Genomic DNA, 56,852 nt, shown 5'->3' with positions numbered 1-56,852 from the left:
GTCACGCCCCAGAAGGCACGCCGCGTGGTGAACGAAGTTCGCAACAAGCGTGTCCTGGAGGCAGCCGACATTCTGCGGTTCGCTCCGCAGGCCGTCGCAACCGATGTCCAGAAGGTGCTTCACAGCGCTGTCGCCAACTCCAAATTCAAGGCTGAGCTGGCAGGGGAGGCTTTTGACGAAGCCGACCTGCTGGTCCTCGAAGCCTTTGTGGACGAAGGCCCGACTATGAAGCGTTTCCGCCCCCGCGCACAAGGACGCGCCGGACGGATCCTCAAGCGCACCAGCCACATCACCATTGTGGTGGGCACCAAGGACGACAAGCAGAAGGGAGACCAGTAATGGGGCAGAAGGTTAACCCAACCGGGTTCCGTCTGGGAATCACCACCGATCACCGGTCCCGCTGGTTCTCCGACTCAACCACCAAAGGCCAGAGCTACGCAGATTACGTAGCCGAAGACGTCGCCATTCGTCGCGCTTTGTCTGAAAGCCTTGAGCGCGCCGGCATTTCGAAAGTTGACATCGAGCGCACCCGCGACCGCGTGCGCGTCGACCTGCATACCGCGCGTCCCGGCATTGTGATCGGACGTCGTGGCGTCGAGGCAGATCGCCTGCGTCAATCTCTCGAGAAGCTGACTGGCAAGCAGGTCCAGCTCAACATCCTCGAGGTTCGCAACCCCGATCTGGACGCACAGCTGGTTGCTCAGGGCATCGCCGAGCAACTCGCAGCACGTGTCTCGTTCCGTCGCGCCATGCGTAAGGGCATCCAGTCCGCACAGCGTGCAGGCGCCAAGGGTATTCGTGTCCAGGTGTCCGGCCGTCTGGGTGGAGCCGAAATGTCTCGCTCCGAGTTCTACCGTGAAGGCCGTGTGCCGTTGCACACCCTGCGCGCGAACATCGACTACGGCTTCTTTGAAGCTCGTACCACCTTCGGTCGCATTGGCGTCAAGGTGTGGATCTACAAGGGCGACATGACCGAGCGCGAATTTGCTCGCCAGCAGGCTGAGCAGCAGAACCGCGGCGGACGCCGCGGTGATCGTCGCGGACCCCGTCGCGGCGGCCGTGGAGGCCAGGGACGCGGTGGACGTCAGCGCAACCAGGAACGCGCAAGCGAAAACACGCAGCCAGAAAAGGCTCAGACTGAGCCCCAGGCCGAACAGCCGGCTGCCGATCAAGGAACGGAGGCCTGAGTCTTATGCTCATTCCCCGTCGGACCAAGTTCCGCAAGCAGCATCGTCCACACCGCACTGGTGTGGCTAAAGGCGGCACCGAGCTGGCCTTCGGCGACTACGGCATCCAGGCTCTTGAAGGCGCCTATGTCACGAACCGTCAAATCGAGGCAGCTCGTATCGCGGTGACCCGTCACGTGAAGCGTGGCGGCAAGGTGTGGATCAACATCTTCCCTGACCGCCCGCTGACCAAGAAGCCCGCAGAAACCCGTATGGGTTCCGGTAAAGGCGCTCCTGAATGGTGGGTCGCCCCCGTCAAGCCGGGCCGCATTATGTTCGAACTGGGCGGCGTTTCCGAGGAGCTCGCTCGCGAAGCTCTGAGCCGTGCCCAGCACAAACTTCCAATGAAGACCCGATTTGTGGTCCGAGAGGGTGGTGAACTCTGATGGCCGACAAAGGTCTGACGACCGCCGACCTGGATGCAATGGACGCAGCACAGCTGTCCAAGGAGCTCGAGAAGGCTAAGGCTGAACTGTTCAACCTGCGCTTTTCCCAAGCCGTCGGTTCCCTCGAGGACCATGGACGCATGAAGGTAGTTCGTCGCAACATTGCCCGGATCTACACCATTAGCCGTGAGCGGGAGCTCGGCTTCCGCACAGCCCCCACTACGAAGGAGTGAGTCGCATGTCCGAGACCACTAATGAGGCTGTCGCACGTAATTTCCGTAAGGTTCGTCGTGGCTACGTGACCAGCGACAAGATGGATAAAACCGTCGTCGTTGAGCTCGAAGACCGCATGAAGCACGCACTTTACGGCAAAGTCATGCGTAAAAAGAAAAAGGTTAAGGCCCACGACGAGAACAACGAGTGCCACGTCGGTGACCTCGTTCGCATCATGGAGACCCGCCCGCTGTCAGCCACCAAGCGCTGGCGCGTCGCGGAGATCATCGAAAAGGCGAAGTAATTCGTCCTCATAGACCATCATCCGTTCGGTCAGGCTCTAGTGGCGCAACCGCGCTGCGATGAGAACCGGCACGACGACAGGAGTCACACACAATGATCCAGCAGGAGTCGCGACTGAAAGTCGCTGATAACACAGGTGCAAAGGAGATCCTGACCATCCGTGTTCTCGGCGGTTCGGGTCGACGCTACGCCGGAATTGGCGACACGATTGTCGCCACCGTCAAAGACGCTATCCCAGGCGGCAACGTCAAGAAGGGCGAAGTCGTTAAGGCGGTCGTCGTACGTACGCGTAAGGAAACGCGTCGTTCCGACGGTTCCTACATTCGATTCGATGAAAATGCCGCAGTGATTCTCAACAGCAATGGGGAGCCACGCGGGACGCGTATTTTCGGACCTGTCGGCAGGGAACTGCGCGACAGGAAGTTCATGCGCATCATTTCACTTGCCCCGGAGGTGCTCTGATGGCAGCGAAGATTCGTAAAGGGGACCTCGTCGAGGTTGTCCGTGGACGCACGTCAGACGAGGCCAAGCTCGCCAAGCGCAACGAGCGCCGCGAAGCTGAGGGCCTTGAACCCCTCAAGCCAGGTGACAAGGGCCGCCAGGGTCGCGTCATCAAGGTGTTCCCGAAGGAACAGAAGGTCCTGGTCGAGGGTGTCAACCTGAAGACACGTCATGTGCGCCAGGGACAGTCCCAGAACTCAAGTGGCGGCATTGAAACAGTGGAAGCACCGATTTCACTGTCCAAGGTCGCTCTGGTTGATCCCGACACAAAGCAGCGCGTTCGCGTGGGCTTCAGGGAAGACCAGGTTGAGCGTGACGGTCGTACCCGCACCGTGCGTGTTCGCGTGACCCGTGGTCGCGTGGCAGCAGGTATCGAGCAGGGCAAGGAGATCTGATCATGGCCCCGCGTCTGAAAGAAAAGTACAACTCAGAGATTCGTCAAGCGCTGCGTGACGAGTTCAAGCACAGCAACGTCATGGAGGTGGGCGGTCTCACCAAGATCGTCGTCAACATGGGCGTTGGTGAAGCTGCTCGTGACTCGAAGGCACTTGAAGGAGCACTGCGCGACTTGACGGCAATCACCGGCCAGAAGCCTGTGACGACCAAGGCCAAGAAGTCCATCGCACAGTTCAAACTGCGTGAAGGCCAGCCCATCGGCGCACACGTCACCTTGCGTGGCGATCGCATGTGGGAGTTCCTTGACCGTCTTCTGTCGACCGCTCTGCCCCGTATCCGCGACTTCCGCGGACTGTCATCGAAGCAATTTGACGGCAACGGCAATTACACCTTCGGTCTGTCGGAACAGTCCATGTTCCACGAGATCGATCAGGACAGCATCGACCGCGTGCGCGGCATGGACATCACAATCGTGACCTCAGCCCGCACCGATGAGGAGGGCCGTGCACTGCTACGTCACCTCGGCTTCCCCTTTAAGGAGGACTGACCATGGCTAAGACGTCTCTCAAGATCAAAGCCGCGCGCGCCCCGAAGTTCGGTGTCCGTGGCTACACCCGGTGCAGCCGGTGCGGACGCCCGCGCTCGGTCTACCGCAAGTTCGGACTGTGTCGAGTCTGCCTGCGTGAGCTCGCCCTTCGTGGCGAACTCCCAGGCGTGACAAAGAGCAGCTGGTAAGCACTACGTCGTAGGTCCCGGGGACCCCGGTGGAAACCGCGACGAGGAAGGGGAATTAGTCCCCATGACAATGACTGATCCCATCGCAGACATGCTGACGCGTCTGCGTAACGCAAACTCGGCTCAGCACGAGTCGGTCTCCATGCCGTACTCCAAGCTGAAGGCCGCCATTGCGAACATCCTGGTGGAAGAGGGCTACATTGCCTCGACCTCCGTCGAGGATGCTCGCGTTGGCAAAACACTGATCCTCAATCTCAAGTACGGCTCCAAGCGTGAGCGTGCAATTGAAGGTCTGCAACGCGTGTCCAAGCCAGGCCTGCGCGTTTATGCGAAGTCGACGAACTTGCCGAAGGTCCGCGGCGGACTGGGTGTGGCTATTCTGTCCACATCTTCTGGTCTGCTGACCGACCGTCAGGCATCCGACAAGGGTGTAGGTGGGGAAGTCCTCGCCTACGTCTGGTGAGAGGGGGAACCGACAATGTCACGAATCGGTAAGAGCCCAATCGCAATCCCGTCGGGAGTTGACGTCGACATCAAGAGCGCCACAGTCACGGTGAAAGGCCCCAAGGGCGAACTGAGCCATGAGCTTCCTCATCTGATCTCAGCACGCGTCGAGGACGGCCAGATCATCGTCGAGCGTGCGGATGACGGCCGCGAAGCCCGTTCACTGCACGGACTGAGCCGTTCACTGATCAACAACATGGTTGTGGGCGTGACCCAGGGCTTCAGCAAACAGCTCGAGATCACCGGCACCGGTTACCGCGTAGTCGCCAAGGGCAAGGACTTGGAATTCTCGCTGGGATTCTCCCACACCGTTCCGTTCAAGGCCCCTGAAGGCATTGACTTCACGGTTGACTCACAAACGAAGTTCACGGTCTCAGGCATCGATAAGCAACTCGTCGGTGAAACTGCAGCGCGGATTCGTAAGATCAAGAAGCCTGAACCGTACAAGGGCAAGGGTATTCACTACGTGGGTGAAACGATCCGCCGCAAGGTCGGAAAGGCTGGTAAGTGATGGGCTACTCCGTCAAAGGCAAAGGCAAAGTTGTTGCGCGTAAGCGTCGCCATCAGCGTCTTCGCAAGAAGATCAGCGGCACTGCCGAGTGCCCGCGCTTGGTCGTGACCCGTTCGAACCGTCACATGGTCGCACAGGTCATCGACGATACGGTTGGCAACACCCTCGTGTCTGCTTCCACGATGGAAGACGAATTTGCTTCGGCAGAAGGCTCGAAGGTGGACAAGGCTCACCGTGTAGGCGAACTGATCGCAGAGCGCGCCAAAGCTGCTGGCATCTCCGCAGTGGTCTTCGACCGCGCAGGATACAAGTATCACGGCCGCGTCGCGGCTGTCGCAGAGGCCGCCCGTGAGGGCGGATTGAACCTCTGAAAGCGACTGAGGGAAAGAGAGATCAACTGATGGCTGCAGCGCAGCGAAGCAGAAACGGTCAGGAATCCTCCGGGCGCAACGAACGTGACAGCGAGCGTCGCGATCGCCGCCAGGGGCGTAACACTGACCGTCGCGACAACCGTCGCAACGAAGACAAGAACCAATACATCGAGCGTGTCGTCACGATCAACCGCGTATCCAAGGTGGTCAAGGGTGGACGTCGCTTCAGCTTCACCGCTCTGGTAGTGGTGGGCGATGGCGAAGGCACTGTCGGCGTCGGCTACGGAAAGGCCAAGGAAGTTCCCCAGGCTATTTCCAAGGGCGTTGAAGAAGCTAAGAAGTCCTTCTTCCACGTGCCCATGATCCGCCGCACGATCACTCACCTGGTCCAGGGCGAAGATGCAGCCGGAATCGTGCTGCTGCGTCCCGCTACACCAGGTACCGGCGTTATTGCCGGCGGCCCTGTGCGCGCCGTCCTCGAGGCAGCTGGCGTACAGGACGTGCTGACCAAGTCGCTCGGATCCGACAATGCACTCAACATCGTCCGTGCAACGGTGGCAGCTCTGAAGCAGCTGGAAACACCTGAAGCAGTGGCTGCACGTCGCGGACTTCCGGTGGAGCGTGTTGCTCCGTCCGGCATGTTGCGCGCACAGGCAGAAGGCGAAGCGGAAAAGAAAGCTCAGGCCGAGCAGAAGGAAGCCGCCAAAGCCTCCGCAGGGGTGAGTGAATAATGGCAAAACTCAAGATCACGCAGGTTCGATCAACGATCGGCGCCAAGCAGAACATGAAAGAGACCATGCGTACCCTTGGGCTGCGCAAGATCCGCCAAAGCGTTGTGCGTGAGGATTCCGAGTCAGTTCGCGGAATGATCAACACAGTGCGACACCTGATTACAGTGGAGGAGGCTGACTGATCATGGCGAAATCAACGTCGAACAAGACGACTGAGGAAGCCCCCGCAGGCATCCTCAAGCTGCACGACCTGCGTCCCGCCAGGGGAGCCAATAAGGCCAAGATCCGTGTGGGTCGTGGTGAAGGCTCCAAGGGTAAAACCGCCGGCCGCGGCACGAAGGGCACCAAGGCCCGCCGTTCCGTCCCAGCTGGCTTCGAGGGCGGCGCCAAGCCGATTCATGTGCGTCTTCCTCAGCTGCGCGGATTCAAGAATCCGTTCCGCGTGGAATACCAGGTGGTTAACGTCGGCAAGCTGCAGGAACTGTTCCCCGAGGGCGGCTCCGTTTCATCGGAAGACCTGGCTCAAAAGGGAGCTGTTCGTGACGGACACCCGGTCAAGGTCCTCGGAGGCGGGGAAGTGACCAGCGCATTCACCCTGGATGTGGATGCATGCTCACAATCGGCTCAGGACAAGATCACGCAGGCTGGTGGCACCGTCACGGTGCGATAAGTCCGAAACACGGTGGGGGTGGTTTGTTAGCCAAACCACCCCCATAGTGTCGCAGGTCGATCACATGGGCGCAGATGGCGCGTCATCGGGTCGCCCTCGGCAATGAACTAACGAAAAACCGCGGTGTAGCCAATCCAATTGACGTGAGACGTGCTAACTCGGGTAGGCTAGGCACGGTGAGTAAAGTTGTGATTGCGTCAAGCTGTCACACCATCAACCTAGGAAGAGGAAGCCGTGTTAAGTGCCTTCACACAGGCGTTCCGCACTCCTGACCTGCGTCGGAAGTTGCTGTTCTCCTTGATGATCATGGCGGTATTCCGCCTCGGAGCATTTATCCCGACCCCAGGCGTCAACACTGTCAACGTGCAGAAGTGCCTGGCAACTCAGGAAGAAGGATCCCTGCTCGGGCTCGTCGACCTGTTCTCAGGCGGCGCGTTGCTCCAGCTGTCGATCTTCGCGCTCGGCATCATGCCGTACATTACGGCGTCGATCATCGTCCAGCTTCTGCGAGTTGTCATTCCTCGATTCGATGACCTGCACAAGGAAGGTCAGACGGGTCAGGCCAAGCTCACGCAATACACGCGGTACGGCACAATCTTCCTCGGCGTACTGCAGTCGACCACCATGGTGTACATGGCGCGCTCGGGCAACATGTTCCCCGGCTGCCAGCACGACATCATAGCTGACCGGTCCATCCCCATGTACCTCGTGATGATCGTTACTATGACCGCGGGTACCGCCGTCATCATGTGGCTGGGTGAATTGATCACTGAGCGTGGCATCGGCAATGGCATGTCACTGCTGATCTTCACGTCGATCACCGCTCGTATGCCTGCTCAGTTGTTCTCGATCGGACAAGGTGGCGGCTGGGGCAAAGTTGCCGCAATTGTCGGCATGATTCTCGTAGTCGCACTTGCCATTGTCTACATCGAGCAATCACAGCGCCGAATCCCCGTTCAGTACGCCAAGCGCATGATCGGCCGCCGCATGTACGGCGGTTCCTCGACATACATCCCGCTGAAGATCAATATGTCGGGCGTTATCCCCGTCATCTTCGCGTCATCGATCCTGGCTATGCCGGTGATGATGGCGAACTTTGGCTCACCAGAATCGACGTGGGTGCAGTGGGTGCGTTCAAACTTCAACCACCAGTCATGGCTCTACCTCGTGCTGTACGCCCTGATGATCCTCGGCTTCGCATTCTTCTACACTTCCATCACCTTCAACCCGGACGAGGTTGCCGACAACATGAAACGCTACGGCGGTTTCATCGTGGGGTACCGTGCTGGACGCCCGACCGCTGAATTCCTGCGTTACGTCATGAACCGCATTACCACGGCGGGTGCGTTCTACCTGATGATTGTCGCCCTTGTACCGTCGCTGATGATGATCCCACTCGGTCTGCAGAATGGACAGATGCCGTTCGGTGGTACCACGCTGCTGATTATGGTCGGCGTCGGCCTGCAGACCGTGAAAGAAATCAACACTCAGCTCGAACAACATCATTACGAGGGATTCCTTCGATGACAGCTATTATCCTGCTCGGTCCTCCTGGAGCGGGCAAAGGAACTCAAGCAAGCATAATTGCATGCAAACTCGGCATCCCGGCCATTTCAACAGGGGAAATTTTCCGCGCCAACATTGCCGAACAGACGGAACTCGGCATCCTCGCACAGTCCTACATGGATCGCGGCGAACTTGTTCCCGACTCGGTCATCAACCCGATGGTGCATGCTCGCCTGAAGGCGCCTGATGCCGCTGAGGGCTTCCTGCTCGATGGCTATCCGCGCACTGTTGAGCAGGCACATGCTTTGCGTGACACGCTCGCTGACCTGGGAACCGAACTTGACGTGGTGATCGAGCTTCAGGCGGATGAAGATCAGGTTGTGCACCGCATGCTCAAGCGCGCAACCGAACAGCACCGCTCAGACGACACTGAGCCGGTTATCCGTCATCGCCTGGCGGTTTACCATACGCAAACTGAGCCGGTCGCCACGTACTATGTCGATCAGGATCTGCTCGAAGCAGTCGATGCGAACGGGTCGGTCGAAGAAGTCAGCGAACGCATTTTTGCCATTCTCGATTCACTGAACGGTGCCGGCTCCGGGAGCGGTGCTGACTCAGCGGACGGTGCCGGCGCGGATGAGGTGACGGGCGGCCAGGCCACCCTCGACGATCCTCGTGATCCGTGGTTCGAAGCCCACCAAAACGGTGAAGGAGAGTGCTGCGGGGCGGAAGAATTCCCCGAAGATGACCCAGCCGAGGCTTCGGAGCCTGCCAGCTCCAGCTCGTCTGACCAGGGCGGCGCTGCTGCCTCGGCAAATGCGGATGCTTCGGTCTCAGAAGGTCGCTGAGGACGATGGGTCACGCGCGTATTGAGCTGAAAACCAGGGATCAGATTCTGCAGATGCGTCGCGCAGGTTTGATCGTGGCGGATATCCACGCAGCACTGCGCCGCGCGGCTCAACCAGGCGTCACATTGACGGAACTGGACCGCATCAGTGCCGAAGTGATTTCCCAGGCGGGAGCGACCTCGAATTTCCTGAACTACTTCGGTTACCCGGCGACGGTCTGTATCAGCGTCAATGACACTGTTGTGCACGGCATTCCGAATGATGATGTCCTGCGCAACGGCGACATCGTCTCCTTCGACTGCGGAGCCTACGTGACGCACCACGGCCGCGGCTGGCACGGTGATGCCGCGTTCTCCATGATTGTGGGCGATGAACAGGCCGCATCTCAGCGCCGGCGTGAACTCAACGAAGTGACGCGCGCTGCTATGTGGCGTGCGATCGCAGCGTTGGCTTCTGCTCGCCGCGTCAGCGCGGTGGGACAAGCTGTTGAAGACACCTGCGAGGATTACCGGGACACGTTCGGGTGGGAAGCACAGATCGTTGAAGAATTCGGCGGACACGGCATCGGAACGGCGATGCATCAACCGCCCGACGTGTTGAACTACCGTGCGACCGGGATCAGCCCGCGTCTGAAGCCAGGTATGGTGCTGGCGGTCGAACCCATCCTCGTGTCGGGCAATCCTGCGACGCGCACCGAAGCTGACGGGTGGACTGTGCACACGCTGGATCACAGCGATGCCGCGCACTGGGAGCACTCCGTTGCCATCATGGAGGAGGGCATTTCAGTCCTGACTGCGCCAGACGGTGGGGTAGAGGGCCTGGCTCCTTACCGAGTAACCCCCATTTCACTGGACTGATACACGCAGCCTGCGTATTTCTGATTGCTGTGTGATCGGCGCTCCAGGCGTCGCCCTCGTCAATATGGAAGGCAACTCGAGTCCGGCGCGTGAGGGATATCCCACTGAATGGGCTTCACCGGCGTTGCATCCTCCTCTAGAATGGACAGTCGGGCTGACTTTCTTGCCGATTGGCGAGGGAAACGCCCGCCACGGTTTCGGCCGTGAGCCCTACTGACAAACGTAGAGGATAGACGGAGGACATGGCGAAGAAAGACGGAGTTATTGAGGTCGAAGGCACCGTTATTGAGGCGTTGCCGAACGCGATGTTTCGTGTTGAGCTCACCAACGGTCACGAAGTTCTGGGATACATCTCAGGAAAGATGCGTCAGCACTACATTCGTATCCTGCCTGAAGACCGCGTAGTCGTCGAGCTCAGCCCGTATGACCTTGAAAAGGGTCGAATCGTCTACCGATACAAGTAAACCGACACAACAAGCGTCGCCTGGCGACGTGGAGGTGCACCATGAAGGTCAAGCCTAGTGTCAAGAAGATCTGTGACAAGTGCAAGGTGATTCGTCGCCACGGCAACGTCATGGTTATTTGCGACAACCCCAGGCACAAGCAGCGTCAAGGCTGAAAGCCGTAGCTGCTCAGTGGCAGTGAGCCACTGGCGGGCGATTTGCCCACAGCACACCGTCGACCGCGCAAGCGGGACCCCTGGTTCGGAGGCCGGGGCTGATTGATGGATCAGAGACGGGGTGACGACCTCCGAAAACCATGTGGAGAAAAGTCATGGCACGTATTGCCGGCGTTGACCTCCCCCGTGAAAAGCGGATGGAGATTGCGCTTACTTACATTTACGGTGTGGGACGCACCCGCGCCAAGGAAACACTTGAAGCAACCGGGGTCAGCCCCGACCTTCGCGTACGCGACGCCAGTGAAGAAGATATGGTCAAGCTGCGCGACTACATCGAGGCCAACTTTAAGGTCGAAGGCGACTTGCGTCGTGAGGTCCAAGCCGATATCCGCCGCAAGATCGAGATCGGATGCTACCAGGGCATGCGCCACCGTTTTGGCCTGCCTGTTCATGGTCAGCGGACGAAGACAAATGCGCGTACCCGTAAAGGACCCAAGCGCACCGTGGCTGGCAAGAAGAAAGCCACCAAGTAACTCATAGAGCTGGGTGATGAAACCTGGCCCCCTCGACTTCAAAAGGAAAATCAATGGCTGTCAAGTCTACTCGCTCATCTTCGGCGCGTAAGCCGCGTCGTAAAGAGCGCAAGAACGTCACGCACGGCAAGGCGTTCATCAAGTCGACGTTCAATAACACGATCGTCTCCATCACCGATCCCACCGGCGCTGTCCTGTCATGGTCATCGTCCGGTCAGGTCGGTTTCAAGGGCTCACGTAAGTCCACCCCGTTCGCCGCTCAGCTTGCCGCTGAGGCTGCAGCACGTCGCGCGCAGGAACAGGGCATGAAGAAGGTTGACGTTTTCGTCAAGGGCCCGGGCTCCGGCCGCGAAACGGCGATTCGTTCGCTGCAGGCCGCTGGTCTTGAGGTTGGATCCATTCAGGATGTCACTCCGCAGGCTCACAACGGTGCACGTCCCCCGAAACGTCGCCGCGTCTGAAAGACCCGTGTGAGGGACGAGGGCGATCCGTCCGCGTCCCACGTCACGATGTTCCCACACAAGTGGGAACCATCTGCACCCTGTTTTTTCCGTCACTGTTCGCGTGACGGGACCACAAATCCGACATCATATAGCGGTTGTCGGAAAGAAAGGACCAAGACGTGCTCATTGCAGAACGCCCCATCCTCTCAGAGGAGAAGGTGAGCGATTACCGCTCCCGTTTCACTCTTGAGCCACTCGAGCCTGGGTTTGGATACACACTGGGTAACTCCCTGCGCCGTACATTGCTGTCGTCCATTCCGGGCGCAGCGGTCACCTCGATCCGCATTGACGGTGTGCCACACGAATTCCACACGGTGGAAGGCGTGAAGGAAGACGTCGCTGAGATCATCCTGAACATCAAAGACATCGTTCTGTCCTCTGAAGAGGATGAGCCTGTCGTGATGTACCTGCGCAAGGCTGGCCCCGGTGAGGTCGTCGCAGGGGATATTACTCCTCCTGCAGGCGTGGAAATCCACAACCCTGACCTTCATCTGGCAACGCTCAATGAGAAGGGCAAGCTCGAGATTGAACTGACGGTTGAGCGTGGCCGTGGCTACGTTTCCGCTGCTCAGAACAAGGATCCGCAAGCTGAGATCTCCCGCATCCCGATCGATTCGATCTACTCGCCGGTGCTCAAAGTGACATACAAGGTGGAGGCCACCCGTGTCGAGCAACGCACCGACTTTGATCGTCTGATCATCGATGTGGAAACCAAGCCAGCTATCAGCCCGCGCGATGCTCTCGCGTCAGCCGGAAGCACCCTGGTGGAGCTCTTCGGCCTCATGCGTGAACTGAACGAGGAAGCAGAAGGCATCGAAGTGGGCCCATCGACTACCGATGAGACCCTTGCGCAAGACCTGGCCTTGCCGATCGAAAGCCTGAACCTGCAGTCCCGTTCGTACAACGCGCTGCGTCGACGCGGCATTCTCACCGTGGGTGAACTCGTTGCCCACTCTGAGGCTGACCTGCTGGATATCCGCAACTTCGGAACCAAGTCCATCGAGGAGATCAAGGAAGCCTTGGCATCCTTGGGTATGACCCTCAAGGATGCAGTCATGCCTGAACGCGCCGGCGGAGAAGACGCCGGAAACGTTCAGTTCAGTGACGACCAGTCTTTCTGATCGAATCCACTTTGCGTCCGTGCCGCCTCCAGCGGCCGTCATCGATGGACGAGGACGCCCAAACAAACTGTGTAGGAGAAACTCATGCCCACCCCTAAGAAGGGCCCACGTTTGGGTGGCAGCCCAGCGCACCAGAAGCTGCTGTTGGCTAACCTTGCTGCTCAACTGATCGAACACCGTGCGATCACCACGACCGAGGCCAAGGCCCGCGCGCTGCAGCCGTACGTTGAAAAGCTGGTCACTAAGGCAAAGCGCGGCGACATTCACGCTCGCCGTACGGTTGCCCGCAAGATCCCGAACAAGGATGTCCTGTACATGCTGTTCGACGAGGTCGTTCCGGCCATGGATCCAGAGCGCAACGGTGGCTACACCCGCATCACCAAGCTGGGGCCGCGCCGCGGCGACAATGCTCCGATGGCTCGTATTGAGCTTGTCATGGAGAAAGTCGAGAAGAAGGCTGTCGTTGCCGACGCTGAGCGTACCGCTTCGAAGGCTGCTGCAAAGTCCGGTAAGGATTCCAAGGCGACCGGCAAGGCTGACGAAAAGGCCGAGACCGAAGCTGAAGCAGCAGAAACAGCCGAGCCGGCTGCTGACGAAGCCGCTTCACAGGAGTCAGCTGACGACAAAGCTGAAACCGAAGCTGAGGAAGCTGCCAAGTAGTCATGCACCGTCGTGACCTGCTGATCTGACTGGCACTGCGCTGATTGAGCGGTGACCAGTCCAGCGGATGGCTGATCGGAAGCTGGGTAAACCCCGTGTGGGTTTACCCAGCTTCCGTGTATTCGCGCGGTTGGTGTGCCGGCCGTGTCGGATGCTCTTTAGGTGGAGCCCGTGTGCACTCGCCCCTCGTTCCCCAACTGTCGATCTCACTGGGGCCGCGCAGCACGAACCCGACCCGAAATTGCTGTGACCAGCACGGATGTGTTGCAGGCCAGTCGGTGACCCCGCAGAGTTCACGCGAGTTCGACAGTTGGGGACATGCAGGGGAGGGGTAGAGCCGCGGATGGGTCGCCCTCGTCAATGAACAGGAAGCTGGCGTGGGGCGGACAGCTCGTTGGAAACCCGAGGTGAGAGCAAGCCATTATGCTAAGAACATGTCTGAAGAGATGACCCTCGCTGTCGACTGCGGCGGGGGCGGAATCAAAGCCTCAGTGCTCGACTCGCGCGGAACGCTGACCGCATCGCCGGTGCGCACGCCCACGCCCTACCCGCTCCCTCCCGAACTGCTCGTCAAGACCACACAGGACCTTGCCGCGCAACTGCCTGCCGCCACGCGCGTCACGATGGGAATGCCTGGCATGCTGCGCCACGGAGTGGTCATCACGACTCCGCACTACATCACGCGTGACGGCCCGCGATCACGGATCCTGCCTGAACTGGTCGAGCAATGGGCCAACTTCGACATGGGACGGGCACTTGAAGCTGCTCTGGGCATGCCGACACTGGTGCTCAACGACGCTGAAGTGGCCGGCGCAGGTGTCATCACGGGCACGGGCCTCGAAATGATCGTGACCCTGGGGACCGGGCTGGGAAACGCGGTTTTCGATTCAGGTGTGCTCGCGCCGCACGTGGAAGTATCGCAGGGATTTGTGCGATGGGGACTGACCTATGACGACTACATTGGCGAGCATGAACGCCTCCGGCTGGGAGACGCGCACTGGTCTCGACGAGTGCGCCGAGTGATCGACGGCCTGCGCCCGATGTACGTGTGGGATCGCCTGTACCTGGGTGGTGGAAACTCGAAACGCGTCACGGCGATGAACCGGGCCAAACTCGGTGACGACGTGGTGATCGTTCCCAATGACGCCGGCATCATCGGCGGTGTTCGCGCATGGACACTGTGAGGGCGCGGCTTGACCTGGCATACGACGGCACCTTCTTCCACGGCTGGGCCGCACAGCCCGGACTACGCACCGTGGAAGGTGAACTGGTTCGAGCCCTGTCGCTGATCGCCCGCCAGGAAGTGGCGGTGACTGTGGCGGGACGCACCGATGCGGGAGTGCACGCAGATCATCAGGTGGCTCACGTCGACCTGCCGGCGCAGGTGTGGGACAGCCTTCCGGGAAGGTCCTCGCGCACACCCGAAGATGCGCTGGTTGACCGTCTGGCCTCTCTGCTTACCCGCGCGCACGGTGATTTCATGAAGGCGCACGGGCTGGTGTCGCCGAGAGGGTACTGCGACGTTGCGCTTCTGAGTTCTCATCGCGTGCCGGAAACCTTCGATGCGCGTTTCAGCGCTGTGGGGCGTCACTATGTGTACCGGCTGCTTGACCAGCGCGCGGGCAGTGACCCCTTTTCCGGGCGACGCATCTGGACGGTTCCTGCACGCCAGACGCTTAATTTGGAAGCCATGGCTGAAGCTGCTTCCAGCGTCATCGGTGAGCATGATTTTCTGTCCTTTTGCAAGCCGCGTGAGGGCGCGACCACGATCCGTACGCTCCGCCAGCTGGACGTCGTGGCGGCGGGGGAAACGTCGCCGATCCTGGTGCGCGTCCATGCTGACGCTTTTTGCCACTCAATGGTGCGATCCCTGGTGGGAGCACTGATTGACGTGGGGACAGGCCGCCGCTCGCCGGCGTGGATGAGACATCTGCTGGATGCGCGTTCGCGTGAGGCAGCCGCTCCGCTGGCTCCGGCGCATGGCTTGACTTTGGCGCACGTGGACTATCCGCCTGCCGATCAGTGGGCACAGCGCGCGCAACAGACCCGCGCGGTCCGCTCTTTGGGCTGCTGCTAGGTGGACTGTTTTGCTGCCGTGTTGCAGATGACCGGCTTCGTTGGGATTCAGGATGGACGAGGGCGGCTCGGGCTTCCTGAGTCGAGCCCGTCGGAGTGGAGGATGGTGGTGCCTACTTTTTGTGAATGCGCTTGGCACTGGTGCGCCACGTGGGTGTGGTACTGACGCGCGTGTGGTGAGGCTCGCGAGCTGTGTGCTCAGCTTTGGGCGTTGAAATCGACTCGATGAGCTGGCTGACAGCGGTTGCCGTCATGTCCTGCAGTGGCCACATCACCGTGGTCAGGCCCATGGAATTGTCTTCGTGCGCATTGTGATCGCCGAAGCCGATGATGGACAGATCGTTGGGGACATGCTTACCCAGGTCGCGTGCAGCGGAGAAGACGCCCGGTGCCTGTGTGTCATCAGCGCACCATACTGAATCAATGTCGGGGTGGGCGGTGAGCATGCGCATGCAGGTCTCGTACGAGTCGTGAGCACTCCAGGTGGGCAGGGAGAGAAACTCTGCGCGGTCCTGGAAATGCTCGAGGACAGGTACCTGACGGAAGTGGTTGATGTTGGGGCCTGCAAGGTACAGGGCCCGTGACGTGTCCGTGGCGTCGAGGTCGCTGAGGATTTCCCGGACTCCTGTTCCTTCATCAATGCTGACGAGGCCCACTCCGCCGAAATGGTTCGAGGTTTCAATCATCGACATCCACATCACTGGAATGTCGAGCTGGCTGAGCAGGGGACCAACGAACTGCTGGGTGGAGGTGGTCTCGCAGATTGCACCTGCCAGTTGAATATCGGAGAGCACCGATTGAATGAAACGGCGGTTGGCGGCATCGCCCTCAGGTTGGAAGAGCGGCAGAAGAAGGTAGCCGCGACGTTGAACCTCAATCATGGCTGTGGTCAGTACTTTGTGGACGACCGGCACGAACGGGTCTTCCGGCAGTTCAGCCATGATCAAAGCGATGATGTTGGTGGATCCTCGCCTCAGTGATCGTGCCGCAGCGTTGGGGACGTAGTTCATTTCACGGGCGACGTTCGTGACGTGCTCGATCGTAGCCGGTGCAATCTTGACTTCGTGCCCGTGGCCGTTGAGTATAAGAGAGACGGTGGATGGTGCGACGCCTGCTTTCCGAGCGACATCAGCCCGAGTTGTCCGTGTCATGGTGAATTCCTTCAAGAAAAAGTACCGCGAAGTCAGCCAGAGCGACGCAGCTCTGAGCGGTAACACAGTAACTATATCGTGTTAGTTCTGGAAAAGATATTTGGGTATTGGCCCTTTTGTGGATGTGCTGTATGAAGCTGGATTGACGTGGCCTGGCCGGAGTGTGGACTATCGTCTGGATACGCAGGGCGTCGATGCGTACAGCTGGCCGAACGCGCGGGAATTGCATCTGATTTTGAGGTGCCAGAGTGTGTGGTGTGAGGTTTCTTACATTTGTGATCGACGGTGAGAAACGGTGGGTGGGTGCGGGGTGTGTCGCTCACGATATTTCCGATCGAAAACGTGCGGAAACGTGATGAGCGTTAAAGTCTGACGTACCGGTTTTGTCGCCGGTCGTAATCAAAGTGAGATCTTTGGGGTTAGTGAAAACCGTAAAAATGTCTTATTCTTTCACTGTCACCTAACACGAGATAGTTAGAGAGACGTCAACCGGCACGCAGCCGGCTGGCTTTCTTCTCGACCAATGGAGGTCTTTAAATGAGATTGACACGAGCAACACGCGGCGCCCTTGGGGTGCTTGCCGTTTCATGCCTGTCATTAACAGCGTGTGGAGGCGGAGCTGAAGAGAGCGGAACATCATCAGCCAGTGGCATCCCAACGCCCGACGTTGCCTGCGACATTCCAGAAGGCAACGTTGACGGCAGCGTTGTTGACACTTCGAAAGTGGAAGGCGAAATCACCTTCCAGACACAGGGCCTGCAAACCGATTTCGCCGACTTCTTCCAAGCCAAGATCAAGGAATTCGAAGAGGCAAACCCGGGGACCACCATCAAATGGACCGACCAGGGCGGAGGTACAGACTTCGACCAGGCCATCACATCCCAGGCAACAAACTGCAAGATGGCAGACGTCGTCAACGTGGCATCGTCATCCATCCTGGCGCTGTCCAAAGCCAATTTGCTGATGGACTTTGACGTCAAAGCACCCCAGATCGGTGACAAGTTCGTTGAAACCATCTGGAACTCAACGAACCTCGGCGCTCAGGATCATCACACCGCGCTGCCCTGGTACTTCGGCCCCTACATCACCACATACAACAAGGACGTCTTCCAACGTTCCGGACTGGATCCGGAAAAGGCGCCCTCGACAATGGACGACCTGCTGGACGCGGCAGCCAAGGTGGGGGCAGCCGGAAACGGCGACTATGGCATCTACGGATCACCAGACTGGTACCTGGTTGCGCAGCTGCATGGAATGGGCGTGCAACTGCTCAACGATGACCACACTGAGTTTGACTTCGCAGATAATGCAGATGCAGTCCGATACGTCACCAAGATGGCGGAACTGTACAAGACCAACGCCATCCCGAAAGACTCCCTGACCGGCGAGCCCGACCCGTCCAAGGCCTATTCCAATGGAAACCTCGCATTCGGCACTCCGAACGCCTCGTTCCTGAAAGCCATTAAAGACAACAACCCGCAGGTCTACGAAGCAACAGGTGTTGGCCCGTTCCCAACAAACGAAGGTATCAAACCTGTCTATGAAGGCCAGTACGTCGGCATCTCCGTGACCACCCAGAACGCGCCGCTGGCGATGAAATGGGCCGAGTTCATCACGAACGCCGAAAACGAATACGCCTGGGCACATGACGGTGGAGCAATCGTCTTCCCGGCTGCTACCGAGGCACTCGACAAGATTATGGAAAACCCGCCGGAGGTTGCACAGGATCCTGTCTTCAAGGCTGCATATGAACAGGCCGCAAATGCCGCTAAAGACGCAGAAGCATACTTGGACGTCTTCTACGTCACCGGTTCAGTTCAGAAAGCACTGGTCGACAACGTCAACCAGGCCATCCGCGGCGAAGTCAGCCCAGAGGATGCACTGAAGACTGCTCAAGAACAAATGAACCAGCTGCTGGACGATCTGAACTCCTAATTATCCGGAACCAGCGAAGCGTGTGTGGGCTTATTCAGGTCATCACATGACCACCATGAATAAGCCCACACCGCCTGACGCGGTCCACTTTTACGAACGAAGCGTACCCAGAGTGATGGAGGATAGCACTCATGGCGACTCAGAAGAAGACAAGCGCGCGTAGTCTCAATGGCGCAGCACGGTTCCGAAAATGGTGGGTGCCGTGGCTGTGGGTCACAATCCCCGTGCTGTGTATTATCACTTTCTATATCTACCCATTCATCAACACGGTCGTGACGTCCTTCACCAAGACGAAACCACTTGGCAGGCTCGGACGCTTCAACGGAATTGACAATTACGCGCACATTTTCTCCGACCCGGTGTTCTGGGAAGCCACACGCAACTCCGTGATCTACGCGCTGTGCGTTGTTCCCCTGATGGTGCTGCTGCCGCTGCTGCTGGCACTGCTGGTGCGCCAACACGTGCCGGGAATCGGCTTCTTCCGTGCCATCTACTACGTGCCGGCGATCTGCTCGCTTGTCGTCATCTCACTGGCGTGGCGATACATCCTGGACCAGAAAGGCCCGCTGAACTCCTTTTTCGAAGGTATCGGGCTGATCCAGTCGCCCATTCCCTTCCTGTCCAACGAGTGGCTGATCCTCATCTGCGCAATGATCATCACCTTGTGGCAGGGGTTGCCGTACTACATGATCCTGTATCTGGCTGCATTAACCAACGTTGATCAGTCTTTATACGAAGCAGCCGAAATTGACGGTGCAGGCAGCGTCCGCCGCTTCCTGACGGTCACCGTGCCGGGCGTGCGGGTCATGATGTACCTGGTCGGTGTCCTGTCGACGATCGGATCACTGAAAATCTTCACCGAGGTATATCTGCTGGGCGGAACGAACTCGCCCACACAGACCCTGACCATGTATATCCGTAACCGAATCATGGACCCAACGTTTGGATCACTGGGACAAGGCGACGCCGCTTCGGTGTTCCTGTTCCTGATCACATTCGGATTCATCATTGCCTCACAGAGGCTGCAGAACAAGGCGGAAGCATAATGACTCATTCACCCACGCACACACCTGTCGCGACTGCGCCTCACACCAGCAAACTCAGCGAGTACCGCCACCGCCGCAAACTTGAACGTCAGGGCCGCCAGGTCGCATCCCGGCAAATACGCGGGTGGCGCCTCGTTGGACGCTACGCGGTCCTCATCATTGTGGCGTGCCTGCTGGTCGGCCCACTCTTGCTGCCTCTGCTTGTCGCATTCAAAGCCCCAGGTGAGCCCGTCTTCGGCCAGGGGGCAACGCTCTTTCCGCAGGACTGGTCGCTGGAATCCTTTGCGCGCCTGTTTGAGCGCACCAACATTTTGCTGTCCATCCGTAACTCGGCAATTGTGGCAGCGCTGCTGGTGACATCCAACATGGTGCTCTCATGCCTGGGCGGCTACATGTTGTCCAGGCGCGGATGGACAGGGCGAAACATCATGTACTTCGTGGTGTTGTCGGCAATGATCTTTCCGCTTGAATCCATCATGCTGTCCCTGTTCTCAATGATGGTGCACGTCGGACTGTACGATCATCTGCTGGGAGTGTGGCTGCCAATTCTTATTGGCCCATTCCAGATCCTTCTGATGCGCGCGGCCTTCATGGGAATCCCAGACGAGATCGAAGACGCAGCACTGATCGATGGTGCAGGCGAGTTGCGTCGTTTCTGGACGATCTTTCTGCCCCAGGTTCGCGGCACCCTAACGGTTGTCGGCCTGACAAGCTTTATCGGCGCGTGGTCTGACTTCCTGCTGCCACTGATCATGCTGCCCAGCCCGAAGAATCAGACACTCATGGTGACCCTGTCAGCCATTCAGAATTCCCCGCAGGGCACGAGCTACCAGTTGGTTCTGGCCGGAGCGGTCGTCGCCCTCATGCCGGTTGTTGTGGTCTTCATGTTTTCTCAGAAGTACTTTTTCCGCGGCATTGAAGCAGGCGGCCTGAAGTTCTGAGCTTCATCTGACCCGGTTCGTCCCGGAAGGGATGCTGCGGCGGACGCGGATTTGCCGGGCCCGTTGAGCAAGCCGGTTCGCACTCAAGCTGCACGTGAATCACAGGTTCACGTGCAGCTTCTTCTTTCCGCCACGATCGAGGCAGCCCGCGCGTGGGCGACGACATCTGCGGCTCTTCGTGCGAGCCTTTGCGATACGTCGTGTTGAGTGTTCCCCGGGGTGTGCGGGCACGGACTTTCCTGCCCCGCCCCATGTGTCGTTTACGACGAACCATGGACGAGGGCGACTACGGTCGCAATTGGCTGGCCTGCATGAATGCTCCGAGGGGTCTCCCACTGTCGGGCGAGCGCGCCTCGAGATCGACAGGAGGGGCACATGGACGGTACGGGCGGTCAGCGTCGCATCTGCAGCACGCTTCTTCCCGCTCCCCAGGTTCGAATTCGGCGGCGCTACGCTGTGCTGCAACAGCATGGGGCCCGTATCGTTGCTGGTCAGCGCGTAGGTGGCGGTGCCTACCCTGCTGAAGGCGCGTCGAGTTCGAACCTGGGGGGATGAAAGAAAAGGGGGAGAAGGGCGAGAGAGGAAAAGCAACCATGGGTGCCGCACGGCGCATGGATACGACGAAACACGGGGCGAAAGAAGGCCCTCGTTTAAGAAGGGGTGCTTCCTTAAACGGGGGCCTGACCGTTCACAGTCGAAGCCGAAGACGGCCCCGATGTGCGGCCAACCTATCGTCTGACAGCAAAGGAACGCCTGCGTGCAGCGTAGATGCTGACCGCTCCTGCCCCGAGAACCATCAGAGAAAACGGAATCACCTGTGCTGATGCACCCGATTGCGCCAGGAAGCTCCCTGAATTGGTGCTCGATTTGCGCTGTTGATCGGACGACACGCCGGTGGTCGCAGGAAGGGATTGCGCAGAGCCATCGCTTTGTGATGACTGGGCTCTCTGGCTGTCAGCAGACTGCGGATCGGTCTGCGTGCCCTGGTCGGCAGTCGGAGACTCGCCGACCCAGTACAGCAGGCGAGCCTGACCGCCACCGATATTGGACAGCGTCACCGTTAAATCAGAATCTGCGCTGCGAGACTGCGTCAATGGCGCGGGCTGAGCTTCAAAAGTGTTCGGATCAACCATCATGAGTTTCGCGTTGTCAAAAGGTTTCTCCACATGCAGTGTGACGTCCTGAGCGGTTTGCGCATATGAGCCGTCATCGGTTCGGGTGCTCAAGCCGTAAGATGGCCAACGCGTTGTGCCGGTCAGAGCATTGACCACCATGAAAGCGCGCGGATCCTGAGTGGTCTTGCCAAAGATCTCCTCGGTCTTCGCGGCATCAAGCCCGGGCAGCTTCTCAAAGTAACCGACCACAACATCGCCCGGTTTACCGTCATTGACCGTTCCGGTATTGGTGACGTCCATTCCGGTGATGCCAACCGCCTTATTGGCGGCCTTGCCGTCGCCCTCGCCAAATGCTCCCAGTGCGTAACCCGATACGTTGGGTGCCTGAGGACGGTCCGCGTACTCACCGGCGTTGATGCCAACGTATGTTGAGTTCAGAGCAACTGCGTACTTGCCCAGCCCAGTCAGGTCCTTGAAAATTCTGCTGAATTCGTAGAAGGAGCGGGTAGGCGCGCCATCCTGATCGATGATCGAGGAGCGATCGTAGCCGTTGTATTCCATACGGAACAGCCCAAACCACTTTTGACCGGTGGCAAGACCGAGCGAAGGGACGACGGCTTTTTGAGACTCGGACACGTTGGCGTCCCAGTTGTAGTCCAGATACTGGCCGTACAGGATCGGGCTCGTACCGTCACCAGTAAGACCGGCGAGGGCGGCCTGACGCTGAGTCTTCCACATATTGTTGCCCAGCATGTCGTGAACAACGCTCGAGGGTGCCGACCCCCAGTTGGATCCGTAGTAATAGGTATCCCACGACAGCAGATCAGGCTGAGCGTTTTGCACGTAATACTCCATGTTTGCCGGCTGGCCCCAGTCAGCTGCGTTGTACTGGTTGGAGTGCACGACGGCTCCCGGGATGTTCTCTTTTGACCATTCGAACCATCGGCCGAATGCGTCAGACTCGGCGTGGCTGAAGCCGCCCTCGTCACCGTACTGAATGTCGATCAGGGTGTCGGCGTAGGGCTTCATCGCATCGGTGAGGAAAATGTGAGGCTCGCCGGCGTCCTGAATGCCGTTGCCGCCAGCTGGAGCCTTGGCGAATGCCCAGGGGGTTCCCTCGCCAATCTGTTCCATCACGGGAGTGTTGAACAAAGGCATGTCATAGAACATCGGGAATGCGCCGCCGGTCAGACGTGATTCGCGTGCGTCAAATGCGCCGCGACCGTAGCCTTCGGAGGGAATCCAGGCTGGCAGCATCACGCCGTATTGCAGCGCCAGAGTCTGAGCGCGGTTCACGCCCCACTTTCCGTCACCGGGGTCAAAACCGCGATAAATGTCAGAGTGCTCGTTGGGTGCAATCTCGGGAGGCGTATGACCGGCGGGCAGACCCCACACTTCGGCTTCGTACACCGACATGCCTGTTGCCTGGTTACCGGGATTTCCTGGCTGCTGCTGCGGCTCAGTAGCGGTGTTGAGCCACACGCGGATGTGTTTTGCCTGGTGGTACTGGTTGAAGTCCCAGTACCACAGTCCGCCAGAATCACGGGTCAGTGAGGCATGCGTGATGATGGTCTGCCACGGGGCGCCGTCATCGGCTTGAACAGCAATCGCAACGGAAGAGCCGCCGTGCCAGCCGGGCGCATTGGCGGGCATCTGCGGCCAGCCCCATGCGCTCACGCGGTGCACGTAGCGCGGCTGGTCAAGATCGAGTTGGAAACCAGTGGTGTTGTCGCTCCACTCGTCGCTCTTCTTCAGAGGGGAAACTGTCCACCCGGTGGCCATGTTCTGATCGGTCAGCGCACTGATTTCCGCTTCACTGCCTCCATTGATGGTGGCGGCGGCATCGATCAGGACATTCCCGCGGAAATCGGTGTTGTGTTTCGTGACGTTGACAACGTAGGTAGCGCGTTGCCCTCCTGCTGTGATGGTCGCCGTGAAGGCGTTCATGCCTTCGCGCACCACGAGGTTGGATACGCGTCCGTCGCTGTCCGCCGGTAAACCGTTAACGCTGACGGAAGCAGTGGGATCAGCAGGACGGACGCGGATTGAAATCTGATCCGTGTGATAGTAGGCGTGTGCGATGTATGTATGAGTGGCCGGATCGAATGTGACAGGTTCGCCTGGCTCCCCAAAGGGAAGCTGGTCAACGAAGAAATCGGCGGCAAGGTTGTCACCGCTTCCCTCTCCTGGATCAGTGAACTGAGGCTGGCAGGGGATCAACTTGAGATCGGATCCTGACATGCCTTTCTTGTCCTCTGCCACTGCACGCAGACCCACCAATGAAAAGGCCTGTGCTTTCGTGGGCGGAAATGAAATGGTCTGGGGATCGTTGACTCCTTTGAGTGCTCCGCGTGACAGGAGTGTGCCTGCCTCCATGGTGGAACTGTCCAGTCCCTGTTTCCAGGCGTTGAAGGCTTCGTCACCGCCTTGCCGCGGATTTGTCGGGGCAGATTCGAATGAATACAGCTGGAATGAACCGGGCGCATTTCCGGCTCCTTCGACTGCGCCATATGTGGGGCGCGCAGTGTATTGAACGCCGCACAGCTCCTGGTCAGGTCTGGGATTGGCGAAGGCTAGTGCGTGTGGGAAATCTTCCTCGGTGCCTTTCCACTGGGATGTCCAAAATGACACGTCCTGGGCAGCTTTCCCTGAATCGTCATCTACCAGTGCAGATATCGGCCCGTTTGGAGCAACTTCGCCCTGAGTTTCTTCAGACGTTGCCCACAACATGGTGGGATGATACGGAGCCAGCGATGAGTCCGGGGCAGCGTATGTCGGCACTGATCCCACCACACTGATTCCCGCGCACAAGGCAGGCACCGTGAAGAGGGCGGCGATCCGATGCGTCTTTGCCATAACGGTCTTCCTTAAATCGGTGAATAAAAACGCATATCAGGCTCAGCACAGAACCTGATACAAATCACTACGCAAACGGTCACAACCACTGTGCTCGTCACGTAGGCCACAATACTAACACGTGTCAGTTGTGGTGGGTAATCCCGATGGACAGTGCGCCACCGTCAGCCAAGACCATTGGTGTGGCAGCAGTGTGCGCCGCCGGCCGCCCTCGTCGGGCATGAAAATCTGAACGAAGCGCGCGCCGGGCAACGCGGTGGGCCACGTGCAATGAGGAATTGCCCACAGTGAGGGAATAACTTTGACCAGGGTGCCTCCAGGTCGATAGACTTAACGACGCTGTGCGTTAGCGCTACTTGGGGCTTTTCCCACTCGCCCGGTATGTGCCAACGACTCGCGCGAACCGAATCGCAATGCGAGCAAGCGTTCCACCAATAAGTGGTGGTGATGTTTGCTCTTAGATCGAAAGAATTGAAGGTTACGCCCGTGCGCACCTATTCACCCAAGCCGGGGGACACTGAGAAGAAGTGGTACGTCATTGACGCTACCGGTGTCGTCCTTGGTCGTTTGGCGTCTCAAGTCGCCGCCCTCCTTCGTGGGAAGCATAAGCCGACGTTCGCTCCGCATATGGATCAAGGCGATTACGTCGTCGTCATCAACGCGGACAAAGTCGTGCTGACTGGTAACAAGCTGGACCAGAAGATGGCCTACCATCACTCGGGTTATCCGGGTGGCCTGCGGGCTACCAGCTACCGCCAAATGCTTGCCGAACATCCGGAGCGCGTCGTGGAAATTGCCGTTAAAGGCATGCTTCCTCACAACTCACTCGGCCGTCAGCAACTGCGCAAGCTGCATGTGTACGCAGGCAGCGAGCATCCGCATGCCGGCCAGACGCCAGAGAAATTCGAAATCACCCAGGTCGCCCAGTGAGCGCGTCGCGCTTCTGAGCCCACGAACTGCACTGAGGAGAACTGTGGCTGACACCACGCAGATCGAAGAGCTGGACGAAGAAACCGTCCCCAGCTCATACACAACTGAAACCGCAACAGCACCTCAAGGCGCTGGCCAATCCGTGACCGCACCTGGCGCGGGACTTGGTCGCCGCAAGGAAGCTGTTGCTCGAGTCCGTCTGATTCCCGGCACCGGCCAGTGGAAGGTCAACGGACGCACACTGGAGGACTACTTCCCGAATAAGCTGCACCAGCAGCTCGTGAAGTCTCCTTTCACACTGCTCGACCTTGACGGCCGTTTCGACGTCATCGCCCGCATCAACGGCGGTGGCATCTCCGGCCAGGCAGGCGCTCTGCGACTGGGCATTGCGCGTGCTCTCAACGAGATCGACCGCGAAGCAAACCGTCCGGCTTTGAAGAAGGCTGGCTTCCTGACCCGTGACGCACGCGCCACGGAGCGTAAGAAGGCCGGCTTGAAGAAGGCCCGTAAGGCGCCTCAGTACTCGAAGCGTTAATCGGTTTTCTTTCCTGCTGATCGGGTTCGAGGGGGTCCGCGCGAGTCGCCGTTTAATCGGGTGCGTGAAGCGATCCGAAGGAACCTGAGCTGGCTCGGTGCACGTGCATGGTGCGAGCGTTGAAGATGAAACGTGTAGCGCAAGGCACGGAGCTGAGCCAGTGAGCACAAAGTCATCACCGAAGGGGTGAGGTGGGCACGAGAGTGCCTGTCTCACCCCTTTCGTGCTGGTTCCGAATGGCTCGTGAGCAACTGTGCAAAAAGTTCGAATATCGCGGGCAAACTCGAACAGGACTATAAATCAACCAGAGGTTCGCGTCGCGACGGATTAGGCTGTGTGCAGATAATGCTCGTGCGGTGGCCCAGCAAGAAGTGAGCTGCCGCCCGTGAAAAGAACGAAACAGGAGCAATGTGATGCCGCGACTATTTGGAACTGATGGGGTGCGTGGGCTGGCCAACGGTGAGCTCACCGCACAGCTTGCTTTGGAACTGGGTGAAGCAGCGGCTCGGCATATTGCTGGTGGTCCGAAGAAAAATGGCGACAAGCCTCGAGCGATAATTGGCCGTGATACGCGTATTTCCGGCGAATTCCTCGATCACGCAATTTCGGCTGGCTTGGCGGCATCAGGTATGGACGTCACGCGCATTGGCGTGGTGTCCACGCCGACAGTGGCACATCTGACAGCGGCAGAAAATGTTGACCTCGGCGTCATGATTTCCGCCTCACACAATCCCATGCCGGATAACGGCATTAAGTTTTTTGCCCGGGGCGGCTTCAAACTGGCTGACTCGGTCGAAGACGGCATTGAGAAACTTCTCGGCGCGGACTGGGATCGCCCAACAGGCGCGGCAGTCGGTGAGGTCCACTACGACGATGATTGGGCCAAGCACTCCTACATTGAGCACCTCGTCACCTCTGTCGGCTCTGATCTGCATGGCGTGCGAATCGCAGTGGACTGCGCGAATGGCGGCGCCTCTGACATCGGGCCACAGGCCCTGCGTGAGGCCGGCGCCGACGTCGTGGTCATGAACTCATCACCTGACGGGCGCAACATTAACGATAACTGCGGTTCAACGCATCCCGAGCAGATTCAGGCGGTGACCGTTGCATCAGGTGCGGACTTCGGCGTCGCCTATGATGGCGATGCTGACAGATGTCTAGCCATTGATCGTCGTGGCAATTTGATTGACGGCGACAAGATAATGGGCGCCCTTGCCCTCGCCATGCACGAGGCGGGCGAACTTGACCACGACACACTGGTCGTCACCATCATGTCGAACCTTGGCCTGAAACTTGCAATGGAGAAAGCTGGTATCACCACTGTTCAGACGGCAGTGGGTGACCGCTATGTCCTCGAAGCAATGATTGAGGGCGGGTTCGCGTTGGGTGGTGAGCAGTCCGGACATGTCATCGCGCGCCATCATGCCACGACGGGGGATGGTGTTTTGACGTCAATGTTGCTGGCTCGCCTCGTGCATGAAAGCGGTCGCGATCTGGCTGATCTGACCGCGCCGATCGAACGCTTGCCACAGACTTTGATCAACGTGTCCGGCGTGGACAAGGCTCGCCTCCATGACGATCAGGCGTTGGCCGACGAGGTTGCCGCTGCTGAGAAGACGTTGGGGGAGACGGGTCGCGTGGTGATGCGCCCATCCGGTACCGAACCGCTCGTCCGTGTCATGGTTGAAGCGGCCAGTGAGGATGAGGCTGACAGGATTGCGCAGCACCTGGCCGATGTGGTGCGTGATCGCCTCGCACTGTAGACGGCCCTGAGATGTAACGGTCTTCAGGCCTGGAGGAGCAGCTGGTTGAGCGGTGCTGGAGCGAGAGCACTGGTTCTGCTGCCTTAGGCTGACTAAGCTGGACTAACTGCGCTGGAGAATCGGTGGTCGTCCGACCGTAATGAACTGAAGGTGCGGGGGTAGCCGTGCCAGATTCGTAGCGCTGTCACTTCGGGCGCTGCATCACGCGCTAGCCATCTGCGCATCGGGGCGCGTCTGAGTGCCGTCAGTGGCGCAGCCTCATTTCTTACCGCTGTCCCTGTCTGCCTCGCCCGCCCCGTCCCCCAGGTTCGAATTCGGCGTCCGTCTTATTGCCGAGGGCGACTTGCCTCGGCGCTGAGCTGCATCAATAGCTGCAGTATCTGTCCGTGCCTGGCCAAATGCGTGCCGAGTTCGAACCTGGGGGAACGACAGGTGGATGAACGCACGTTGAGTTCGAACCTGGGGAACTGGGGGAGGACGGTGCGGATGGTAGAGCTCGACTGGCTCAGATCCTAACCGGAGCGAGGGATGCTATTCCTTGCGCAAATGAAGGGATTCGACCCGGTGATCGGCGCCCTTGGTGAAAATCAGCGTGGCGCGTTCGCGTGTCGGCAAAATGTTCTCGTACAGGTTCGGCAAGTTGATAGCGTGCCACACCATCCGAGCAGTGGCCTCTGCTTCAGAATCACTCAAGCCCGCATAGGTGCGGAAGAAGGAATCCTCACGTTGGAAGGAGGTCGAACGAAGCTGCGCGAATCGGTCGACGTACCACTGCTCAATGTCATCCTCACGCGCGTCCACGTAGATGGAGAAATCAAAGTAGTCTGATACCGCTAAACCGAGGCCGCCAGGATGGGTACGAGGCGGCTGTAACACGTTCAGCCCTTCAACGATCAAGACTTCCGGATGCTCGATCGTGGTGAACTTATCGGGACGAATATCGTATGTGACATGCGAATAAACAGGAACCTGCAGAGGGGAAATGCCCGCCTTCACCGACGCGACAAAGTTCAGCAGTGCTCCGCGGTCGTACGATTCAGGGAATCCCTTACGTGCCAGGATTCCTCGCTCTTCCAAGACCGCGTTGGGCAAAAGGAAGCCATCTGTGGCCACCAGGTCGACCCGAGGCGTGTGCGGTGATCGCGACAACAGGAGCTGCAACAGGCGAGCAACAGTGGATTTGCCAACCGCAACCGACCCAGCGATACCGATGACGAAAGGTGTCACAGGCGCATCCTCTTCGAGGAAGTCGGCCCGTGCGCGTGCCCGCAGATACCGTCCTTGTATGTAGACCTGCAACAGCGCGCACAACGGCCGGTAAATGGCGTCAACCTCGTTCATGTCGATGGGGTCGCCCAGGGACGCCAGTTGTGAGATGTCCTCGTCGGTCAGCGGCAGGGGCGTGCGCGCGGCCAGTTTTTTCCAGTGCTCACGGCTAAACGATGAGAATGGGCCTTGTGCTCGGGGGGACTCGTCATTAAAGATCACGGCGCTATTGTCCCCTAATACAGCGTTCCAGTGCAGGGATTTGGCGTGAATATGACGGTCTGTGAGCAATCTTGGATGCCTTGGTCGCGTGGCTCCGATCGCGAGGACTCGATGGCTGTGCCTCGCAAGCGCTCTTAACCGCTTGCCTCCTGGCTGCTGTCGTGCACCCACATGCCTGCCGGCCAGCTGGAGCAAGACGACGCGGGCCGATCCCCACTGCCATGCATCCCACTCATGGCACGCGAGTCGACGCCACGGGCGTCAAAAACTCCCGATCGCCCCCTGCATGTGTTGAAATGTCTAATATGTGTGGAATTGTTGGATACGTGGGGGAAGTCCCCTCCCAGCGCCCGCTTGACGTTGTCATGAAGGGTCTGGCAAATCTGGAATACCGCGGGTACGACTCAGCTGGAGTCGCACTCGGATCGGCCGACCGGCCCAAACCCACAGTCATCCGCGCGGTCGGAAAATTGTCCCAGTTGCGTGCGCAGATTGACAGTCAGCGCCCCGACGATGCTATTGAGGCGATCGGCCATACCCGCTGGGCAACACATGGCCAGCCGAGCGTTGCCAACGCACACCCGCATACATCCGCGGATGGGAAAGTCGCCCTCGTCCATAACGGAATTATCGAAAACGCCGACGCATTACGAACGCAGCTTGCCGCAGCGGGCGAAACCTTTGAATCCGACACCGACACCGAAGTCGTCGCGCACCTCATCGGGCGTCTGTACTCCGGATTGCCCATTGACGAGGGAGGTGTCGGCACCTCGGCTGACCGCGTGGCAACCACATCCACCGCGCCGCGCTGGTCGGAAGATCTGACAGGCGTACCGGCAGAACAACGCGATGGTGCGCAACGCCTCGTGGGCGCCATGCGCGCGGCAACTGAGCAGATCAGCGGCACGTTCACTCTGCTGGCGATCTGTGATGATGCACCGGGCGTGATCGTGGCGGCACGACGCTCATCGCCTCTGGTGATCGGACTCGGTGAAGGGGAGAACTTCCTCGGCTCCGACGTGCTTGCTTTCAGCGAATTCACTACTGATGTCATCGAAGTGGGGCAGGACCAGCTCGCCCTTGTCACCGCGCAGCACGTGACGATTATTGACCAGGATGGCGCTGTTACCGAGCCGAAGAAGCTGGAAGGTGACTACTCGCGTCGACCGGTGACAAAAGAAGGTTTTGGCACGTTCATGGAAAAGGAAATCCATGAAGAACCCGGAGCGGTTGAGCAGACACTGGCCGGGCGGATGGATGCCTCAGGCAAACTGTCGTTGGACGAACTGCGCATTCCGGAAAGCGTACTGCGCAGCGTGGACAAGATGATCATTGTTGCCTGTGGCAGTGCCGCTCACGCCGGGCAGGTGGCGCGATATGCGATCGAACATTGGTGCCGCATCCCCGTGGAAGTCGAGCTGGCTCACGAGTTCCGTTATCGCGACCCGGTTGTGTCCGAAAAGACGCTTGTTGTCGCCATTTCTCAGTCGGGGGAAACGATGGATACCATCATGGCGATTCGTCACGCCCGCGAGCAGGGCGCCCGCGTGATCGCACTGGTCAACACGCCTGGCTCCACGATTTCTCGTGAATCAGACGCTGTGCTGCTGACACATGCCGGCCCGGAGATCGCGGTTGCCTCCACGAAGGCGTACACCGCGCAGATCGCAGCGACGTATATTTTGGGGCTGTATCTGGCGCAGGTGCGCGGCAACAAGTACCCCGATGAAATCGCAGATTACATGGACAAGCTCTTTGCGATTCCCTCGAAAATCAGCACGATCATCAGCGGCTGGGACCAGATTCGCGACGTTGCGCGTTCGTTGACCGATGTCGAATCGATGATCTATCTGGGCCGCCACGTCGGTTTCCCCACCGCCCTTGAAGGTGCGCTGAAACTGAAGGAACTGTGCTACATCCACGCCGAAGGGTTCGCCGCCGGCGAGCTCAAACATGGCCCGATTTCACTGATTGAAGATGGGCAGATCGTGGTGGTGGTTCTGCCCACGCCTCGCCGCCCCGAACTGCACCGCAAAGTGGTCTCCAATATTCAGGAGGTGCGCGCTCGCGGCGCTCGGACATTGGTGGTGGCCGAGCAAGATGACCATTCGGCTGACGAATGTGCAGATGTGATCTTCCGGATCCCGCCCGCTCCCACGTTGTACGCACCACTTCTGACGGTGATCCCACTCCAGATTTTGGCCTGTGAACTGGCAGGCGCGAAGGGGCTGGATGTCGATCAGCCGCGCAACCTGGCCAAGTCAGTGACCGTTGAATGATGCATGACGCTGATGACGTGACAGCCTATACACCTGAGGTTGTGCGCGAAGCTGAAGCGGTGCATGTGGATCGTGCCTGCCGCGAGGATGACCCCGACCGGCTCATGCGCAAGGCAGCTCGCGGCGTGGCTGATGCAGTGCTGGAGATGTGTCCGGCTGACGGGGCAACGGTGCGGGTCACAGCGTTGGTTGGCGGCGGAGACAACGGTGGAGATGCCCTGTATGCCCTGTCTTATGTGGCCTTGTCAGAAAGCGTTGGCGCGGCGGTCGCCCTCGTCATATCGGACCACCCACACTCTCGTGCCCTTGAAGCAGCACGCCAGGCCGGTGCGCGCATAATTTCCGCATCGATGGACGAGGGGGACCTATGCGCGGATCTACCGCCAACCGACATCTGGATCGACGGGTTGTGCGGAACGGGACTGAAGGGTGCGTTGCGCGAACCGCTCGCTCGACTCGTGGACGCCGTCAATGAACAGGCGCAGAAAACTGGTGCGCTCGTCGTGGCGGTGGATGTGCCAACAGGGGTGGGGAGCGCTGATGGAGCGTGTCCGACCCATGCAGTTCATGCGACGCGAACTGTCACGATGGGTGCGCTGAAGACTCCACTGGTACTGCCTCCTGCGTGCTACCGCGCAGGAAGTATTGACGTGGTGGATCTGGGCCTTGCCGCTGATCTGGAACAAGCTGACAGTGGCGGCAGGGGACTTGCTGGGGACCTTCCGCAAGCCGATAGGGCTGCTCGGCCTGACGAGTACACTCAAGGCGAATTCGATGCCCGACCACACGCGACGGTGCGTGTGCTGACATGTGCGGATGCTCGAAGATGCATGCGCGCCCCTGGCCGCCTCGATCACAAGTACACACGCGGTGTTGTGAGCATCTGCAGCGGATCCGAAACCTACCCGGGGGCCGGAGTGCTCGCCGTCAGCGGCGCACATGGCGTGGGTGTTGGGATGATTCGCCTTGATTCGACCGCCTCGGTGCGTACCCTTGCCCTGATGAGGTTTCCCGACATCGTGTGCGGCACCGGATGCGCGCAGTCAGTTGTTGTCGGATGCGGAATCGATGACGAGCGCTTGAGCCATGCCCGAGATGTCATCATTGACACGCTGAACCAGCACCTGCCGACGGTCATTGACGCGTCAGCATTACCTCTGGTGGTGGAGCTGAGTGAGACATGTGACATGTCCTCAGCAGTGCTCACTCCCCATGCGGGGGAGGCAGCGACATTGCTTGATGCACTGACTGACCGTTCGCCCAGCCGTACTGACATCGACTCCTGCCCTGCTCATTGGGCAGCTGAGCTGGCGCGCGCGAGTGGGGCGACCGTCGTTCTCAAAGGCGCAACAACGGTAATCTGTGCGATTGACGAGGGCGGTCTACCGCTGCTTGTGGTCAACGCTGAATCGTGTGGCTGGACCGGTGTGGCCGGCTCAGGAGATGTTCTGGCTGGCGTGATCGGCGCAGTGCTGGCTACTCCCCAGTGTGCGGTCGATACAGCGGCTCGCCGCGTAGGAGCAGTGGGCGCTGCGGTGTGGCTGCACGCGCAGGCAGGGATCCAAGCAAGCGGTGCGCGCAGCACGCGTACTAGTCCATCCGACACGCGCAGCGATGCCGAGGACGCCGCAGAACTCCGCGAGGCCAAGAACCCGAGCAGACCGATCGGCCAGGACCGCGCACACCATGGGGTGATCAGCACATTCAGTGGGGGACATCCAATCGGTGCAGCCGACATTGCTGCGGCAATCAGCCCTCTCGTCGGCACTGTACTGCAACGGCCGACGGCCTCGTGAACAGCTCTTATAACGCAGCGCACAGTCGCGTGAATATGTACCGGCGACCAGCAGTGCAATACTAAAGGCGTGTTGTTGAACGAATCAGTCGGTGAATGTGACTCCATCGCAGTGGAAGAGTACCCCTCCCGCGCTGTCATCGACCTGGGTGCCATCGAGCATAACGCTGCCGTTTTGCGCCAGGATGGTCCCACGTGTCAACACATGGCGATCGTGAAGGCAGATGCCTACGGGCACGGGCTCGCTCAGGTCACATTGGCAGCAGCCCGCGTTGGATTCACCTGGTTTGGCGCAGCCCAGCTGGCAGAGGCGCGGCGCGTGCGAGCCGTCCTCGACCGGGCAGGATACTCGCGCGACGACGTCCATATTCTGACGTGGCTCGGCCCCAGCGACACCACGTGGCGCGGCGCGATAGATGATGACATTGACGTGTCCGTGTCGGTAGTGTCCACACTCGCCCGTCTGGCAGCCAGTGCCCGGGAGGCCGGCAAGACTGCACGCGTCCACGTCAAGATCGACACCGGAATGTCCCGAGCCGGAGCCACCCTGTCAACGCTGCCGGCCCTGGCGTCAGCATTGGCGATGAGTGTCCAGGACCAGACGGTTGATGTCGTTGCAGCCTGGACACATCTGGCTCGCGCCGATGAAGACTCCCCGGAAGGACTGAGCGCCACTGCCACTCAGCTGGACCGCTTCGACGCCGGCCTGGAGATTCTGGCCGACGCCGGGATCCGCCCACGTATCCGCCACGTCGGTGCAACCTCCGCGATCCTGTGGCATGAACGCGCATGCTTCGACATGGTGCGCGACGGTATCGGCCTGTATGGTCTGAGCCCCAACCCCGCTCAGCGCACCGCTCGCGACCTCCACTTCAGGCCTGCCATGCGCCTGGAAGCAAACCTCGAGATGATCAAGATTGTCGAGGGGGATCAGGCCGTCTCCTATGGAGGTACATGGACAACACCTGGGCCACGATGGCTCGGTTTAGTGCCGATCGGCTACGGCGATGGAGTACCTCGCGCAGCTTCGAATGCGGGGCCAGTCAGCGTGATCACCCCGACGGGCACCATCCGTACCCACGCGGTCGGCCGGATCTGCATGGACCAGTTCATGATCGACCTTGGACCGGTGAGCGACGCTGAAAACGCCCAGCCTGGCGAACAAGGACCCGATCTTGGCCAATACCATGAGCCACCCGCACCGGTTGGCAGTCGAGTCATTCTGTTTGGAAACCCGGATGACCCCGACACGCCGGACGTTCCACTTGCCGACGAGTGGGCTCAGGTTGCAGACACCATCAACTATGAAATCGTGACGCGTATCGGGCCGCGTGTACCCCGCGTGTATATCCCGGCCACTGCACGCCCGTAACGAAAGATCGTGGAGATGACTCAGATTCAGGAATCGACAATTCACGTCACCAGCGCCGACCATACGCGAGCCATTGGCAAAGCGTTGGCCAGCACACTGCGCGCAGGCGACGTCATCATGCTCAACGGCCCATTGGGTGCGGGAAAAACCACGCTGACGCAGGGGATTGGGCAGGGACTGAATGTGCGTGGCCACGTCACGTCTCCGACATTTACCGTCAGCCGTATCCACCCGCCGTTGGACGAGGGCGGGCTCGCCCTCGTCCATGCTGATGCCTACCGCATCACCGACCTGGATGATCTGGAAACCGTAGACTTGGACTCCACTGCGTACGACACGGTCACGGTTATCGAGTGGGGCGAAGGCAAGACCGAGCAGTTGTCGGATGATCGGCTGGAAATCGTGATCGAACGCGCCGAAGGAACCGCTGCCGGCGGTGACGATGAGGGCACAGATGCTCACTTAGGCCGTCACACAGACGCTCACGCCGGCGGCCAGGCCGGTGAGGCAGATATCCACGCCGACGCTCAGACGCATCACGACGTGATCAATCTGGAAGATATCGACAGTGGCGAACGCACGCTGACCTTCATTTTGCATGGAACCCGCTGGGCTGGCGTACTCGATGACCTGGATGAAAAGGCTCGGGCGCTCGCAGGACTGGACGCGCCCACCACTGACTTACACGACGAAGTAGGATCCCACCGTGACTGACCTTTGTATTGACACCTCCGGCGCTACCACCATCGCGCTTGTCCGCGAGGGTGAACCAACGCTGTATGCCTCCAATGACTCTGCTCGCCACCATGCCGAATCCATTGCGCCACTCATCCACCAGGTGCTGGCCGAAGCAGGTATCGAAGGGCCTTTGAACTCGGACGATATCGATGCCGCTATCGTGGGAACCGGTCCGGCACCCTTCACAGGTTTGCGAGCCGGCTTGGTCAGTGCACGCACCATTGCGCGCGCAGCCGGCATCCCGCTGTACGGCGTGTGCTCCCTGGACATGATTGCCCGAGCCGGCCTGGACCTTTTGCCACCAGATCAGCGTGTGATCGTGGCGACGGATGCTCGCCGTCATGAAATGTACTGGGCACAGTACGAAGCTCAAGGTCCCGACGATGTAGCCACCATCACCGAGCCGACGGTGGGGCCAGTGCGCACGTTGGCGAACGAACTGCAGGCCAGCGCCTCCATGCTGGTGACCACCGGAACACTTCCGTCTTTCGCTGAGGAAGCTCTTTCAGCCGTCCAGACAGTGCCTGTGACTCCCTTCGATGTGTCCGTGGCCAGCCGAATTGTCCGCTCCCGCCTCGAACGCGGCTTAGAGGACACACTGGACACGCAACCCCTGTACCTGCGCCGCCCCGACATCCACGGACAGCGTCCCGAACGCATGTAAATGGCCAATTCGCCTGACAGTGCGCCCGCGCACGACACCAGTGAGCAGGTCCCCCTCGTCAATTTTCGACCCATGGGCGAGGGCGACGCTGCCATCATGGAAACCCTCGAACGCGACATTTTTGCCGAAGACCCGTGGACCAGCACCATGATCGAACAGGAACTGCGTGCACCCGGACGGTTGTACCTGCTCGCTCAGGCTGGCGGATCTGAGAAGTCTGCGGCGGAACCCGTGGGATACGGCGGAGTGCGGATTGGTCCTGACGCCGACATCATGACGATCGGTGTGACCCGCGCGTGGCGCGGCCGAGGGATTGGGCGCGAACTGCTCAATCGGCTCATGGAGGGCGCCTGGTCGGCTGGTGCTGAACGAATTTTCCTGGAAGTACGTTCGTCGAACGTCGCTGCCCAGCGCCTTTATGAGAATGCAGGGTTCGATGCAATGGGACGAGTCCCTCGCTACTTCCATCACCCGCTCGAAGATGCCATCACGATGCGCGCACTCGCCGCTAACCGGGACTTCCGTCATATTTGAAAGTTATGGGTTGCCTAATTGCGTGGTTCGCAGTGGGCGCCACACGGTCGCTGCTGTGGTGACAACGCGGAAACGGCCGGTAGCGCGAGGCGACGCAGGCGCGAAAATAAGCCAAAAACGTCCTCCTCAAGGTAGGAAGGGCGGAAAAATGGGTGGCGGTTTGGGCGTGATGGCCGTGTCAGGTCGATAGGCTAAAGCCATGGCCACGAAAACTGTTGTGACGAAGAAGCGACATGCGTGGACCACGTCAGTGTTCATGAAACAACTGATGGCGGTCTCCGGTCTGGTCTTCGTAATATTCTTGCTGTTCCACTCGTACGGCAACCTGAAAATGTTCCTCGGTCAAGAGGCGTACGATCACTACGCCCACTGGCTGAAGGGTGAAGCGTTCGTTCCAATCTTCCCTTACGGCGGATTTATCTGGGTATTCCGCGCTGCAATGATCCTCTTCCTGGTCATTCACGTTGCATCCGCCGCTCACGTCTGGCTGCGTTCACGCCGAGCACGCCCCACACGCTACGTCGTCAAGAAAGACGCGGCAGTGGCGTATGCGGCACGCACCATGCGCGTAACGGCAGTCATCCTGCTGATCGGGATCGTCTTCCACCTCCTTCACTTCACGATGGGTGTGGTGCGCACCGGTTTTGCCATCGAGAACACTCCATATGAGCGAATGGTTGCCACCTTCCAGAATCCTTTGATGGTGCTGGTTTACCTCGTGTTCGTAGGCGTCGCCTGCCTTCACGTGTGCCACGGTTTCTGGTCCGCATTCCAGACTCTGGGCTGGGTTCGTTCAAATACCCGCAAAGCCATGGTGATTCTGTCAGGGCTCATTGGCGGCCTCATCTTTGTCATGTTCATGGCTCCTCCGGTTGCCATCGCGGTTGGCATGATCTCCTAGTAGGTAAGGCACAGATACAAAATGAGTGAGACATTAATAGCAGGCTTGTATCGCGAGGGCGACGCCATTGCCGACACGAAAGCGCCTCTGGACGTGCCGTTGTCACAATGCTGGGAGCAGCGAAAGTTCTCTGCAGCCCTCGTCAACCCTGCGAACCGACGCAAACTTCACGTCATCATTGTGGGAACCGGTCTGGCCGGCGGCGCCGCTGCCGCGTCGCTGGGCGAAATGGGCTACCACGTCGACGTGTTCTTCTATCAGGATTCCGCCCGTCGAGCACACTCCATCGCTGCTCAAGGCGGCATCAACGCGGCAAAGAACTACCGCAACGACAACGACTCGGTTTACCGGCTCTTCTACGACACGGTCAAGGGTGGTGACTACCGCGCCCGTGAAACAAACGTGTATCGACTGGCAGAAGTCAGCGCCAACATCATTGACCAGTGCGTCGCGCAGGGCGTGCCGTTCGCACGCGAGTACGGCGGTCTTCTGGACAACCGCTCCTTCGGTGGTGTGCAGGTTTCCCGTACGTTCTACGCACGTGGCCAGACAGGTCAGCAGCTGCTGATCGGTGCCTACCAAGCGCTGGAGCGTCAGGTTGCGGCAGGAACCGTCATCGAGCACTCACGTCATGAAATGGTCGAACTGATCGTCTCTGACGGCAAGGCTCGCGGCATCGTCGCTCGCGATATGTCCACCGGCGAGCTGGAACCGTACGTGGCTGACGCAGTCGTGTTGGCGACCGGCGGATACGGCAACGTGTTCTTCCTGTCAACCAACGCAATGGGCTGCAATGCAACCGCCATCTGGCGTGCACACCGTAAGGGCGCATACTTCGCGAACCCGTGCTTCACGCAGATCCACCCGACCTGTATTCCTCAGCATGGCGATCAGCAATCCAAGCTGACCCTGATGAGTGAATCGCTACGTAACGACGGTCGCATCTGGGTGCCGAAGAAGAAGGAAGACTGCAAGAAGGACCCTCGCGAGATTCCGGAGGAAGATCGCGACTACTACCTCGAACGCATCTACCCCTCGTTCGGTAACCTCGTTCCCCGCGATATTGCGTCGCGCCAGGCGAAGAACATGTGCGACGAAGGTCGCGGTGTCGGACCTGAGATTCAAGGCGTGGCCCGTGGCGTGTACCTGGACTTCTCAGAAGCCATCGAGCGCATGGGACGCGAGGCCGTCAGCGCCAAGTACGGCAACCTGTTCGACATGTACGAGCGCATCACCGGTGACAACCCGTACGACGTTCCGATGCGTATTTACCCTGCAGTCCACTACACCATGGGCGGCCTGTGGGTTGACTACGACCTCGAGTCGAACCTCGATGGCCTGTACGTGGCAGGTGAAGCTAACTTCTCCGACCACGGTGCCAACCGACTGGGTGCATCGGCACTGATGCAGGGCCTGTCAGACGGCTACTTCGTTCTGCCTAACACCATCAACGACTACCTGGCGCACGCTTTCGGTTTGCCGAAGCTTGACAAGTCGAGCCCGGATGTTGTGGCAGCGATGAAGGAAGCACAGGACAAGATCGATCGCCTGATGGCAGTGGGAGGCAACCGCTCGGTGGACTCCTTCCACAAGGAACTTGGCCATATCATGTGGGAATACTGCGGCATGGAGCGTACCGAGAAAGGCCTGCGCAAGGCGATCGATATGATCCGTAAGTTGCGCCAGGACTTCTGGGCAAACGTGCGTGTGCCCGGACGGTCAGTCGGAGAACTCAACCAGTCCCTGGAGCGCGCCGGTCGCGTCGCTGACTTCATGGAGCTGGGCGAGCTCATGTGCGTGGATGCGTTGCACCGCGAGGAATCGTGTGGCGGCCACTTCCGCGCAGAGTCCCAGACACCCGAGGGCGAGGCACTTCGTCACGACGACAAGTTCCTGTACGTCGCCGCTTGGGAGTGGACCGGTGAGGGGCAGCCCCCAATCCTGCACAAGGAAGATCTGATCTACAACAACATCGAGCTGAAACAGCGGAGCTACAAGTGAACCTGACATTAAGAATCTGGCGCCAAAACGGGCCCGAGGACCCCGGTGCCATGCACGAGTACGAAGTCCGCGGAGTATCCGAGGAATCCTCATTCCTCGAAATGCTCGACATTCTCAACGAAGAACTCTTCGAACGCGGGGAAGAACCGATTGCATTTGACTCGGACTGCCGTGAAGGCATCTGCGGTCAGTGCGGCCTGGTCATCAACGGCATCGCTCACGGACCCGAGGTGACGACCACATGTCAGCTGCACATGCGTCACTTCAACGATGGCGACACCATCACCATCGAGCCGTGGCGTGCCAACGGTTTCCCGGTTATTCGCGACCTGGTCGTGAACCGTTCTGCTTTCGACCGCATCATCCAGGCTGGCGGCTACATTTCCGTCAACACGGGTGCTGCGCCGGATGCGCACGCCACGCCGATCCCGAAGCAGGATGCAGACAAGGCGTTCGAAGCTGCTGCCTGCATTGGCTGCGGTGCGTGTGTGGCTGCATGCCCGAATGCATCGGCCATGTTGTTCACCTCCGCGAAGGTCACGCACTTGAACCTGCTGCCGCAAGGTAAGCCGGAGAACCTCAAGCGCGTCAACGCGATGCTTAACCAGATGGACGCTGAAGGCTTTGGCGCTTGCACCAACATCGGCGAGTGCGCGGCTGTCTGCCCGAAGCAGATCCCGTTGGATGTGATCTCCACGCTGAACCGTCAGCTCGGAAAGGCACTGTTCAAGGGGTTGTAAACTTCGAGGACCTGTCACCCATGGGGCAGTAGCCCCGACAGGTGCCAGAGTCTTGCAGTTGGGGGCGGGAGCCAAGTGAAAACTTGGCTCCCGCCCTTCATGCTGCCGCCCTCGACCCTGTCACCTACGCTGACGCTGCTGTCTGTGCTTTCCCTTCTGTGCGCGCAAAGCCTGCGTGACCTCGGGCCCAACCATGCTGCTGGGTCCAGCCCTGCTGCCGAACCCAACCCTGCTGCGGCAGTGCCGCACCCTCCCGTACCCCGAGGTTCGAATTCGGCGCGGTTTGAATCGGTGTGATGGAGGCAGGAAGCTTGTGACCTGCGCTTTTATCGTGATCAGCCTCGTCGAGTCGCCCTCGTCGATGCCGAATTCGAACCTGGGGGACTGGGACGGGACTGAGACGGGACTGGGTCAGGACTGGGACGGGACTGGGGTGAGATGCGACTGGGTCGGGATGGGTACGAACGCTGGCATTTGTACTGGACTGGCTCTAGAACAGGGGGACGTGTAATTGGGCTTGGGGCCCTAGGACTTGGACTGGGGCAGGGCTCGGGGCTTGTGTCTGGGGCTTGAGGCGCGGGTGGATGCGGTTCGTCACCGGGTGGTGTCGCGGCCGCAGGGAACACGCATAATACAATCGACGCATTGGCAGTGCCGGTGACGCATGCGAACGGAGGTGTTGGCGATGCCGATATTCCTATCAGCGGGCGGGCGCCAACACACACGCATCGGCAGGAAAGCGCGGCGCCCTTTACCTGATCCGCTTGCACTTCGCACCGATCCGAAGACCGCCGCCGGTACGACCAGCGCTGCCGACCCTGACGGTTCCTCCAGCATTACCAGCACAACAAGCGCGGACAGCGCCGAGGGAGGTGAGCAACTCCGAGGTAGCACAGACTCCGAGATGCCGGCCTCCTATCCGCCGCAACCTTGGGATGACCCGACCTGTGAACGGCCTGGTCCATTTCCCCTTCGGCCTGTCTCACCTAAAGAAAGCGATTCGACCGGCAGTGACAGTGCGTACGCGGATCACAAACGCTTCCCGGCGCACACTTCCCATTCGGCAGGTGCAACCATCGCAACGGTGACGACACGCGTGGGAATTTGCCTGCTGGCCAGCATCCTTGTCGCGGTAGCGTTGGCATGGGACAGTCCCACCATCAGTGCGCTGCGTGCACAGGTGGAAAACACGCCAGCAGCCGCGAGCCAGTCGGCCAGTGACGATAACGTCGAGCCGGCGCGAGCAGTCGACGTGACAGCCAACCAGTCGCAATCGGCTGAAAACATGCCCATCGCGCACGACCCGTTCGACCACCCTGCAGTGGCTACAACTGCTGCGAGCTGGCAGGTGATGGATGCCCAAACCGGCGACCTGATCGCGGCCGAACAGATTGATCGCGCCGTCAGTGCTGCCAGTACTCAGAAGCTCTTCACCGTTGAATACGCCGTGAGTAGGCTCTCCCTCGACGATGTTCTCAGTGTCGATGAGGAAACACTTTTGATGCCGCCCGACAACTCCTCACTCGCTGGAATCATGCCGGGCGAGTACACGTTGCGCGAACTGCTCACGGGGTTGCTGCTGCCCTCAGGCAATGACGCGGCATATGCAATAGCCGTGGGAACCGGCCGCGACCTGCTCAATAATGAACAGGCTGCGCCACAGGACGCCCTCGCTGCCTACGTCGAGGGGCTGGCGCAATTCCTAGCGGACCACGGCTACAACGATACGCACATCTCCGAGCCCTCAGGTCTGAACACCGTTGACCGATCGACTGTGCGGGACGTTTCGCGCGTGGTGACCGCACTCATGAGCAAACAGTGGTTCCGCGATATTGTCGCAATGCCCGCAGCGTCAGTTCAGACCTCCACGGGCGAGTATCAATGGAAAAACACGAACTACTTCCTGGACCCCGACAAGCCGCAGTACGATCCGCATGTGTACGGAGTCAAAACCGGCTCAATCCCGGACCTGTTCAACATCGTCACCGCCTATCGAGCAGATAGTTCCGACGAGTATCTTCTTTTCGTCTACGGGTCAGCCACGGATGAGGACCGATACGCGGATACGAGGCTGCTCATTGACACTTTCATCACCGACAAATAGAGCTTCGTCGGCCACCCTCGTCGCTGTTGAGGTGTGCAAAATCGTCATCAGGGCGCGCAGGGACTACAATCGCGTCTGTGACTGGCGAATCTGAACCCCTCATTCTTGGAATCGAATCGACATGCGACGAAACCGGTGTGGCACTGGTACGCGGAACTGAGCTGCTGATCGACCGCACCGCCACATCGATGGACGAATACGCTCGGTACGGCGGAATCATCCCCGAAATTGCGTCACGCGCACACCTGGAATCTTTCATTCCGACCCTCGACAGTGCATTGCACGAGGGAGGCGCCTCGCTATCCGATGTAGATGCCATTGCCGTCAGTGCAGGTCCAGGACTGGTTGGATCTCTGACAGTGGGAATCTGCGCGGCAAAATCGCTGGCATTGGCACTCGATAAGCCACTGTACGGAGTCAACCATGTCATCGGGCATATGGCGGTAGACGGGCTGGCTGAAGGTCCTCTGCCGGAGCGCTTTATCGGTCTTGTTGTCTCGGGCGGACACTCCAACATCCTGCTCGTCGAGAACTGGGTCGATGGCGTGCGTGAACTCGGAGGCACACTGGACGACGCTGCAGGTGAGGCTTTTGACAAGGTTGGCCGTCTGCTCGGGCTGCCCTACCCTGGAGGGCCGCACGTGGATCGCCTGTCTCAGCAAGGAGACCGCGACGCCATTCGTTTTCCACGAGGCCTCCACGCCGTTAAAGACAAGGACCGTTACCGCTACGATTTCAGTTTCTCAGGGTTGAAGACCGCAGTCGCCCGATACGTCGAGGGAGAGAAGGCTCGCGGCGCTGAGCTTCGGGCAGAAGATATCTGTGCCGGCTTTTCCGAAGCGGTCAATGACTCGCTGACCGCCAAAACGGTGAGGGCATGCCTCGATACGGGGTGCGACACCATTGTGATCGGCGGAGGTTTCTCAGCCAACTCGCGGCTTCGCCAGCTGATCCAGGAGCGCGCCGAGGGCGCGGGGCTGACTGTGCGTATGCCTCCCATGCGTTTTTGCACTGACAACGGGGCGCAGATCGCGGCACTGGGAGCTCGTCTCGTTGCCGGTGGTGCGGCGCCATCGGACTGGGACTTTTCACCGGATTCTGCGATGCCGTTGACTCAGACGTGGATGGCGCCGACAAACGCCGACATGGCAGTGGTCTCCGAGTACGAATGTTGTTCACCTAACCGGTGATGCGAGGCAGAAGGTCGCCCTCGGCAATGCTGACAGCAGCACGCCGAGAGGCGAAAAACACTACTTCTTGGAGTCTCGGTCCGTGCTCGGAGCACCCTTGGAGCGGGTGTTGAGGAACTCGAGCGGGTTAAGCGGGCGGCCGGCACGCATCTCGGCGAGCAGCAGCTCGGTGACCGCTTCGCGAGAGTTGTGCCGTGCATTCTCAGCGACGATGCGTTGACGCTGGTAGGACGCTCCGAGTTTGAGGATCTTCTCAATACTTGCCAACTCGTCAGCGCATTTGAGGTCTTTCGCCACAGGCTCCAGATCGTTCAGCATGCGAACGACCGTGTCGGTGACCAATTCTTCGTTGCCATGCGCATCCAAAATGAGGATCGCTTCCATCCCGTAACGCGCTGAACGCCACTTGTTCTCAGCGACAAACCACTCCGGCATAGGCTCGATCTGCTCCCCGGCGTCGAGTTTGCGTGAATACCATTCGACCAGGCAGTGTGTCAGTGCTGCAAGGGCTGCGACCTCCGTCGCGTTGGTGGCGGCATCGAAGACGCGGTTCTCCACGGTGCCGAGCTTGGGGGAGGGGCGCACGTCCCAGCGCACCTCATCAAAACCATCGATGATGCCGGTGCGAATCATGTCTGCGGCGTACTTTTCCAGCTGGTCCCACTGTTCGAACTGTTGAGGGATGCCGGCCGTGGGAAGTTGCTGGAAAACCATCGCGCGGTTCGAGGCGTACCCGGTGTCGCGTCCTGACCAGAAGGGCGAGGATGCTGCGAGTGACTGCATATGTCCCAGGCGCGAGGCGAGGGCTGATTGAAGCGGGAGCACTTTGTCTCGCGACTCGACGCCGACGTGGACGTGGATGCCGTACAGGAGCATCTGACGACCCCAGTACTGTGTGCGTTCAACCAGCTCTGCGTAGCGCTCTGAGTCAGTGACGCGCTGGAAGGCTGGAGAGGCGAACGGGTGGGTTCCGGCGCTGCCGAGTTCGATGCGCAGGCGGTCCGTGACCGGTCGGAGAAGCTCGATCGTCTCGGTGATGTCGCGCATGCATTCACCGACCGTGTGCCGGGCTCCGGATGTGATCTCGATGGTGTTGAGCAGCATCTCGCGTTGAATGTGGGGGTGAAGTTTGCCGTCGACCTGAGCTTCGGGTGCGTCCAGAATGGCGTTGGCAGCCTGGCGCAGATCGTTGGAATCCTTGTCAATGAGCTGGAGTTCCCATTCAACGCCAATGGTGGATCGTTCGGACGAGGAGAACGTGAGGTGCATGTTCTCGGCCTTTCGGTGGATGAAACGCGTGGGCGGGTGGTGGCTGGTGCGGCTGGTTTTGGTTGAAGGGATGTCCGTGCGCACCGGCTGTTGTGCTCGCGCTCATGCGAATTAGTAACTGGATCATTGTCTCAGTCTGAAAGGCTGCGCGCGCGACAACTCGGCGAATTTCGTCAATCGCGATCGGGCGCGTGGGCGGGTCGATGTTGAGCAGCTGGCTGCTTGGCGCGGTTGCGGCAATTGCATTCAGGCAGGGGCTGCTCGCGTTCGGCGACTCCTCGATCCGTTGATACTACGCTTGTTTCTTCTTGCGCCACCTTCCTCCCCATCCCCGAGGTTCGAATTCGACGGGATTTTCGAGGTGAATGAAGAGGGTGGATGGCTGTGACCTGCGGTTTCGTCCGGAAATACCTGAGAATGCGTGAATAACTGCATCGAATTCGAAGCTCGGGGATGAAGTGAAGAGGTCAGTAGGGCAGGAGTGACAGTTGAAAGACGGCAGTGCGCCCGCTTGTCCACAGGTCTGCCTCGTCGATGGTCGGATTCCACAGATGCTTGCGACCGCTGAACATCCGTGCCCGTACTCTCGCATACTGGCTCAATCGACGAGGGGGGAGCGGGCAACGCGGCGGCCTCAGAATGCGCGAATGTGAAAGGAAGGGCTCGATGGAGTCAGCCAACGGCGGCCACGGTCCACCAACGCTGCGGTGGGTTGCACGGTACATGGCCAAGACGTCGAGACGGCAGCGCCCGAAGCAGGTAGCGGCAGAAACTGGGCGCTTACTGATTCAGATCGTGCGCGGAATTTACCTGTCGACCGCCGTTTTCGATGGCATTGCAGAGCCGTGGAAAATACGGCGAATCATTGAGCTGTCGCGGATCATTGCAGCAGCCATGACCTACCGAGATGCAGTCGTGATTGGAGAATCGGCTGCACTGGTGCACGGCTTGTATACATATGAACTCAGCGGCGATGTCCATCTGCTGGTGCCCACACGACCTGGAAAAGCTGTTCCGACCATACGAACGATTCGATTGGAATCGTGCAGGACCCAGGGAGGGGTGATCTACTGGTGGGAGCAGCGCAGTGGCGAATCGGTGACAGCGTCGCTGGCACGCGAAGGTTCGCAGCGGCAGACGGTCCATGTGAAAATGGCGCGGATCCGACGGCACTCCTCGCGGTCCTTCATGAGCGAAAGACCGCGTCAGCTGGACCTTCAGATGGGGCGTGCGCTGCCAAGTGGCCACCGTCGCTCGCCTCGGTGCGTGATTTTGCGGTGCACATCGGTGAACGCAACAGCCCTGACGGCAGCTCTCACGGCGCCTCTGCCGTGCGCATTCGCGATGATGTGCGGTGCGCTGAATCGGACGTCGGGGTTCAAGCGGAGCGTCGAGCACCGTTCGCGCAAGCAGGAAGGCCGTGTGCGTGAGACGTGGCTACGAGCGATTCGACAGCTTCCGAAAGGGTTTCGCCGCAGACGCTGGGCCGAGTGGATATGCAGGCATAGTGATGCCGGATGCGAATCAACTGGTGAAGCGGCCCTTATGTGGGTGTTGAAATCTGGCGGCTGTACGGGTCTGACCACCCAAGTACGCTCACCTGCCGATCGACTCGGCGGATGCTTCTACATTGACGTGGCACTCGAAAAAGCCAAAGTCGCCATTGAGTTCGACGGCTATACCAAGTACGGAGACAACCGCTTTGAAGTATCAGATTCCTATGCTCAGCAAATGCGGCGCCAGCACATCCTCGAAAAACGAGGGTGGATCGTCGTGCGTGTGACCTGGTCGGATCTCTTCCACCCCGACCATGTAATCGGCAAAGTATGGGCCGCTGTGGAGCAACGGTCTCGGCTATACGAGACAGTGAAACGAGGTGGACGCCCCAGGCGTCAGGTGAGCAATGACGCGGTCAGAGCCTAGAGGAATGACGCGGTTAGAAGCTAAAGGAATGACGCGGTTAGAACCTAATGAGAAGTGCGGTTTCCTGCATGATCGAGTCGACGGGTGAGGATTGCACGGTGAGTGTCGCCAAGCCGTGTTGCGAAAACGGTCATCTCACCGCCATCCGAGTCGGAAGAAAGCGCCGAGGCTAAAGCGCGCTGCATTGCTCCGGTATCGATTGAAGCACCGCGCTTCTTGATTTCAACCGAGCTGGGGTCGAATTCGCGAAGCGCCTTCTTGATGGCTTTCATTCGCAGAGGAACCACCGAGCACACCTCAAACCGTGTCCACCATTCGGCAGCGGGTAGCGAGTCTGCGGTGAGGTAAGCAATCGAACCGGAAATGAGGTGTGCACCGAATTGCTCGGCCAACGTGGCGATTCCTCCGGACCGGATCACTGCAGGATCGGGCTCAGTGAGCATCGAGCCAAGGACACCGACAGGTGCCTGCGCAACGCGTGCAGCGCAGTTTCCGCGGGCTCCCTCGTCAATCAGCGTCGAAAACACTGTGCCGGAAGCAGCGCTCCGCATGACACAAGCGGAGCGGCCCGCTGGCAGCCCCATCGCGGGGGAGTAGAGCAGTGCTTCGACCAGTTCCCCGTCGACGCTGGTCCACTGCGCATGCCAGGTTGGCGGCAGCGTGGCATGCTCGATTCCCGGAGCAACTTTGATGGCGACACGACCGATTGTCTTGGCCCAGGAAATCGCCTGTGACAAGGGCGGAGACCACTGTTCCGGATCGTAAATGCGTTGCGAACCGCGTGCAGCGCCGGTCCTCCTGGAGGGGTCAACGAAGAGAGCATCCACGCCGTCTGTGCGCAGTGTGTCGATATCGAGCGCCGTCACGTCAGCAACCCGCACGCGTGCAGTGGGGTAACTCGAGAGATTGGCGGTGGCCATGGCTGCGGTCGTTGCGTCCAGTTCGACGGCTTCAACTCCTAATCCCGCTTGGGCGAAGGCTCGCGAATCCGAACCGATCCCGCACCCAAGGTCCGCCACTGCATGCGCCCCTGCCTGTACAAATGCCGCCGCGTGGCGTTCGGCAATGACACCGCGCGTGGCCTGTTCGAGCCCGTCACGAGTAAAAAACATATCGGCTGCTGCTTCACCGAATTTCGCTTTGCCCTGGATTCGTAGGCTCGTCAAAGTCAGTGCCGCTGCGATCAGATCCGGCGCGTATCCTCGGGATCGAAGCTTGGCATTGAGCGTGTTGAGGTGCGGCTGAGCGGTGCGCACGGTGAGGCCTTCAGGCAGGAAACCTGTGATCTCGGAGAGGAGTTTCTTGCCGTCCCCGCTGATCAACTCGCCGAAAACTTGCGATGCATCCGAATAAACCACGCTCCTATCCTGACATGTATAAAGGGCAGAACGAGTGCCGCCCTCACTGGCGTGGCTCACCAATGCTGGAGCGCGAGACGTTGTTGCCTGTGCGAATGCGCGCTGAGGAGTAAGTTTCACTGGCAAATGCGACGAGATACGTGTCTTCCTGGGCTCTGACGTGCCAACTTATGCCGTATTAGGTTGGGTGTAGCGCACTCGCGAATACCCTCAGCTCTTCATCCCCGACGCCCGATCCCGAGGTTCGATCTCAACGACACACCCTGTGGCCCGACGTCCCCCTTAAGTCCCGAGGTTCGATTTCGGTGATCTACGAGGGGGACGCTGCTTCGTGACAAGTCTCTGACCAGCGGATTTGTTAAGCCGTGTGTCTGTTGTGCCGATGAAACAGTGCCGAGTTCGAACCTGGGGAACAGGGGGGTGCCCCTATGTTGTGTGTCAAGCTGCCAGGGCGGTGTCGGGGACGTCGTAGAGGGTGCCGTCTCGGAGCATGGCGTACAGGACTGTGAGTCTGCGGTGGGCGAGGGCGATGATGGCTTGGTTGTGTCGTTTGCCTTGTGCTCGTTTGCGGTCGTAGTAGGTGCGGCTGACCGGGTCGGTGCGGATCACGGCGAAAGCTGACAGGAACAGGGCACGTTTGAGGCGTTTGTTGCCTGAGTGGCTGACTCGTTCAGACTTGATCGATGACCCGGACTGTCGGGTGGTCGGTGCCAGGCCAGCGTAGGAGGCCAGGGCGGCGGAGCTGGTAAATGTCTTGCCGGAGAGCTCGGCGATGATCATGGCGGCGGTCCTGAGACCGATGCCGGGCATGGATCTCAGGACCAGGTAAAGAGGGTGGGTGGCCACGATCTTCTCTACCTCGGTTGCAACATCGGCGCGTTGAGCGTGCAGACTCAACAGTTGGCGAGCCAGGTGCGGTATGACAAGGCCCGCGGCTTCGGTGCCGGTGACTGTCACCGACTGCTTCGCTAGCGCGGTAAGAATATCCTCGGTCCATGCTGTGTGGCGGCGAGCTCCGTGCTTTTTGAGTTTCGCATCGATTCTCGCTCGCCCGGCTTTGCGTAGAGCCTGCGGGGTTGGCCAGGTAGCGAGCACTTCGAGGATTGCGTCATGTTCCAGGCGTGGTCCGAGAACTCTTTCCAGTTCAGGGTGGATTTGGGTGAACAGCCCGCGGATCCGGTTGGAGACTTGATTGACCTGCTGTGAGAGGTCAAGGTCGAAACCGGTGAGCATCGCCAGTCCTGCCTCGTCCTGGTCGGTCTTGGTGAGCTGTCGCAGGATGTGGGGAAGGCTGCGGGCTGCGTCAGCGATAATGAACGCATCCTTTTCATCAGTCTTCGCCTCGCCCGGGTATAGGTCAGCGATCCGGCGCATGGTCAGCCCCGGCAGGTAGGCGACCTCGATGCCCATATGTTGGGCGACCGCGATGGCGAGAGCGCCGATTGTTGCCGGCTGATCCACGACCACCAGCACAGAGCCTTTCGCTGACAGATTCGTGTAGATATCAGTGAGTTTTTGTTCGTTGTTGGGCAGGGTCTTATTCCATAACACCTGCCCGGAATCGGTTAGTGCGCAGGCCCAGTGGTCGGTCTTGCCGACGTCCAGTCCTAGAAAAATGTCTGGTCGGTCAGTTCTCATGGCAGTTGTCCTCTCGGTTTGCACCATAAGTCGGCCGAGCCTAGACAGCACGCCTCACATCCACGTTACGACAGGCATCCATCCTTGGTGCCGAGCCCCTAATCAGCGATCACATGCTGGCAACCGACCCTGGTGGCAACACCCCCCGGATCATTGGATAGACAGGGGCAAGACACCATGCCAGGGCGGCTGGCCGACAATCCCAATCAACACCCGCCAATCAGGACCTGTCAACAAGGTAACGGGAGGAGGGATGGCAAGAGCTGGTCGGTGTGGAGGCAATCCACTGAGATCTGCGCGCCCCAGGCCACGCGCTAGGCCATGCGACACGGTATTTTGGCACTCGGATTGTCAGAGTGCCAACTGAGCTTTAAAATAGATGCATACGTGAAGTTCGGATCCCTATCCAGCTTCACGCAACAATGAATGTCTCCAGACCCTGGCCCCCGCGACGGCAGGCGTGAGGAGGCGACCATGAACCTGTTCGAATGAGAAAGGGAGTCAACGAAGTGTCGATCTCCATTAAGCCGCTCGAGGATCGTATCGTGATCCGTCAGCTCGAAGCGGAACGTACCACCGCTTCCGGTCTGGTTATTCCTGACACCGCCAAGGAAAAGCCGCAGGAAGGCGAAGTGATCGCCGTGGGTCCGGGCCGCATTGACGACAACGGCAACCGTGTTCCGATGGACGTGAAGGTTGGCGACTCGGTTATCTACAGCCGCTATGGTGGCACCGAGGTCAAGTACGACGGTGAGGAATACCAGATCCTGTCTGCTCGTGACGTGCTGGCAATTGTCGAGCACTGAGCCAACTGACAAGTAAGTGGTGGGGTTCTGCAGCTGAGCTGCAGGACCCCACCACTGTTTTAAAGCATGTATCAGATTGACCTGTAAGGCGTGTGTCTAAGCGGGACTTTCAGGTAGGCACCGACCTTATCTGGGAGATAGGCAGCCGATTTCCTCCAAGAGACCGGCATGCCAGCGACCTGATCAGGACACGCGGCGACGTTTACGCTGGACGATCTCGCGACGTTCCTCTTCGGTCATGCCACCCCAAATACCATAGGGTTCCTGAGAAGCAAGTGCGTGCTGTCGGCACTGCTCGATGACGGGACAGGTAGCGCACACTGCTTTCGCGTTTGCTGCGCGACGCCGCCTAGCAGCACCACGCTCACCTTCGGGATGGAAGAACATCTCGGTGTCCATGTCTCGGCACGCACCGTCGTACTGCCATTCCCACACGTCCATCATTGGGCCTGGTAGGCGTGACACATCGGTCATTAGAGCTCCTCACTGACTTTTAGCGCATAGGTTCTCAGGGGAAACGGAAGAGTGTTTCTGAGTCCGCTGATGCGGCTTTGATGAAAGGCAATAGCGTCGGGTCCGTGCGAAGTGTTCGGATCTTGAGCTGTTCCCGTTATCGCCACGAGTTAAGACTATATTTTTGTGCAGCTCTTATTCAAGACCGTCTGGAAAATTCCATGCGAATTCCCAGCTGTTCACGCTAAGAGCTGAACGATCCGAGGGACCCGCGCCTATTCGTAGCCATTCGTTGAATAGAAAGTGCGTAAGTAGTGAATAAGTTTCCGGTGGCAGGAAGGTGAGGAAGGGGCGAGAATCAGAGCTGAGGGCCGAGGCGAAGTGCGCTGAGCGCCTCGAGAACCAAAGGAGGGACTGTGAGCGTCTCGAACGGTGGCGAATTTGACTTCTCACACGCCCCACTGGCAACACCCGCACTGCCACTGTCAACGAGCCAGCCACCCGAAATAGGCCCCGTCCCGCTCACCGTGACAGCTGTCGCCGAGCGTCTGGGAATCTCCCCGTCGACGGTACGAACATGGGAACGCCGCTACGGAATGGGCCCACGCCGACGCGCAGGTGCTCACCGTCGCTATTTTGCAGATGACATCATGCGGCTGACCCGAATGGTCGAGCTGGTCCGCTCAGGAGTTGCTCCATCTAACGCAGCGGCAACGGTGCGTGAGCTTTCAGCCCGAGACCTGGCAGCGGCGGCGCCCGCGGCGCCACCCTCGTCCCCTGACCAGCTCCTTGATGCCGTGCAACGAGATGATTTCGCGGAGGTTGCCCGGCTGGTCGAAGCGTCAGTGGCGACGCACGGACTGATCCACACCTACACTGACTTCGTCGAACCAGTCACCGAAACGCTTCGTAACGACCCGGCCGGCGAAACCCCCGGCGGCGCATCCTCACTGATGTTGACAGCGATCGTGCTGCGCGTGCTACGAGCCCTTGCTCCGCATGCTGGCAAAGTCTGCCACAGTGACGAGGGCGGCCCACGTGACCGTGATGGGAAGACTCACATGCACGACGCCGCGAATGATGCTGTAGCACGCGATCATGATTCCGCCCGATCCGCCGCTTTGAACGCGAAGAGCGCCTGGTGCCATCACCGTCTGGTCATTATGGCTGATCCTGCGAACTTCATTGCCGCGCATATGGTTGGGGTGGATGTGCAATGGAGAGGCCTGCCAACCTCTATTTTGCTCACCGGATTGTCGGACGCAGCCAGCGCCGTACGGCAATTTGAGAGGCATCGGCGCGAACTGGGCTGCTCTGTCGTGATCGTCATGGGCAAAGGATCAGGGGCGCAGGAGCTAATAGAGCAGCTCACGCGCATAGACGATCTGCATATCGTGCTGGTGGGAGAACGCGCCCCCCACATTGTTGATGCGCGCATTCAGCGCGTGCGCACACTGAGCGCATGCGTCGACGAGACGGTGGCTTTGATGCGCGAATTGTGCCGCACGCCATGAGCTCGACGGCCGACCGTATTAGGCTGTCATGTAGCTATGGCCGAGGGCGGTGAACGCCCGCACCGTCATAACCGATAGTCAACCGCACCCGACTCGAAGAAGAACCGCAATGGAAATGCCCTGGTCCAACACCGATCTCATGGTCGGTTTCGATGAAGAATTTGACGCGATTGTCGACTTTGCACGCGCGAGCCGCGTAGATGGCGGATTCGGCTATCTGGATGCGGACGGAGTTGTTGACCCGACCCGGCCGATTGAACTGTGGATCACGTGCCGGATGACACACGTGTTCGCCATGGCCGCGCTCAAAGGTGATGACAGTGCGCGCGAATTTGTCGAGCACGGTGTCGCGTCGTTGCTTGGCCCCCTGCACGATGATGAGCACGGCGGCTGGTACTCAGCGATCACGCCTGACACACACGAAGTTGCCCTCGACAAGAAAGAAGCTTATGCGCACGCTTTCGTCGTTTTGGCGGCAACCTCCGCGCTGGCAGCGGGGATCCCGCAGGCTAACGAACTTTTGGATGAGGCGCTGCGGGTCGAAGAGCGTTACTGGTGGGAACCGGAATTTGGCCGCGTATGCGAATCGTGGGACCTGGCGTTCACTCGAAAAGAGGACTACCGCGGCATCAACGCCAATATGCATACCACCGAGTGCTTCCTGTCTGCATGGGATGCGACAGGGGATCGCAAGTGGCTTGACCGCGCACGCGGAATCATCCGCTTCGTCTACGACCAGGCTTCCCAGCACGAGTGGCGAATCCCGGAGCACTTCTCAGCGAACTGGCGCATTATCCCGGATTACAACCGTGATGAGCCGGCCCACCCCTTCCGGCCCTTTGGCGTGACGCCTGGTCACGGCCTGGAGTGGGCTCGCCTGTTTGTCCAGGCGCATGCTGCACTGGCGCAGGAGGGCGAACCAGGCGACGACATCGCGTGGATGACCGAGGGAGCAGTACGCCTGTTTGAGCGCGCCGTGGCTGATGGATGGGACGTAGACGGCGCTCCCGGCTTCGTCTACACCACCGATTTCGAGGGTACGCCGGTTGTGCGTGAGCGCATGCACTGGGTGATGTGCGAAGCGATTTCCGCTGCTGTCGCGATTGCCCCCTTCTTGTCCGAGCATCCAGCCGGCAAGTCGCATGCTGGTAACGACAAGGGTGGTGCGCGCAGTGAAAATGATTTACGAGGTGAGGGTGACCTGCGCGATGAGTCGGCTCCGACGATTACCACGCGCAGCCTTCAGGAACTGTATGCGCAGTGGGTGGCGTACGTGGATGAATACCTGCGAGAAGCTCCCGGCCGCTGGTATCACGAGCTGACACCGGACAATGCTCCCGGAACACGCACATGGCCCGGGAAGCCGGATGCATATCACGTGGCTCAGATGCTGATTTTTGCGCGTCTGCCTCTCACACCGACGTTCGCTTCGGCTATCAAGGATGGGTTGCTCGCACCGCTGGATCGCTGATTGTTCTGCGGTGGAGACGCGCAACGGCTCCCTCGTCTGTGCTGCTGACCTGGCGGCGCGACCGGCCCCCTCGTACCTGTGCGTCTGCTCTGCGCATGCCCGAGCTGATCCCGGGGAGCTGCGACGTGTGCACAGAGCAGCCCCGGCTGACCCGCACACACCCGCGCTGATCCGTGACCATTTTCATTGTCATCGAGGGCGATTCGTCGTCCCGATTTGCCTACACTTTGGATATGGCAGACTTTAACGCACATAACCCGTTCGAACTCGTTGGTCTTACATACGACGATGTCCTGCTTCTTCCCGAACTGACAAATGTTGTCCCATCCTCTGTTACAACCCGAGCGCAGCTCACGAAGAGGATCTCCCTCCATATTCCGTTGATCTCGGCCGCGATGGATACCGTCACCGAAGCGCGCATGGCGATCGCGATGGCTCGGCAAGGCGGCATCGGCATCCTGCATCGCAACCTGACGATCGAGGATCAAGTCTCGCAAGTGCGGCAAGTCAAGCGCTCGGAATCGGGCATGGTGGAAGACCCCGTGACAGTGGGGCCCGACGCCACGATTGACGAGCTCGACAAGAAGTGCGGCCATTACCGCGTGTCCGGTCTGCCGGTTGTGGATGACGACAATGTTGTGGTCGGCATTATCACCAACCGTGACCTGCGTTTTGTGCCGATGGATCAGTGGTCGACGTTGACAGTACGCGACTGCATGACACCGCGTGAGCGCCTCATCACCGGCAAGGTTGGAATCTCGCGTGAGGACGCCAAGCAGCTGCTGGCTGATCATCGAATCGAGAAGCTTCCGCTCGTTGACGACGAAGGCCACCTGACCGGCTTGATCACGGTGAAAGACTTCGTCAAGACCGAGCAGTACCCGAATGCGACGAAGGACGATCGTGGCCGGCTGGTTGTGGGCGCTGCGATTGGTTTCTGGGGCGACGCGTGGGATCGTGCGGTGGCTCTGGCTGAAGCCGGTGTTGATGTGCTGGTTGTTGACACCGCCAATGGTGGAGCCGAACTCGAACTTGAGATGGTGCACCGTATCAAGTCAGACTCTCGTTTCGACGGCGTGGATGTGATCGGCGGAAACGTTGCGACCACCGAAGGAGCTCAGGCTCTGATTGACGCAGGTGTGGACGCTGTCAAGGTGGGCGTAGGCCCCGGTTCGATCTGCACTACCCGTGTGGTGGCAGGCGTGGGCGTTCCTCAGGTCACCGCGATCCACCTCGCTGCACAGGCCTGCCGCCCAGCTGGAGTTCCGCTCATTGCCGATGGCGGTCTTCAGTACTCAGGCGATATCGGTAAGGCGCTGGTAGCGGGAGCTGACACGGTCATGCTTGGTTCCCTGCTTGCCGGTTGCGAGGAGTCGCCCGGTGAGCTGGTCTTCACAAACGGTAAGCAGTACAAGCGTTACCGCGGCATGGGCTCTCTTGGAGCAATGAGTTCGCGCGGCAAACGTTCCTACTCGAAGGACCGCTACTTCCAGGCCGATGTGACATCTGATGATCAGATTGTGCCCGAAGGCATTGAGGGACAGGTGCCGTACACCGGTTCGCTCGCCGCGGTCGTCTACCAGCTGATCGGTGGCCTGCACCAAACCATGTTCTACCTGGGTGCTCATACGTTGGACGACTTGAAGCAGAACGGACGTTTCGTGCGTATCACCTCCGCCGGCCTGCGTGAATCTCACCCGCACGACGTGGAAATGACCACTGAGGCGCCGAACTATCACGGAGCCGGAAAGTAGTTTTACCTGGTCGCGCACCGACGCAGCTATTGCGTACCGTGCTGCGTTGCGCGCGTGAAGGGGTGCCTGTCCGCGCACCGACGCGACAGTGCCTGGGCCACCCTCGTCCATTCGTCATGAGATGAGCGACGAGGGTGGCTCTCGCTTGTCTATATCGTACGTGCTCATGGGCAGCGCTGGCTGATATCTGGTCGTAGAAGGGCGGGCGGCTGTAAGCTCGGTATAACGTCCTATGAGAGGCGTTTTTCCGCGTAGAGATCAGCCAAAGGAGCTCATGATGACCACGCACGACACCTTCGTTCTTCGACGTAATGCTGATATGCAGCGCGAGGCGCGCGAACACATGCGGGACGGCGCAGGCACGGTGCACCTGACTCACATTTTGAAGCCTGAGGAGATGTTTGGGCGTGGCCGGATGTTCTCCGAGATCACGCTGCAGCCGGGTGAGTCGATCGGAGTGCATGACCATCAGGGTGAGTCCGAGTTCTACTACATTCTGGCTGGGCGCGGGACGTATGCGGTTGATGATGAGACGTTTGAGGTCGCGGCCGGCGATCTGACTGTTGTGCCTGATCATCATCGACATGGCATCGAGAACACCGGTGATGAGCCGCTTGTGTTCATTGCACTGATCCTTTTCACCGACGACCACGAGTAAGGCACGCGCGGGAGAAATATAAAGGTCGGGTTAGACCGGCGCGTTGCAGGCCGGAAAAGGCCGGCACGGGATAGACACAGGCCGAGCAAGACTGGCGCGGGAAGGACGCAGGCGCGACAATACCTGCACGGGAAAGGCGCGGGCCGAACAATACCTGCACGGCCGGATATCTCATGCGCATCCCCTTTTTCTTTTCGTCCCCGAGGTTCGATTTGGCGTGGCGGTAGGTTCGTTGTGAGGCTGTGGGTGGTGCGTGTGGTTGGGTGGGTGGGCTTGTGACCTGTGGGAATGCTTGGCCAGTGGGGTCAGTGCGGGTCCTTTGGGCTGTGGGTGTGTGTCGAGTTCGAACCTGGGGGAACATGCCCGGGGCCTCGTGTGATTGTCGAGGGTAGACAGGGGTCGTGCTTTGTGGGGATGGCTCAAGCTTGTGCTTTCTTGTGGGCTGAAGGGTTTCGTGTGGGGGTGCGCGTGCGCATACAGCGTCTTTCCACATTGTGGGAATTCTTGTTCCCGCATGCTTGTCCTCCCCTCTTTCCCCGTCTGTCGATCTGAAGAGGGTTCTGCTGCTAACCGCTTACACGGACGAGGCGTTTGCACTGGTCAGGAGTTACCTATCGGGAGGTAGAGCCGTGATGAATCCAGTGAGAGGCTTCCAGATCG

At 59.5% G+C, this 56,852-nt stretch carries 58 protein-coding genes and 1 pseudogene (1 of these 59 running past the window's edge); 51 read left to right on the top strand and 8 right to left on the bottom strand.

What is annotated here, in order from left to right; all coding sequences use genetic code 11:
• The 26 genes and pseudogenes from rplV to truA all read left to right on the top strand — a co-directional run.
• Window positions 1-339, top strand: partial view of a 50S ribosomal protein L22 gene (rplV, locus tag AC1DA5_RS05210; protein ID WP_058237163.1) — the 3' portion only. 33 nt of this gene lie to the left of the window's left edge; 339 of the gene's 372 nt are visible here — the last part of the coding sequence; its start codon lies beyond the left edge, outside the window; it ends in the stop codon at window positions 337-339.
• Window positions 339-1,187 (top strand): 30S ribosomal protein S3, encoded by an 849-nt coding sequence (rpsC, locus tag AC1DA5_RS05205; protein ID WP_058237162.1) that lies wholly within the window; start codon window positions 339-341, stop codon window positions 1,185-1,187. The genes rplV and rpsC overlap by 1 nt, the downstream gene beginning before the upstream one ends.
• Before the next feature lie 5 nt (window positions 1,188-1,192).
• Window positions 1,193-1,612, top strand: coding sequence for a 50S ribosomal protein L16 (gene rplP, locus AC1DA5_RS05200; protein ID WP_058237161.1), 420 nt, complete (start codon window positions 1,193-1,195; stop codon window positions 1,610-1,612).
• Window positions 1,612-1,845: a 50S ribosomal protein L29 gene (gene rpmC, locus AC1DA5_RS05195; RefSeq protein WP_058237160.1), complete on the top strand. Its 234-nt coding sequence runs from the start codon at window positions 1,612-1,614 to the stop codon at window positions 1,843-1,845. The genes rplP and rpmC overlap by 1 nt, the downstream gene beginning before the upstream one ends.
• Before the next feature lie 5 nt (window positions 1,846-1,850).
• Window positions 1,851-2,129, top strand: coding sequence for a 30S ribosomal protein S17 (rpsQ, locus tag AC1DA5_RS05190; protein ID WP_480289457.1), 279 nt, complete (start codon window positions 1,851-1,853; stop codon window positions 2,127-2,129).
• A 92-nt stretch (window positions 2,130-2,221) separates the two neighbouring features.
• On the top strand, window positions 2,222-2,590 hold the full coding sequence (gene rplN / locus AC1DA5_RS05185) for a 50S ribosomal protein L14 (protein WP_058237158.1): 369 nt from the start codon (window positions 2,222-2,224) through the stop codon (window positions 2,588-2,590).
• Complete coding sequence (gene rplX, locus AC1DA5_RS05180) at window positions 2,590-3,024, top strand: 50S ribosomal protein L24 (protein WP_058237157.1); 435 nt, start codon at window positions 2,590-2,592, stop codon at window positions 3,022-3,024. Before rplN ends, rplX begins: the two co-directional genes overlap by 1 nt.
• Window positions 3,025-3,026: 2 nt before the next feature.
• Window positions 3,027-3,572: a 50S ribosomal protein L5 gene (rplE, locus tag AC1DA5_RS05175; protein ID WP_070726977.1), complete on the top strand. Its 546-nt coding sequence runs from the start codon at window positions 3,027-3,029 to the stop codon at window positions 3,570-3,572.
• 2 nt (window positions 3,573-3,574) lie between these two features.
• Window positions 3,575-3,760 (top strand): type Z 30S ribosomal protein S14, encoded by a 186-nt coding sequence (locus tag AC1DA5_RS05170; protein WP_058237155.1) that lies wholly within the window; start codon window positions 3,575-3,577, stop codon window positions 3,758-3,760.
• A gap of 64 nt (window positions 3,761-3,824) precedes the next feature.
• Window positions 3,825-4,223 (top strand): 30S ribosomal protein S8, encoded by a 399-nt coding sequence (gene rpsH / locus AC1DA5_RS05165; protein WP_058237154.1) that lies wholly within the window; start codon window positions 3,825-3,827, stop codon window positions 4,221-4,223.
• Between the two features lie 15 nt (window positions 4,224-4,238).
• The gene (gene rplF / locus AC1DA5_RS05160; protein ID WP_058237153.1) at window positions 4,239-4,775 is read left to right on the top strand and encodes a 50S ribosomal protein L6; all 537 of its coding nucleotides are present in this window, start codon (window positions 4,239-4,241) and stop codon (window positions 4,773-4,775) included.
• Entirely contained in the window at window positions 4,775-5,146 is a 372-nt protein-coding gene (gene rplR, locus AC1DA5_RS05155) for a 50S ribosomal protein L18 (RefSeq protein ID WP_058237152.1), read from the top strand. The genes rplF and rplR overlap by 1 nt, the downstream gene beginning before the upstream one ends.
• Before the next feature lie 29 nt (window positions 5,147-5,175).
• A complete protein-coding gene (gene rpsE, locus AC1DA5_RS05150) occupies window positions 5,176-5,877 on the top strand; it encodes a 30S ribosomal protein S5 (RefSeq protein WP_058237151.1) in 702 nt (233 codons plus the stop codon).
• Window positions 5,877-6,059 (top strand): 50S ribosomal protein L30, encoded by a 183-nt coding sequence (gene rpmD / locus AC1DA5_RS05145; RefSeq protein ID WP_058237150.1) that lies wholly within the window; start codon window positions 5,877-5,879, stop codon window positions 6,057-6,059. The genes rpsE and rpmD overlap by 1 nt, the downstream gene beginning before the upstream one ends.
• Window positions 6,060-6,061: 2 nt before the next feature.
• A complete protein-coding gene (gene rplO, locus AC1DA5_RS05140; protein WP_070726976.1) occupies window positions 6,062-6,547 on the top strand; it encodes a 50S ribosomal protein L15 in 486 nt (161 codons plus the stop codon).
• A gap of 234 nt (window positions 6,548-6,781) precedes the next feature.
• Window positions 6,782-8,074, top strand: coding sequence for a preprotein translocase subunit SecY (secY, locus tag AC1DA5_RS05135; RefSeq protein ID WP_058237148.1), 1,293 nt, complete (start codon window positions 6,782-6,784; stop codon window positions 8,072-8,074).
• Window positions 8,071-8,637 (top strand): annotated as a pseudogene (locus AC1DA5_RS05130) (adenylate kinase); the annotation flags it as partial. The gene secY and the pseudogene AC1DA5_RS05130, both read left to right, overlap by 4 nt.
• 269 nt (window positions 8,638-8,906) lie before the next feature.
• On the top strand, window positions 8,907-9,758 hold the full coding sequence (gene map / locus AC1DA5_RS05125; RefSeq protein ID WP_480289455.1) for a type I methionyl aminopeptidase: 852 nt from the start codon (window positions 8,907-8,909) through the stop codon (window positions 9,756-9,758).
• A gap of 242 nt (window positions 9,759-10,000) precedes the next feature.
• Complete coding sequence (infA, locus tag AC1DA5_RS05120; protein ID WP_058237146.1) at window positions 10,001-10,222, top strand: translation initiation factor IF-1; 222 nt, start codon at window positions 10,001-10,003, stop codon at window positions 10,220-10,222.
• 41 nt (window positions 10,223-10,263) lie between these two features.
• A complete protein-coding gene (rpmJ, locus tag AC1DA5_RS05115) occupies window positions 10,264-10,377 on the top strand; it encodes a 50S ribosomal protein L36 (protein WP_003790577.1) in 114 nt (37 codons plus the stop codon).
• A 155-nt stretch (window positions 10,378-10,532) separates the two neighbouring features.
• Window positions 10,533-10,910 (top strand): 30S ribosomal protein S13, encoded by a 378-nt coding sequence (rpsM, locus tag AC1DA5_RS05110; RefSeq protein ID WP_058237145.1) that lies wholly within the window; start codon window positions 10,533-10,535, stop codon window positions 10,908-10,910.
• A gap of 53 nt (window positions 10,911-10,963) precedes the next feature.
• Window positions 10,964-11,371: a 30S ribosomal protein S11 gene (gene rpsK / locus AC1DA5_RS05105; RefSeq protein WP_058237144.1), complete on the top strand. Its 408-nt coding sequence runs from the start codon at window positions 10,964-10,966 to the stop codon at window positions 11,369-11,371.
• Window positions 11,372-11,532: 161 nt separating this feature from the next.
• Entirely contained in the window at window positions 11,533-12,534 is a 1,002-nt protein-coding gene (locus AC1DA5_RS05100) for a DNA-directed RNA polymerase subunit alpha (RefSeq protein WP_058237143.1), read from the top strand.
• Window positions 12,535-12,618: 84 nt separating this feature from the next.
• Window positions 12,619-13,194 carry a 50S ribosomal protein L17 gene (gene rplQ / locus AC1DA5_RS05095; protein ID WP_058237142.1) on the top strand — a complete coding sequence of 192 codons (576 nt, stop codon included), beginning with the start codon at window positions 12,619-12,621 and terminating at the stop codon, window positions 13,192-13,194.
• A gap of 434 nt (window positions 13,195-13,628) precedes the next feature.
• Window positions 13,629-14,378 carry an ROK family protein gene (locus AC1DA5_RS05090; RefSeq protein WP_058237141.1) on the top strand — a complete coding sequence of 250 codons (750 nt, stop codon included), beginning with the start codon at window positions 13,629-13,631 and terminating at the stop codon, window positions 14,376-14,378.
• On the top strand, window positions 14,366-15,271 hold the full coding sequence (truA, locus tag AC1DA5_RS05085) for a tRNA pseudouridine(38-40) synthase TruA (RefSeq protein ID WP_058237140.1): 906 nt from the start codon (window positions 14,366-14,368) through the stop codon (window positions 15,269-15,271). Before AC1DA5_RS05090 ends, truA begins: the two co-directional genes overlap by 13 nt.
• 112 nt (window positions 15,272-15,383) lie before the next feature.
• Here truA and AC1DA5_RS05080 read toward each other — a convergent pair whose 3' ends face one another.
• Window positions 15,384-16,421, bottom strand: coding sequence for a LacI family DNA-binding transcriptional regulator (locus tag AC1DA5_RS05080; RefSeq protein WP_058237139.1), 1,038 nt, complete (start codon window positions 16,419-16,421; stop codon window positions 15,384-15,386).
• Between the two features lie 537 nt (window positions 16,422-16,958).
• On the opposite strand from AC1DA5_RS05080, the gene AC1DA5_RS05075 reads away from it, so the two are divergent.
• The 4 genes from AC1DA5_RS05075 (at window position 16,959) to AC1DA5_RS05060 (ending at window position 20,898) form a co-directional block, all read left to right on the top strand.
• Window positions 16,959-18,356 (top strand): extracellular solute-binding protein, encoded by a 1,398-nt coding sequence (locus AC1DA5_RS05075; protein WP_058237138.1) that lies wholly within the window; start codon window positions 16,959-16,961, stop codon window positions 18,354-18,356.
• A 131-nt stretch (window positions 18,357-18,487) separates the two neighbouring features.
• The gene (locus tag AC1DA5_RS05070; protein ID WP_058237137.1) at window positions 18,488-19,402 is read left to right on the top strand and encodes a carbohydrate ABC transporter permease; all 915 of its coding nucleotides are present in this window, start codon (window positions 18,488-18,490) and stop codon (window positions 19,400-19,402) included.
• On the top strand, window positions 19,402-20,343 hold the full coding sequence (locus tag AC1DA5_RS05065; protein WP_058237136.1) for a carbohydrate ABC transporter permease: 942 nt from the start codon (window positions 19,402-19,404) through the stop codon (window positions 20,341-20,343). The genes AC1DA5_RS05070 and AC1DA5_RS05065 overlap by 1 nt, the downstream gene beginning before the upstream one ends.
• Before the next feature lie 375 nt (window positions 20,344-20,718).
• Window positions 20,719-20,898 (top strand): hypothetical protein, encoded by a 180-nt coding sequence (locus tag AC1DA5_RS05060; protein WP_058237135.1) that lies wholly within the window; start codon window positions 20,719-20,721, stop codon window positions 20,896-20,898.
• Between the two features lie 173 nt (window positions 20,899-21,071).
• On the opposite strand, the gene AC1DA5_RS05055 is transcribed toward AC1DA5_RS05060, so the two are convergent.
• Together AC1DA5_RS05055 and AC1DA5_RS05050 are read right to left on the bottom strand one after the other, a co-directional pair.
• A complete protein-coding gene (locus AC1DA5_RS05055) occupies window positions 21,072-24,314 on the bottom strand; it encodes a cadherin-like beta sandwich domain-containing protein (RefSeq protein ID WP_480289450.1) in 3,243 nt (1,080 codons plus the stop codon).
• Between the two features lie 124 nt (window positions 24,315-24,438).
• Entirely contained in the window at window positions 24,439-24,600 is a 162-nt protein-coding gene (locus tag AC1DA5_RS05050; protein ID WP_157843522.1) for a hypothetical protein, read from the bottom strand.
• 200 nt (window positions 24,601-24,800) lie between these two features.
• Here AC1DA5_RS05050 and rplM point away from each other — a divergent pair, with 200 nt between their 5' ends.
• From rplM to glmM, 3 genes are all read left to right on the top strand, one after another.
• Window positions 24,801-25,244: a 50S ribosomal protein L13 gene (rplM, locus tag AC1DA5_RS05045; protein WP_058237133.1), complete on the top strand. Its 444-nt coding sequence runs from the start codon at window positions 24,801-24,803 to the stop codon at window positions 25,242-25,244.
• Window positions 25,245-25,287: 43 nt separating this feature from the next.
• The gene (rpsI, locus tag AC1DA5_RS05040) at window positions 25,288-25,779 is read left to right on the top strand and encodes a 30S ribosomal protein S9 (protein ID WP_058237132.1); all 492 of its coding nucleotides are present in this window, start codon (window positions 25,288-25,290) and stop codon (window positions 25,777-25,779) included.
• A 413-nt stretch (window positions 25,780-26,192) separates the two neighbouring features.
• The gene (gene glmM, locus AC1DA5_RS05035; protein WP_070726958.1) at window positions 26,193-27,542 is read left to right on the top strand and encodes a phosphoglucosamine mutase; all 1,350 of its coding nucleotides are present in this window, start codon (window positions 26,193-26,195) and stop codon (window positions 27,540-27,542) included.
• 531 nt (window positions 27,543-28,073) lie between these two features.
• Here glmM and coaA read toward each other — a convergent pair.
• On the bottom strand, window positions 28,074-29,027 hold the full coding sequence (gene coaA, locus AC1DA5_RS05030; RefSeq protein WP_058237855.1) for a type I pantothenate kinase: 954 nt from the start codon (window positions 29,025-29,027) through the stop codon (window positions 28,074-28,076).
• A gap of 308 nt (window positions 29,028-29,335) precedes the next feature.
• On the opposite strand from coaA, the gene glmS reads away from it, so the two are divergent.
• The 12 genes from glmS (at window position 29,336) to tsaD (ending at window position 43,348) form a co-directional block, all read left to right on the top strand.
• Window positions 29,336-31,309: a glutamine--fructose-6-phosphate transaminase (isomerizing) gene (glmS, locus tag AC1DA5_RS05025; protein WP_058237130.1), complete on the top strand. Its 1,974-nt coding sequence runs from the start codon at window positions 29,336-29,338 to the stop codon at window positions 31,307-31,309.
• Window positions 31,309-33,105, top strand: a complete 1,797-nt coding sequence (locus tag AC1DA5_RS05020; protein ID WP_058237129.1) for an NAD(P)H-hydrate epimerase — start codon at window positions 31,309-31,311, stop codon at window positions 33,103-33,105. Before glmS ends, AC1DA5_RS05020 begins: the two co-directional genes overlap by 1 nt.
• A gap of 69 nt (window positions 33,106-33,174) precedes the next feature.
• Complete coding sequence (gene alr, locus AC1DA5_RS05015; protein WP_480289448.1) at window positions 33,175-34,476, top strand: alanine racemase; 1,302 nt, start codon at window positions 33,175-33,177, stop codon at window positions 34,474-34,476.
• A 15-nt stretch (window positions 34,477-34,491) separates the two neighbouring features.
• Window positions 34,492-35,190: a tRNA (adenosine(37)-N6)-threonylcarbamoyltransferase complex ATPase subunit type 1 TsaE gene (gene tsaE / locus AC1DA5_RS05010; protein ID WP_058237853.1), complete on the top strand. Its 699-nt coding sequence runs from the start codon at window positions 34,492-34,494 to the stop codon at window positions 35,188-35,190.
• On the top strand, window positions 35,183-35,878 hold the full coding sequence (tsaB, locus tag AC1DA5_RS05005) for a tRNA (adenosine(37)-N6)-threonylcarbamoyltransferase complex dimerization subunit type 1 TsaB (protein WP_058237128.1): 696 nt from the start codon (window positions 35,183-35,185) through the stop codon (window positions 35,876-35,878). The genes tsaE and tsaB overlap by 8 nt, the downstream gene beginning before the upstream one ends.
• Window positions 35,879-36,412 (top strand): ribosomal protein S18-alanine N-acetyltransferase, encoded by a 534-nt coding sequence (gene rimI / locus AC1DA5_RS05000; protein WP_227469332.1) that lies wholly within the window; start codon window positions 35,879-35,881, stop codon window positions 36,410-36,412.
• A 199-nt stretch (window positions 36,413-36,611) separates the two neighbouring features.
• A complete protein-coding gene (locus AC1DA5_RS04995) occupies window positions 36,612-37,313 on the top strand; it encodes a succinate dehydrogenase cytochrome b subunit (protein WP_480289446.1) in 702 nt (233 codons plus the stop codon).
• 21 nt (window positions 37,314-37,334) lie between these two features.
• On the top strand, window positions 37,335-39,314 hold the full coding sequence (locus AC1DA5_RS04990) for a fumarate reductase/succinate dehydrogenase flavoprotein subunit (protein ID WP_285016200.1): 1,980 nt from the start codon (window positions 37,335-37,337) through the stop codon (window positions 39,312-39,314).
• Entirely contained in the window at window positions 39,311-40,054 is a 744-nt protein-coding gene (locus AC1DA5_RS04985) for a succinate dehydrogenase/fumarate reductase iron-sulfur subunit (protein WP_058237125.1), read from the top strand. The genes AC1DA5_RS04990 and AC1DA5_RS04985 overlap by 4 nt, the downstream gene beginning before the upstream one ends.
• 313 nt (window positions 40,055-40,367) lie before the next feature.
• Window positions 40,368-40,565 carry a hypothetical protein gene (locus tag AC1DA5_RS04980; RefSeq protein ID WP_480289445.1) on the top strand — a complete coding sequence of 66 codons (198 nt, stop codon included), beginning with the start codon at window positions 40,368-40,370 and terminating at the stop codon, window positions 40,563-40,565.
• A gap of 573 nt (window positions 40,566-41,138) precedes the next feature.
• A complete protein-coding gene (locus tag AC1DA5_RS04975) occupies window positions 41,139-42,158 on the top strand; it encodes a D-alanyl-D-alanine carboxypeptidase family protein (protein WP_480289444.1) in 1,020 nt (339 codons plus the stop codon).
• A gap of 77 nt (window positions 42,159-42,235) precedes the next feature.
• Window positions 42,236-43,348, top strand: a complete 1,113-nt coding sequence (tsaD, locus tag AC1DA5_RS04970) for a tRNA (adenosine(37)-N6)-threonylcarbamoyltransferase complex transferase subunit TsaD (RefSeq protein WP_227469331.1) — start codon at window positions 42,236-42,238, stop codon at window positions 43,346-43,348.
• Between the two features lie 60 nt (window positions 43,349-43,408).
• On the opposite strand, the gene AC1DA5_RS04965 is transcribed toward tsaD, so the two are convergent.
• Window positions 43,409-44,617, bottom strand: coding sequence for a glutamate--cysteine ligase (locus tag AC1DA5_RS04965; RefSeq protein WP_070726989.1), 1,209 nt, complete (start codon window positions 44,615-44,617; stop codon window positions 43,409-43,411).
• Between the two features lie 666 nt (window positions 44,618-45,283).
• Between AC1DA5_RS04965 and AC1DA5_RS04960 the strand changes: the two genes are divergently transcribed.
• On the top strand, window positions 45,284-46,540 hold the full coding sequence (locus AC1DA5_RS04960) for an endonuclease domain-containing protein (RefSeq protein ID WP_480289443.1): 1,257 nt from the start codon (window positions 45,284-45,286) through the stop codon (window positions 46,538-46,540).
• A 44-nt stretch (window positions 46,541-46,584) separates the two neighbouring features.
• Here AC1DA5_RS04960 and AC1DA5_RS04955 read toward each other — a convergent pair whose 3' ends face one another.
• On the bottom strand, window positions 46,585-47,898 hold the full coding sequence (locus AC1DA5_RS04955) for a class I SAM-dependent methyltransferase (protein ID WP_092648774.1): 1,314 nt from the start codon (window positions 47,896-47,898) through the stop codon (window positions 46,585-46,587).
• Window positions 47,899-48,336: 438 nt separating this feature from the next.
• The gene (locus tag AC1DA5_RS04950) at window positions 48,337-49,536 is read right to left on the bottom strand and encodes an IS110 family RNA-guided transposase (protein ID WP_092648763.1); all 1,200 of its coding nucleotides are present in this window, start codon (window positions 49,534-49,536) and stop codon (window positions 48,337-48,339) included.
• A gap of 509 nt (window positions 49,537-50,045) precedes the next feature.
• On the opposite strand from AC1DA5_RS04950, the gene groES reads away from it, so the two are divergent.
• Complete coding sequence (gene groES, locus AC1DA5_RS04945; RefSeq protein ID WP_058237849.1) at window positions 50,046-50,342, top strand: co-chaperone GroES; 297 nt, start codon at window positions 50,046-50,048, stop codon at window positions 50,340-50,342.
• Window positions 50,343-50,525: 183 nt separating this feature from the next.
• Here the strand turns inward: groES and AC1DA5_RS04940 are convergent, their stop codons facing one another.
• Entirely contained in the window at window positions 50,526-50,816 is a 291-nt protein-coding gene (locus tag AC1DA5_RS04940) for a WhiB family transcriptional regulator (protein ID WP_058237120.1), read from the bottom strand.
• Between the two features lie 395 nt (window positions 50,817-51,211).
• Between AC1DA5_RS04940 and AC1DA5_RS04935 the strand changes: the two genes are divergently transcribed.
• The 4 genes from AC1DA5_RS04935 (at window position 51,212) to AC1DA5_RS04920 (ending at window position 56,192) form a co-directional block, all read left to right on the top strand.
• Window positions 51,212-52,309 (top strand): MerR family transcriptional regulator, encoded by a 1,098-nt coding sequence (locus AC1DA5_RS04935; RefSeq protein WP_257590294.1) that lies wholly within the window; start codon window positions 51,212-51,214, stop codon window positions 52,307-52,309.
• A 109-nt stretch (window positions 52,310-52,418) separates the two neighbouring features.
• Window positions 52,419-53,780 carry an AGE family epimerase/isomerase gene (locus AC1DA5_RS04930; RefSeq protein ID WP_070726937.1) on the top strand — a complete coding sequence of 454 codons (1,362 nt, stop codon included), beginning with the start codon at window positions 52,419-52,421 and terminating at the stop codon, window positions 53,778-53,780.
• Between the two features lie 233 nt (window positions 53,781-54,013).
• Window positions 54,014-55,534, top strand: a complete 1,521-nt coding sequence (gene guaB, locus AC1DA5_RS04925) for an IMP dehydrogenase (protein ID WP_092649129.1) — start codon at window positions 54,014-54,016, stop codon at window positions 55,532-55,534.
• A 277-nt stretch (window positions 55,535-55,811) separates the two neighbouring features.
• Entirely contained in the window at window positions 55,812-56,192 is a 381-nt protein-coding gene (locus tag AC1DA5_RS04920; RefSeq protein WP_058237118.1) for a cupin domain-containing protein, read from the top strand.
• Window positions 56,193-56,852 lie beyond the last annotated feature (660 nt).

This window comes from Pauljensenia sp. C0254C2, assembly GCF_056583835.1.
The sequence above is the reverse complement of the archived record's forward strand: the minus strand, read 5'-3'. Positions and strand labels throughout refer to the sequence as shown.

Bases quoted from the DNA above. Each gene is read 5' to 3' on its own strand.
- rpsC (WP_058237162.1), top strand. From the start codon at position 339: ATGGGGCAGAAGGTTAACCCAACCGGGTTCCGTCTGGGAATCACCACC.
- rplP (WP_058237161.1), top strand. From the start codon at position 1,193: ATGCTCATTCCCCGTCGGACCAAGTTCCGCAAGCAGCATCGTCCACAC.
- rpmC (WP_058237160.1), top strand. From the start codon at position 1,612: ATGGCCGACAAAGGTCTGACGACCGCCGACCTGGATGCAATGGACGCA.
- rpsQ (WP_480289457.1), top strand. From the start codon at position 1,851: ATGTCCGAGACCACTAATGAGGCTGTCGCACGTAATTTCCGTAAGGTT.
- rplN (WP_058237158.1), top strand. From the start codon at position 2,222: ATGATCCAGCAGGAGTCGCGACTGAAAGTCGCTGATAACACAGGTGCA.
- rplX (WP_058237157.1), top strand. From the start codon at position 2,590: ATGGCAGCGAAGATTCGTAAAGGGGACCTCGTCGAGGTTGTCCGTGGA.
- rplE (WP_070726977.1), top strand. From the start codon at position 3,027: ATGGCCCCGCGTCTGAAAGAAAAGTACAACTCAGAGATTCGTCAAGCG.
- AC1DA5_RS05170 (WP_058237155.1), top strand. From the start codon at position 3,575: ATGGCTAAGACGTCTCTCAAGATCAAAGCCGCGCGCGCCCCGAAGTTC.
- rpsH (WP_058237154.1), top strand. From the start codon at position 3,825: ATGACAATGACTGATCCCATCGCAGACATGCTGACGCGTCTGCGTAAC.
- rplF (WP_058237153.1), top strand. From the start codon at position 4,239: ATGTCACGAATCGGTAAGAGCCCAATCGCAATCCCGTCGGGAGTTGAC.
- rplR (WP_058237152.1), top strand. From the start codon at position 4,775: ATGGGCTACTCCGTCAAAGGCAAAGGCAAAGTTGTTGCGCGTAAGCGT.
- rpsE (WP_058237151.1), top strand. From the start codon at position 5,176: ATGGCTGCAGCGCAGCGAAGCAGAAACGGTCAGGAATCCTCCGGGCGC.
- rpmD (WP_058237150.1), top strand. From the start codon at position 5,877: ATGGCAAAACTCAAGATCACGCAGGTTCGATCAACGATCGGCGCCAAG.
- rplO (WP_070726976.1), top strand. From the start codon at position 6,062: ATGGCGAAATCAACGTCGAACAAGACGACTGAGGAAGCCCCCGCAGGC.
- map (WP_480289455.1), top strand. From the start codon at position 8,907: ATGGGTCACGCGCGTATTGAGCTGAAAACCAGGGATCAGATTCTGCAG.
- infA (WP_058237146.1), top strand. From the start codon at position 10,001: ATGGCGAAGAAAGACGGAGTTATTGAGGTCGAAGGCACCGTTATTGAG.
- rpmJ (WP_003790577.1), top strand. From the start codon at position 10,264: ATGAAGGTCAAGCCTAGTGTCAAGAAGATCTGTGACAAGTGCAAGGTG.
- rpsM (WP_058237145.1), top strand. From the start codon at position 10,533: ATGGCACGTATTGCCGGCGTTGACCTCCCCCGTGAAAAGCGGATGGAG.
- rpsK (WP_058237144.1), top strand. From the start codon at position 10,964: ATGGCTGTCAAGTCTACTCGCTCATCTTCGGCGCGTAAGCCGCGTCGT.
- rplQ (WP_058237142.1), top strand. From the start codon at position 12,619: ATGCCCACCCCTAAGAAGGGCCCACGTTTGGGTGGCAGCCCAGCGCAC.
- AC1DA5_RS05090 (WP_058237141.1), top strand. From the start codon at position 13,629: ATGTCTGAAGAGATGACCCTCGCTGTCGACTGCGGCGGGGGCGGAATC.
- truA (WP_058237140.1), top strand. From the start codon at position 14,366: ATGGACACTGTGAGGGCGCGGCTTGACCTGGCATACGACGGCACCTTC.
- AC1DA5_RS05080 (WP_058237139.1), bottom strand. From the start codon at position 16,421: ATGACACGGACAACTCGGGCTGATGTCGCTCGGAAAGCAGGCGTCGCA.
- AC1DA5_RS05075 (WP_058237138.1), top strand. From the start codon at position 16,959: ATGAGATTGACACGAGCAACACGCGGCGCCCTTGGGGTGCTTGCCGTT.
- AC1DA5_RS05070 (WP_058237137.1), top strand. From the start codon at position 18,488: ATGGCGACTCAGAAGAAGACAAGCGCGCGTAGTCTCAATGGCGCAGCA.
- AC1DA5_RS05065 (WP_058237136.1), top strand. From the start codon at position 19,402: ATGACTCATTCACCCACGCACACACCTGTCGCGACTGCGCCTCACACC.
- AC1DA5_RS05060 (WP_058237135.1), top strand. From the start codon at position 20,719: ATGGACGGTACGGGCGGTCAGCGTCGCATCTGCAGCACGCTTCTTCCC.
- AC1DA5_RS05055 (WP_480289450.1), bottom strand. From the start codon at position 24,314: ATGGCAAAGACGCATCGGATCGCCGCCCTCTTCACGGTGCCTGCCTTG.
- glmM (WP_070726958.1), top strand. From the start codon at position 26,193: ATGCCGCGACTATTTGGAACTGATGGGGTGCGTGGGCTGGCCAACGGT.
- glmS (WP_058237130.1), top strand. From the start codon at position 29,336: ATGTGTGGAATTGTTGGATACGTGGGGGAAGTCCCCTCCCAGCGCCCG.
- AC1DA5_RS05020 (WP_058237129.1), top strand. From the start codon at position 31,309: ATGCATGACGCTGATGACGTGACAGCCTATACACCTGAGGTTGTGCGC.
- tsaE (WP_058237853.1), top strand. From the start codon at position 34,492: ATGACTCAGATTCAGGAATCGACAATTCACGTCACCAGCGCCGACCAT.
- rimI (WP_227469332.1), top strand. From the start codon at position 35,879: ATGGCCAATTCGCCTGACAGTGCGCCCGCGCACGACACCAGTGAGCAG.
- AC1DA5_RS04995 (WP_480289446.1), top strand. From the start codon at position 36,612: ATGGCCACGAAAACTGTTGTGACGAAGAAGCGACATGCGTGGACCACG.
- AC1DA5_RS04990 (WP_285016200.1), top strand. From the start codon at position 37,335: ATGAGTGAGACATTAATAGCAGGCTTGTATCGCGAGGGCGACGCCATT.
- AC1DA5_RS04965 (WP_070726989.1), bottom strand. From the start codon at position 44,617: ATGCACCTCACGTTCTCCTCGTCCGAACGATCCACCATTGGCGTTGAA.
- AC1DA5_RS04960 (WP_480289443.1), top strand. From the start codon at position 45,284: ATGGAGTCAGCCAACGGCGGCCACGGTCCACCAACGCTGCGGTGGGTT.
- AC1DA5_RS04950 (WP_092648763.1), bottom strand. From the start codon at position 49,536: ATGAGAACTGACCGACCAGACATTTTTCTAGGACTGGACGTCGGCAAG.
- AC1DA5_RS04940 (WP_058237120.1), bottom strand. From the start codon at position 50,816: ATGACCGATGTGTCACGCCTACCAGGCCCAATGATGGACGTGTGGGAA.
- AC1DA5_RS04930 (WP_070726937.1), top strand. From the start codon at position 52,419: ATGGAAATGCCCTGGTCCAACACCGATCTCATGGTCGGTTTCGATGAA.
- guaB (WP_092649129.1), top strand. From the start codon at position 54,014: ATGGCAGACTTTAACGCACATAACCCGTTCGAACTCGTTGGTCTTACA.
- AC1DA5_RS04920 (WP_058237118.1), top strand. From the start codon at position 55,812: ATGACCACGCACGACACCTTCGTTCTTCGACGTAATGCTGATATGCAG.